The organism is Actinoplanes sp. NPDC049681 (genome assembly GCF_044465265.1).
In the GTDB taxonomy this organism is placed as follows: Bacteria; Actinomycetota; Actinomycetes; order Mycobacteriales; family Micromonosporaceae; genus Actinoplanes.
Window position 1 is genome coordinate 180,698 of sequence record NZ_JBITLP010000003.1, and the last position, 55,177, is coordinate 235,874.

The window sequence follows — 55,177 nt, forward strand, 5'->3', positions numbered from 1 at the left end:
CAAGGGCACCGAGATCGACAAGGCGCTCCGCGGGATCATCGACGAGGCGATCCAGAAGAAGGCCACCCTGGTCGAGATCATCCCGGGGAAGGGCAGCGGCCAGCTCAAGAAGAAGGTGCTGCGTTTCCTCGACCAGAAGGAGATCAAGCAGCTCTACCACCGGGTCGAGAAGGACGGGGACAACTGGGGGCGGCTGTTCGTCCACTTCCGGTTCGACGCCCCGACCGGCCGGCGCGGGCGCGGCCGCTAGAACGTGTAGGTCTTCGCCACCGCGAGCATCTCGGAGCTGTGCGAGCCGACCACGCCCACGTCGGCCGGGCGCTCGTGGAAGCCCGGAAGGGCAGCCAGGCCGTCGCTGGCGTCCATCGCCCGCAGCTTCAGCGGAGCCCCCGCCGGCACGGTGAGCGTCACCTCCACGCCGGCCGGTGGTGGGGCGTGGAAGACGAAGCCGAACCCCCAGGCGCCGCCGGCCGCCCGGTCGGTGGGAACCGTCCGGCCGCCGACGACCGCGGACGCGACCTCGACGTCGGCGGCGACGTGCAGGGTCACCAGGCGCACCGGGCGCCGGGGCGTGAGCCGCAATGTCACCGTGCGCCGGTCGGCGGTGGTCGTGTCTGCGGTCTTGGTCAGCTCCGGTGCGGGCAGCGACGCCGGCTGAGCGGGGCCGGAGAGCAGCTCCTCGGCGCCGAAGGCGGGCAGGGTGTCGGTCACCGAGCCGGGATCGCCCCCGACGTATTGCGCCGTCCAGTCGGTCGGCGTGGGTGACCGGCTGAGCCAGCGGGCCTGGCCGGTGTCGGCGTCGAGCGCGTACATCAGGTGGGTCGGCGCGGGGTGGGTGCCGTCGAAGCGGTCCACCAGGAGTCCGGCCGCGGCGAAGGCGACGACGGCGAGCGTGGCGGCCAGTGCCGGGAGGGCGGCGCGGCGGCGGGCATGCAGGGCGTCGAGGCCGCGCTGGCCACCGGCCTCCGGGTGGAGCAGGTCGAGGATCGGCAGCAGGGCGAGGGCGAGGAGCACCGCGATGAAGGCGCCCGTGCCGGCCAGGTTCATGCCCATCGCGGGGAAGAACATGACCAGCGTGGGAAGCAGCACGACGACCGCGGCGGCGGCCCCGAGCGTCACCGCCGCCACCGGCACCCAGCCGCGGCGGAGAAGCACGGCCAGGATGCCGGACACGGCTCCCGCCAGCGCCGGTAGGGCGGTCAGGTACGAGCCGCCGGGGGCGACGGCCGCCAGCACCAGCCCGAGGACGGCCGGCCACAGCAGGCCCGCGATCGCCAGGGCGGCCGGGCCCAGACGGCGGCGTAGCAGCGCGTACCAGGCGGCGACCACGGCGACCGTGAGGGCCAGAACGGCCAGCCGATACCACCCGGGACGGTAGGGGTCGATCGGCAGTTCCGCGTACCCGGGACGGATGATTTTCAGCAGAATCCAGAGAAGCTGGGCCAGCGCGGGGACGACGAGCAGCGGCACGAGGGCCAGTCCGGCGGCGCCGGCGAGCCGGGGCGCCGTCGCCAGGCCGCGGCGCCGGGCGAGCCAGGCGAGCGCCAGGACGGCCAGCAGCGCCGCCACTGCCAGCGGCCACGTCCACGACCCTGGGTAGTGCGCCAGGCCACCGGGCACCGGGAAATACGTCGCGTCGCCGGTCGAGCGCAGCGTGGCGAGATCTCGGTCGCCGAGGTCCCGGGTGAGGGCGAGCACGGTGTCGCCGTGGTGCTGCAGGCTGTCCTGATTCATCGAGGCCGGCGTGTCCACGGGCGTGTGATACACGGCGGCGCCGTCGATGTACGCACTGTTCAGACCCGTGAAGCCGTGCTCGCGGAAGGCCGTGAAGTCGGTGTCGTTGGGCAGCAGCCGATAGATCTCGACCGCGAACGACGTGCCCACGGGGTGGGGGACGCCGGCGAGGGCCCCGACGAGGCCCGCGTTGTGCTCGGAGGTCTCGAACATGATGGCCGGCCCGGTGCTGCCGCGGGCCTCCAGGTTGAGCACCACGCCGCCCTGCCGGGCCAGCGGATGCTGGTCGACGAAGGCCTCGGCCCCGCAGAGACAGGCCTCCTCGGCGTCGGTCAGCACGAGGACGACGTCGTTGCGCAGCCGGGGACCGCTGGTCAGGGCCCGGGCCGCCTCGAGGATCGCCGAGGTGCCCGCCGCGTCGTCGTTACCGCCCGGGCCGGTCTGCACGGAGTCGTAGTGCGCGACGAGGAAGATCCGGCCGGTGGAAGCCGTGCCGGGCCACAGCGCCACCACGTTGCGCACGCGGGCCAGGCCGACGCCGCCCGCGCTGGAGGAGAGCCGGCCGCCCTGCGTGGTGACCGTGTCCTGCACCTGGGCGTCGAGGCCGAGGCCGCGCAGGGTGGTCACGATGTGCTCCCGGGCCGCGTCGTTGGCGGCGCTGCCGGCCACGTGCGGCCCCGCCGCGATCGCGCGGACGTGCTCGAACGCGCGCGCGGCGCTGAACTCGGCGGCCGGGGCGTCCGCGGGGCGTGCCGCGGGCGGACGGATCGACTGCAGCGCGAGCACGCCGACGACGACCAGGCACGACAATGCGGCAAGGGCGGCCCATCCGCGGCGTCCGGGACGGGTCAGCGCCCTCTCCGCCGCCTCGAGCCTCATGGAGCTATCTAAGCGTGTGCGAGGGGCCCCGGGTAGCCGAGCGATCTTACGGTCCGGTGACATAACTTTGTCCCGTGACTGCCCCGCTCGACCCCGCCGCCGTCGTCGCCGAGTTCGTCGAGCGGGTGGCCCCGTACGACCCGGCACCCGAGGCCGGTCCGGTGGCCGTGATCGGGGTGCGTACGGCCCTCGGGGAGGCGACGTTCCAGCTCGGTGACCACGTCGTGCGGGCGATGTGCCGGGCCCTGGAGGCGTACCGCGATCCCGAGGACCGGGGACCGTGCGTCGAGTGCGGGGGCCGCAGGCTCGACCAGAACCTGCACTGCCTCGACTGCGGCCGGCTGCACGGGATCCTCGGCGAGGTCATCGCCCGGCATGCCCGCCGGGTGGCCCAGGACCCCACGTACGGCCCGACCGCGTGATGTCCGTTCCGTCACGGAGCGTTGCCACCGGCCGTTCCGGGGTGGCCGGTGTTGTGCGCCCGGGGGCCGTGATGGACGATCAGCGGGTCACGCCCGAAGGAGTCGAGCTATCAAGCGTCCCAGCCGCGCCGGTGCCGCCGTCCCGCGTACCGCCCACGCGACGTCGGGCGGGGTGACGTCGTGACCGAAGTGACCACGCCCCGGCCCGTGATGGCGCCGGAGCGGCTGCGGATCCTGCTGGTCGAGGACGACGAGGGCGACGCCTTCCTGGTGCGCGAGCTGCTCGCCGAGGCCGGCGCCTCCTTCGACCTGCAGATCGCGACGACCCTGCGCGAGGCGCGCGCCATGATGCGCGGCGTCCAGTGCGTCCTGCTCGACCTGGGGCTGCCCGACGCCGAGGGCATCGACGGGCTCCGGAAGCTGCTCGGGGTCGCGGGCGGCGCCGCTGTCTGCGTGCTGACCGGTCGCTCCGACGAGCACCTCGGCGTCCAGGCCGTCGCCGAGGGCGCCCAGGACTACCTGGTCAAGGGGCAGGTCGACGGCGTCCTGCTGGTCCGCGCCCTGCGGTACGCGGTCGAGCGTAAGCGGGCCGACGAGAACGCCCAGCGGCTGCGCGAGGTGGAGCTGCGCCAGGCCGAGTCGGCGCGCCTCGAGCGCGGCCTGCTGCCCCAGCCGCTGATGCAGACCACCGAGGTGGCAGTCCACACCTTCTACCGCTCCGGCCGGGCGATGGGCCTGCTCGGCGGCGACTTCTTCGACGTGGTGCAGGTCGGTGACGACAAGCTGCACGTGATCGTGGGCGACGTGTGCGGGCACAGCGTGGACGAGGCCGCGCTCGGCGTCGAGCTCCGGGTCGCATGGCGGGCGCTGGTGCTCGCCGGTGTGCCCGAGGAGCAGGTGCTGGCCTCGCTCGAGCAGGTGCTCATGACCGAGCGGCGGGCCCGCGAGGTGTTCGCGACCGTGGCGATGGTCTCCGTCGACCTCGCCGGCAGCCGCGCCACCGTACGCCTCGCCGGCCACCCGCCGCCCGTGCTGCTCTCCGGCGGCAGCGCCGTCCCGGTGACCGCGCGGACGGGCATCGTGCTGGGCGTACGACCCACCCCCACCCCCGCGACCGACGTGGAGTTCTCCGGCGATGACTGGTCCCTGCTGATGTACACCGACGGACTGATCGAGGGTCACACCGGTGTGGGCAACGAGCGGCTCGACGTCGAGGGCCTGTGCGGGCTGCTCGGCGAGCCGGCCGCGAAGGGCGTACCGCTGGCCGCGCTGCCGGCCTGGCTGGTCGGCCGCGCCGAACAGGCCAACGGCGGCCCGCTGGCCGACGACGTCGCGATGCTGCTGATTTCGCGTGGCGGTGGGCGGTGAGCCTGCTGCGGGTGAGCGGGTGGACGATGCGCCGCCGCGTCCTCGCCCTGTGCGTGACCGTCGGCGTGCTGCTCGCCGCTCTGGGCGTGTTCGCGGCGTTCACGGCCACGAGCAGCAACGGCCAGCTGGATGACGTGGTCAACCGGGCCAGCCCGATGCGGGCGGCGGGGGAGCGGATCAACACGGCGGTGGTGGACCAGGAGACCGGCATCCGCGGGTACGCGATCACGGGCCGGGACACGACTCTCCAGCCGTACCGTGACGGGCTCGCCGCGGAGCGGGCCGAAGCCGCGGAGATCCAGAAGCTCCTCCGGTCCGGTCCCCGCGACAACCGGATCCGAGCCGACCTCGCCGAGGTCGAGCGGCTCTCCGACGCCTGGCGCAGCGCCGTCGCCCAGCCGATCCTCGATGCCGTTACCGCCGAAGGCCCGGACGCCGGCCGCGCGCTGGTGGACGCGGGCAGCACGACGGAGTTCAACGCGGTGCGCGCGGCCATCGAGCAGATGCAGTCCGACATCGGTGTGCTGCGTAACCGGTCGGCGAGCGCGGCGAAGGATGCCAGCAAGCGCATGGTCGCCATCCAGATAGCCGCGGCCGCGATCATCATCATCGCGGGCGCGGCGCTGATGCTGCTGCTCGACCGGCTGGTGACCCGGCCGGTGACCGAGCTGGCGGCGCAGGTGCGCGATGTCGCCGACGGCGACTACGACCGGCACATCGAGAGCACGGGTTCGCCGGAGCTGCGTGAACTGGCCGGCGACGTGGACGGCATGCGCAAGCAGATCGCCGCCGAACTCGCCGAGGTCCGCGAGGCTCGCCGCCAGATCGAGTGGGTCAACGAGCAGCTGAAGGCGCAGGCCGACGAGCTGACCCGGTCCAACCGGGATCTGGAGCAGTTCGCCTACGTGGCGTCGCACGACCTGCAGGAGCCGCTGCGGAAGGTGGCGAGCTTCTGCCAGCTGTTGCAGCGGCGGTACGCGGGCCAGATCGACGAGCGGGCGGACCAGTACATCGCGTTCGCGGTGGACGGGGCGCAGCGGATGCAGCGGCTGATCAACGACCTGTTGGCGTTCTCGCGCATCGGCCGGTTGACGGCCGGGTTCACCGATGTGGACCTGAACCGGGTGCTGACCGAGGTCAAGTCGCAGCTGGAGGCGCGCGCCGGTGACGATGCGCGGATCGAGTGGGCGGATCTGCCGACGGTGGAGGGTGAGGAGCCGCTGCTCACCACGTTGTTCGTGAACTTGATCGGCAACTCGTTGAAGTTCCGCCGCCCTGGGGTGCCGCCGGTGGTCACGGTGAGCGCGGCTCAGGAGGGCGAGGAGTGGCGGATCAATGTGCGGGACAACGGCATCGGGATCGAGCCCGAGTTCGCCGACAAGGTCTTCGTGATCTTCCAGCGCCTGCACGGGCGGGACGCGTACGAGGGCACGGGGATCGGGCTGGCCATCGTGAAGAAGATCGTCGAATACCATGGCGGGCGGATCTGGCTGGATCTCGACGCCACCGAAGGCACCTCCATCTGGTTCACCCTGCCGCTGCTGGCGGGCATCCCGGTGCAGGAGAAAGTGAAAGAGGTCACCTCATGACCGGTGCAATGCGGCAGGACGGTACGCCGATCGAGGTTCTGCTCGTCGAGGACGACCCGGGCGACGTGCTCATGACGCAGGAGGCGTTCGAGGAGCACAAGGTCCGCAACCGGCTCACCGTGGTCTCCGACGGCGCCGAGGCGCTCAGCTACCTGCGCCGCGAGGGCCAGTACGCGGACGCCGTACGCCCGGACCTGATCCTGCTCGACCTCAACCTGCCCCGCCGCGACGGCCGGGAGGTGCTCGAGGAGATCAAGAAGGACGACGAGCTGTGCCGCATCCCGGTGGTGGTGCTGACCACGTCCGCCGCCGACGAGGACATCCTGCGCAGCTACGAGCTGCACGCGAACGCGTACGTGACCAAGCCGGTCGACTTCGAGCGGTTCATCTCGGTGATCCGCCAGATCGACGAGTTCTTCGTCAGCGTCGTGAAGCTGCCCCCGCGTGCGTGACGACATGATCGACGAGGTCAGCGATCTGATCCGGGAGGTCGCGGCGACCATCGTGCTGCCGAGGTGGCGTCATCTCGGCGATGCCGAGGTGCAGGAGAAGTCGCCGGGCGACCTCGTCACGATCGCCGACAAGGAATCCGAGCGCGCGCTCAGCGCCGGGCTGACCGCGCTGCTGCCGGGCTCCACCGTGGTGGGCGAGGAAGCGGTGGCCGCGGATCCCACGGTGCTCGAGCGGGTGGGCGACGACGGCGCCGTCTGGCTCGTGGACCCGGTCGACGGCACCAACAACTTCGCCGCCGGGAAGGCGCCCTTCGCCGTGATGGTCGCGTTGCTGCGAGACGGCGAGCCCGCCGCGGGGTGGGTCCTGGACGTGCCCGGCGACCGGATGACCGTCGCGGAGGCGGGCAGCGGGGCGTACGTGGACGGCGTACGGCTGAAGACCCGCAGCGACGACCCGGGCGCCGAGGCCCTGACCGGCTCGATCTCCCGTAACTACTTCCCGGACGAGCTGCGGGCCGGCATCGACGAGAACGCCGCCCGGCTCGGCCGGGTGACCGGCGGGCATCACTGCGCCGGGTACGAGTACCCGTCCGTCGCCACCGACGAGCAGCAGTTCGCCGTCTTCTGGCGGATCCTGCCGTGGGACCACACGCCCGGCGCGCTGATCCTGCGCGAGGCCGGCGGGGCGGTGCTGCACCTCGACGGATCGGCGTACCTGCCGACGGATTCGCAGCGCGGCCTGCTCGCCGCCGCCAACCACGACATCTGGCACACCGTCCGCGGCACCCTGCTTCCCTGAGGGCTGCGCGTGGCTTCGTACCTCGAGGAACTCTTCGGGCTGAGCGGCCGGACCGCGATGGTGACCGGCGGCAGCTCGGGGATCGGCCGGGCGATGGCCGGTGCGTTGGGCCGGGCCGGCGCCCGCGTGGTGCTGGTGGCGCGGCGGGACGGCCCGCTGCGCGAGACCGCCGCCGAGTTGACCGCCGATGGCGTGGGGGTGGAGACGGTCGCTGCCGATCTCGCGGATCGGGCGGCGCTTACGCGGCTGACCGGGTACGGCCAGGTGGACATCCTCGTGAACGCCGCGGCGGTGAACCGGCGCCCGCCGATGGACGAGCTCACCGAGGACGACTGGGACGTCACGCTGGCGGCCAACCTGACCGCGCCCTTCCTGCTGGGGCAGCACTTCGGCCCGGCGATGGCGGCGCGCGGCTGGGGACGGATCATCAACGTGGTCTCACAACAGGCCTTCCGCGCGTACGGGAACAGCGGCGCCTACGGCGCGGCCAAGGCAGGTCTCGTGGGCCTGACCCGCTCGCAGGCGGAGGCGTGGTCGAGCCGGGGCGTCACGTGCAACGCGATCGCCCCGGGAGTCGTGCACACCCCGCTGACCGAGCCGGTGTTCGCCGACCCGGAGAAGGTGGCCGCGCACGCCCGGCGGACGATGATCGGGCGCAACGGCGTACCGGAGGATTTTGCCGGTTGTGTCGTCTATCTGGCGAGTGCCGCCAGCGCTGCAGTGACCGGTCAAACACTCTTCGTCGACGGTGGCTACTCGGCGACTTGATCGATCTGCGTTCCGAGTGGGTGGCGGGGTAGAGTACCGGCGCTTACGACTGGAGGTAGATCGTGGCGGCGACTCTCCCGGGCCGGGCGAAGCACGCTCTGGCACTGCTCGCGGCACTCCTCGTGCTGCTCGTCGCGCCCCCGGCACACGCGGCACCCGGCGGCGACGACGAGGGCGGCAGCAAGACGCTGCGCGCCCAGCTCGAATCCGCGGCCAAGGGACACCTGCAGGCCACGCAGAAACTCGAGGCGTCCAAGAAGCGGCAGGTCGAGCTGAAGGCCGCGCTCAAGCAGGCGCAGGAGAAGTCCGCGGGGCTCGAGGGCCGGGTCAAGGAGATCGCCAACCGCTCCTACCGGCAGGGCCGCTTCAGCACCATGGCCATGCTGCTCAACAGCAGCTCGCCGGACGCTTTCATGGACCGCATGCTGCGGCTCGACCAGATGGCGCAGGTCGACGGCCACGCGCTGGCGCAGTACGAGGACGCGGTGACCGTCGCGGAGAAGGCCACCAAGGCCATCGCGCTCGAGATCAAGGAGCAGCAGAAGCAGGTCACCGTGCTGGCCAAGAAGAAGCAGCAGGCCGAGAGCGCCCTGGCCGCGGCCGGTGGCGGCGCGGTGGCGGGCGGCTTCATCAACGCCAACTCACCGCTGGCCAGGCCCGCGCCGCGCAACCCCGACGGTTCGTGGCCCCGGGAGGGCTGCACGGTCAATGACCCGACCACCTCCGGGTGCATCACGCCGCGGCTGCTGAACGCGTACCAGCAGGCGAGGGCGGCCGGGTTCACGCACTACACGTCCTGCTTCAGCCGCCGCGACTCCGGCGAGCACCCCAAGGGCCGGGCCTGCGACTTCGCCGCCGCGCCCGGCGGCTTCGAGAACGTCAACGCCACCGGCAGCGACCGTACGTACGGCAACAACCTCGCCGCCTACTTCGTGCGCAACGCCGGCCGCCTCGGGGTCATGTACGTGATCTGGTACCGGCAGATCTGGCTGCCGAACACGGGCTGGCGGTCGTACAGCGGGTCGGGCGGACCGGCGGCGACACATACCAACCACGTACACCTGTCGATCCTGTAGATCGGACGGCCCCGTCGGTAGCATTCCGCCGATGGAATCCCCACGGGCCCTGCCATCCGCGCTCGCGACCGCGCTGGTCTTCTTCGCCAGCGGCGCCGTCCTCGTCCTCGAGATCGTCGCGCTGCGCCTGGTCGGGCCGTACGTGGGCGTGACGCTGCAGGTCAGCAGCTCGGTCATCGGCATCTCGCTGGCGGCCATCGCGTACGGGACCTGGCTCGGCGGCCGGCTCGCCGACAAGTTCGACCCTCGGATGCTGCTCGCTCCCGCGCTGCTGCTCGCCGCGACAACGACCGCGATGACCCTGCCGCTGGTGCGTTGGGGCGGGGAGATCCTGCGCGGAGGGGCAGCCCCGGCGGTGCTTCTGCTCGCCGCCCTGGCCGTCTTCCTGCCCGCGTTCCTGCTGTCCACGATCACGCCGCTGACCGTGAAGCTTCAGCTCGGCGACCTGCGCCGGACCGGCGAGGTGGTGGGCCGGCTCTCCAGCTTCGGCACGCTCGGGGCGATCACCGCCACCCTCGGCACCGGCTTCGTCTTCGTCGCCGCGATGCCCAGCAGCTGGATCGTGCTGAGCCTTGCCGCGCTCCTCGCCCTCGCCGGCTTCGGCCTCGGTTGGTGGCTGCGCCGGCGTCACCCCGATGTGAGGCTGCCGGGCAAGCCGCGGACTCGGGCCGTGCTCGTCACCGTGGGGCTGTTCGGGGCCGGGCTGGGCGCCACCGCACCGACGCCCTGCGACATCGAGACGGCGTACCACTGCGCCCGGGTCGATGCCGACCCGAAGCGGCCCGGCGGGCGGACGCTGCTGCTGAACTCGGCGCGGCATTCGTACGTCGACCTCGCCGACCCGACGCACCTGGAGTTCCCGTACGTCCAGTGGATCGGCGCCCTCGTCGACGTTCAGAAGACCGGCGGCGCCCCGATCGACGCCCTGCATCTGGGCGGCGGCGGTTTCACGGTGCCCGAGTACGTGGCGAAGACCCGTCCCGGCAGCAACCAGCTGGTCCTGGAGCTGGACGGCGGCCTCGTCGACCTCGACCGCCGGGAGCTGGGCCTCACCACCGGGCCGCAGCTGCGCGTCCAGGTCGGCGACGCCCGCGTGAGCCTGGCCCGGCAGGGCGACCGGGCGTACGACATGGTGGTCGGCGACGCGTTCGGCCACCTCGTCGTCCCCTGGCACCTCGCCACCCGCGAGATGGCCGCGGACATCTCCCGCGTGCTGCGCGACGGCGGCCTGTACGCCCAGAACGTCATCGACTACCCGCCGGACCGCTTCATCCGCGCGGAGCTGGCCACGGTCGCCGACGTCTTTCCGCACGTGGCGGTCATCGCGCCGAAGGATGCGCTCGCCGGCCGGATCGGTGCCAACTTCGTCATCGTCGCGTCCCGGTCGCCGCTGCCCATCGACGAGATCCGGGCGCATCTCGATCTCGTCGACGAGCCGGTCGAACTGGTGTCCGGACCGGCCCTGCGAACTTTCATCGGCGGCGCCCGGGTGCTGACCGACGACTACGCACCGGTTGACCAGCTGTTGGCCGGCTGAATACGGCCAATCTGGACAAAGCGCCTGGAGGGACGTATTTGTCCGACGCACCCTGACCGGGCCGTCCCTCGGGCAACAATCGGCACATGGGGTGGCTGGCGACCGGGAGGCAGGGCGGCCACGTCGGCGGCCGGTACCGCCTGATCGAGCGGCTCGGTACCGGCGGCATGTCGATCGTCTGGCGGGCTCACGACGAGGTGCTCGGGCGCCCGGTCGCGGTCAAGGTCCTGTCACCGCAGCACGCCGGCGACGCGGCGTTCCGGCGGCGGCTGCGGCAGGAGGCGCTGGCCGCGGCCCGGCTGTGCCATCCGCACATCACCGGTGTCTTCGACTTCGGCGAATCGCCGCTGGACGAGACCATGACCGTCCCGTACGTGGTCATGGAGCTCAACGACGGCGAGCCGGTGTCCGCCCGGCTTCGCCGCGAGGGCCCCTTCCCGTGGGCCGGCGCGGTAACGGTCGTCGCCGAGGTGGCATCCGCCCTGGCGACCGCGCACGCCCGCGGCATCGTGCACCGCGACGTCACGCCCGCCAACGTCATGCTCACCGGGTCGGGCGCCAAGGTCGTCGACTTCGGCATCTCCGCCCTCGCCGGCCAGCGGGACGCCGCACCGGACGGCAGCCTGCTCGGCACCCCCGCCTATCTGGCCCCCGAGCGGCTCAACGGCGGCCCGGTGGCGCCCGCCGCCGACGTGTACGCGCTCGGCCTGCTCCTCTACCGCCTGCTCACCGGCCGCCTGCCCTGGCCCGCCGAGACCACCACCGAGGCGTTGCGGGCCCACCTGTACGCGGATCCTGAGCCCGTACCGGAGCTGCCCGGCATGCCCGCGGAGGTCGCCGACCTCTGCATGCGCTGCCTGGCCAAGCGGCCGGAGCACCGGCCGGGCGCGGACGAGGTCGCGGCCGTGCTGGCCGGGCTCGTCGGCCTGCAACCGATCATCCCGCCGGTCGCCGCGCCGGACACGCCGCCGGTGCTGGCCGGGTTCCGTCCCACGCCGCACCCCGAACCCCTGCCGCGGCAGCGTCGCCTGCAGTTGCGGACCGGGCTGCGGCTCGCGCGGGCCCTCCGGGTCGGTGGCCCGGTGCCGCTGGGCGGGGGACTGTTCCGCGGCGGCGTGCTGGCCCGCGACCTGCTCAGCGGCGGCCGCCTCGGGCAGGCGGTCCTCGCCGCCCGGCATCGTGTCCAGGCCGCGGTGGCCACGCTCGTGCTGATCGCGGCCGTCGGGCTGGTCTGGTCCTCGACCCGCGAGCCGGCCGACGTCGGCACCGCCCAGGCCGCTGCGGCGGGCGCCGGAAAGGGCGCGGTGGTCCCGCACGGTACGGGCTGCAAGGTCCGCTACCGGGTGCAGCGGGACACGGGTACGGACTTCGGCGCCCAGCTGACCGTGGTCAACACCGGTGAGCACGCGCTCGCCGGATGGCGGCTGGAGTTCCTGTTCAGCGGCGGTCAGCGGCTCACCGGCGGCCCCAAGCGGCTCTACCAGCGGGGCCGCAAGCTGGTGCTGCGCCCGCGCACCGAGCTGCGTCCCGGCCGCTCCGCGAGCGTGATCCTCACCGGCAGCTACCGGGTCAGCAACCCGCTCCCGCTCGCGTTCCTGCTCAACGGCCACCAGTGCCAGGCGGAGGTCCTCGGCGCGGTGGCGACCACCCCCACCCCGCCACCCCTGCCGCCGTCCCCTCCTTCCAGGAAGAAGGAACGCGTCAAGCCCACGCCGCCGGCCTCGCCGGACAAGAGCAAGGACGGCTTCTCCGTCGCGATCTAGGCCGTCGCCGCCGCGAACTGCTCCACCGTGGACGTGTTGCCGGCGACGATCAGGATGCAGCCGCTCGGGACGATCGTCTCGGGTCGCGCGTACGTGAAATCCTCGCCGGGCAGTTTGGTGCCGACGACCGTGACCCCCCACTTGCCGCGCAGGCCGATATCGGCCAGCGACCGGCCCACGGCCTCGCGCGGCGCCCTGACCTTCGCGATGGCGAAGCCGTCGTCGAACTCGATGTAGTCGAGCATCCGGCCGGTGATCAGATGCGCGACCCGCTCGCCCATCTCCATCTCGGGGAAGATGACATGCCGGGCGCCGATCCGCGTCAGGATCTGCCCGTGCTTCAGACTGGTCGCCTTCGCCCAGACCTCCTGTACGCCCACCTCGGCGAGGGTGAGCACGGTCAGTACGCTGGTCTCCAGGTCGGTGCCGATGCCCACCACGGCCCGGGAGAAATCCTGGACACCGAGCTGGCGCAGCGCATCCGTGTCGGTCGCATCCGCCTCGACCACATGGGTCAGCCGGTCCGACCAGTCCTGCACGATCCGCGGGTCGGAGTCGATCCCCAGCACCTCGTGACCGAGATTCACCAGCGACTCGGCGACCGCACCGCCGAAGCGGCCCAGCCCCACGACGACGACGTTGTCGGTTGCTTCCCTGTCAGCCAACGAGGGGCCTCTCTTCCGGATAGCGGTAGAGCCGGCGGCGGGTGTTGAGCGCGATCGCGGTGCCGACCGCGACGGTGCCGACCCGGCCGACGTACATGAGAACCACCAGCACGATCTGCGCGGCGGAATTCAGCTGCGGGGTGATGCCGGTGCTCAGCCCGACCGTGGCGAACGCCGACGTCACCTCGAACAGTGCCCGGTCGAACGGCACGTCGTCGGTGAACATGATCAATGCGAGCGTCCCGCCCGCGACCAGGGCCACGCCCAGCAGCGCCACCGTGAGCGCCTGCCGCTGCGTCTCTTCGGCGATCCGCCGCTTGCGGATCACTACATCCGGCTCACCCCGGATCTCCGCCCAGATCACGAAGGCCAGCAGCAGGAACGTCGTCACCTTGATGCCGCCCGCGGTGCTGGCGCTGCCCCCGCCGATGAACATCATCCCGTTCGTGACCGCGATGGTCTCCGTGTTCGTCGCGCCGAGGTTGATGCTGTTGAACCCGCCGGAGCGGGTCATGACGTCCTGGGTGAACGCGGCCAGGATCTTCGCCGGGGTGCCCAGCGGGCCGAGCGTCCCCGGATTGCTCCACTCGAACGTCAGGAAGACCAGAAACCCGGAAACGCTCAGCAGCAAGGTCCCCCACACCGTCAGCCGGGTGTGGGTCGACCACGATCCAGGGGTACGCCACTCGCGCGCGAGCTCGAACACCACCGGAAAACCGATCGAGCCGCCGAGCACACCCAGAGCCAGCGGTACGCAGATCCACCAGTCCCCGACGAACCGCACGAGGCTGTCCGGGTACAACGCGAACCCGGCGTTGTTGAACGCCTGCACCGCGTGGAAGACGGCCTCCCAGACCGCCCGCCCGAACGAATAGTCGTACGCCAACCAGAACCGCAGCGTGAGCACCAAGCTGATGGCGGCCTCCGACGCGAACATGACCAGCGCCACCCGGATCAGCACACCCCCGACGTTGCCGCCGGACAGCCCGGCACTCTCCGCCTGAGCCAGCAACCGGCTCCGCAACCCCAGCCGCCGCGACACCAGCAGGCTGAGCAGCGTGGCCAGCGTCATGATCCCGAAGCCGCCGATCTGCGACAGCACGGTGAGCAGCACCAGGCCGAACCCGGACCAGTACGTAGGAGTGTCCACCACCGACAACCCGGTGACGCACACGGCGCTCGTAGCGGTGAACAGCGCGGTGACGAACGGCGCATGCCCCGCCTCGGCCCGCGCAGGAGGCAACATCATGAGCGCGGTCCCGACGGCGATGGCCCCGAGAAACGCGAGAGGCACGATGCGCGCCGGGTAGCGCCACGGCGAACGAGCACGCACCGAGGGAACCTCCCGATCACCATTTGCTACGGTGATCCATTACCCGGCAGAGAGGGTGCGTGATGCAACTCGACATGGCGACGGTCTTCGCCCTTTAGCGAGGACGGGTTCCTGCCCGCTCCTCGTACCGCTTCGCCGTCGAGGAGTTCCTTTTGCGTGCCCTGCACCCGGGTCTCGGCCCGGACTTCATCAAACTCTGGAGCGCCACCGCCATCGCCAACCTGGGCGACGGCGTCGCCCTCGTGGCCGGACCGCTCCTGATCGCATCACTGACACCCGACCCGGCCGCAGTGGCCGGCGCGGCTTTCGCCCAGCAGGTGCCCTGGCTGCTGTTCGCGCTGATCAGCGGGGCATGGGCGGACCGGCTGGACCGCCGGCGCCTGGTGGTCACGGTGGACCTCATCCGCGCTGCGGCGCTGGGTCTGCTGGTGGTCTGCGTCATCTGCTCGGCCGTCTCCATCTGGCTGGTGTACGGGGTGGTGTTCGTGCTCGGCACCTGCGAGACGCTCGCGGACACCGCATCGTCGGCATTCGTGCCGGCGTTGGTCCCGGCGGAGCGGTTGCCTGTCGCCAACGCCTGGCTCGGTGCGACGTTCACGGTGATCAACCAGTTCGCGGCGAAGCCGTTGGGTGGGTGGTTGTTCGTGGTTGCCGCGGCGGCGCCGTTCGGGTTGCAGGCGGCGGCTTTCGTTGTTGCGGCCGGGCTGATCCATCTCCTTCCGGCTGCCTCTCCGTCTCCCTCGCCGGCACCGCCGGCGTCTTCGCCCGCTGCCTCTCCGCCGCCTGCATCCTGTGACTCCACGTCGCCGTCCTCGGCCTCTGAGTCCCCTGCCTCCTTGCCGCCGGCGTCCTCGTCGTCGGCTTCCGGTTCGGTGGGGTTGCGGGATCGGCAGTCTCTTCGGTCGGAGATCGTCGAGGGTGTTCGGTGGCTGTGGGCGCATCGTTTGCTTCGCACGCTGGCGGTGGCCATGGCGTGCGGCAATCTGGTGTACTGCGCGGCGTTCGCGACCTTCGTTCTTTACGCGCGTGACCGGCTGGGCCTCGGCTCGGTCGGCTACGGGACCCTCCTCACGGCGTTCGCGGTAGGTGGCCTGCTGGGCAGCGTCCTGGCGCCGCGCCTGATCCGGACCGTGGGGGCGGCGGTCCTGTTGAGAGCGGGGCTGCTGGTGGAGGTCGCCCTGCACGCCACCCTCGCCGCCACGACGACACCCGTGGTCGCGGCGGTGATGATCGTGGTGTTCGGCGTACACACCATGGTGTGGGGAACGGTCGCGTGGACGCTCCGGCAGCGGGCGGTGCCCTCCTCCCTGTACGGGCGCGTGACCGGTGCGTACTCGCTGCTTGATCTGGGCGGGGCGGCGCTGGGTTCGCTGGCCGGTGGTGCACTGGCCCAGACCTTCGGCCTCATACCGGTCTTCTGGGGTGCGGCGGTGGCTATGGGGGTGGTCGTGGTACTGACGTGGCGTCCCCTCGGCCGGGCGACGGTCGAGCTCCGGGAGGCCGATCCGAGCTGATTCGACCGGGGCTGCCGCGTCGCCGCCCGCGGGTGTCCTAGCTGCTCGCCTCCGCTGCCGGCGTCGTAGAGTCGGCCGCATGGCGAGGCTTGCGGTGGTCAGCGGGGGCGGCACGGGTATCGGCCGGGCGACGGCGGGAATGCTGGCAGGGGAGGGCTACGACGTCATCATCGTCGGGCGGCGTCCCGAGGTGCTGGCCGAGGCCGCCAAGTGGATCGGCCCCCAGGCCACGACGGTCACCGCCGACTGCGCGGACCCGGACCAGATCCCGGCGGTTGTCGAGGCTGTCGCGGGCCGCCCCGTCGACGTCTTGGTCAACAATGCCGGAGCGTTCGTGGGCGGCCACGACACCGCCCTCGCGGCCCTCGCGGCGCGCTGGCGCGCCACCTTCGACTCCAACGTCATCACCGCGGTGCTGATGACCGAAGCGCTGCGCCCCCTGCTCCGCCGCCCCGGCGCACGGGTGATCCTGACCAGCTCGATCGCTGCCCAGCGCGGCGGAGGCGGCCCCTACTCGGCGGCGAAGGCTGCTCTGCACGGCTGGGTGTTCGACCTTGCCACCCAGCTGGGGCCGGAGGGGATCACCGCCAATGTGATCGCTCCCGGATATGTGACTGACAGCGAATTCTTCACCGGCCGGATGACGGAGGAGGGACATCGCGCCCGAGTCGAGGCGACGCTGGTGAAGCGCGCCGGCGTACCCGATGACATCGCCGAGGCAGTGCGCTGGCTGGTGGGTCCGGGCGGCACCTTCGTGACCGGCCAGGTCATCAACGTGAACGGCGGCTCCGTCCTGGGCCGCTGAGCCTTGGCCCATGATCACCGCTTCACCCGACTCGGAGGTGCCTACTTCGCTCCGCCGGTGAAGCGGCCTTCGCCTGGCTTGTTGGGGCGGAAGCGCAGGGCTGACCAGCGGTCGTCGATGGCCACCTGGCCGCAGGGGCGCATGTCGAAGTCCGCCACGATCGGCCACAGGGTGTCGCGGTTGATGTCCGTCTTGTTGCCTTTCGGATACGCCACCCAGAACGCGGCCGGCTTCTTGAGTTTCTCCGCGTGCTCCTCCATCAGCTTGCGGGCGCTTGCCGCGTCGTCGGCGAAGACCACCGCGGTGCTGGCCGTCTCCGCGGTGTCGACCTCGCGGACGCCCTCGGGCATCGGGGTGAGCAGCGGGAGATGGGCCGGGTGGGACAGCCATACCGTGGTGTTCGGCTTGATCAGCAGCTTCTCGGCGATCGTCTTCGTCATGCCTTCACGCTGCCACCGACCTCCGGATCCGGTCCACCGAATCGGGGAGCCTGTGGACAACGAACCTGCCTGTGGATAACCGGCATCCTGTCGGACCGGGCTGGTAGACATGCGGTCGTGGCGGAAATGACGCAAGAGGCAGTCAGCGAAGCGGAGCGGGCGGCCGTCCGGGAGTGCGCCGAGGAGGTGCTCCGGAGGCTGGCAGGCGATCATGCCGTGCTGCGCGAGGACCAGTGGCGCGCTATCGAGGCGCTGGTCGTCGACCGGCGGCGGGTGCTGTGCGTTCAACGTACGGGATGGGGCAAGTCAGCCGTCTATTTCGTCGCGACCGCGCTCTTGCGCGACGGAGCGACCGCCGAGCCGGGGGAGCCGGCCGCCGGCCCGACCGTGATCGTCTCGCCGCTGCTCGCGCTGATGCGTAACCAGGTCGAGGCTGCCGCACGGGCCGGGATCCGGGCGCGCACCATCAACTCCGCCAACCTCGACGAGTGGGAAGAGATCACGGCGGAGATTCGCAGCGGGGCCGTGGACGTGCTGCTGATCAGTCCCGAGCGGCTCAACAATCCCGATTTCCGCGACAACGTGCTGCCCGGGCTGGCGGCCAGCACCGGTCTGCTGGTCGTCGACGAGGCGCACTGTGTCTCCGACTGGGGCCACGACTTCCGCCCCGATTACCGTCGGCTGCGGACCTTTCTGGCCGGGCTCCCCTCCCGCACGCCGGTCCTCGCGACCACCGCCACGGCCAACGCCCGCGTGACCGCCGATATCGCTGACCAGCTGGGGGACGCCCTGGTGCTGCGGGGCACCCTCGACCGCGACTCGCTGCGGCTGGCGGTGCTGGAGCTGCCCGACCCCGCGCGGAGGCTGGCCTGGCTCGCCGACCACCTCGACCGGCTGCCGGGCTCCGGAATCGTCTACACCCTGACGGTTGCCGCGGCCACGGAGACCGCCGAGTTCCTGCGGTCGCGGGGGTTCGCCGTCGCGTCGTACACGGGGCAGGTCGAGGATGCCGACCGCCGCGCCGCGGAGCAGGACCTGCTCGACAACAAGATCAAGGCGTTGGTGGCGACGTCGGCGCTCGGCATGGGGTTCGACAAGCCGGACCTCGGGTTCGTGGTGCACCTCGGCGCACCGCCGTCGCCGATCGCCTACTACCAGCAGGTCGGCCGCGCGGGCCGTGCCGTGGAGCATGCCGAGGTGGTGCTGCTGCCGGGCCAGGAGGACGTCGCCATCTGGCGGTATTTCGCGAGCCTCGCGTTCCCGCCGGAGGAGCAGGTGCGCGCGGTGCTGGCCGCGCTCTCGCCCGACCGGCCGTTGTCGACGCAGGCGCTCGAGCCCATCGTCGACCTGCGCCGCGCCCGCCTGGAACTGATGCTCAAGGTCCTCGACGTGGACGGCGCCGTGCGTCGCACCCGCGGCGGCTGGATCGCTACCGGCGAGCCGTGGACCTACGACACCGCACGCCTGCGTCGCGTCGCGGAGGCCCGGACCACCGAGCAACAAACCATGATCGAGTACGCCGGCACGACGATGTGCCGCATGGAGTTCCTGCGCCGGTGCCTCGACGACCCGGCTGCTCAGCCGTGCGGTCGCTGCGACACATGCGCGGGCCCGCAGTTCGACGCCGAGGTCTCTGCGGAGTCGCTCGCGGCGGCCAACGCGTTCCTCGGCCGCGCGGGTGTGGACATCGCCCCGAAGAAGCTCTGGCCGACCGGCATGGCAACCGTCGGCGTCGACCTCAAAGGCAAGATCCCGCCGGCCGAGCAGATCCTCCCGGGCCGAGCGGTGGGGCGCCTCTCGGACCAGGGCTGGGGTACGAGACTGCGCGCGATCGTGAGTCCCGAAGCGGCGGACGGCCCGATCCCGGACGAGCTCGCGGCCGCCGTGGTCGAGGTCTTGAAGGGATGGGCACACGGCGACGACGCCTGGCAGCAGCGCCCGGCCGCAGTGGTGGCGGTGGGTTCACGCCGGCATCCGGAGCTCGTCGCCGGCCTGGCAGCCCACATCGCCAAGGTCGGCCGGCTGCCGATGCTGGGCACCCTCACGTCGTCGCACATGAGCGACGGCGGGCCGCGGGGAAACAGCGCGCAACGCGTTCTGGCGCTGCATGACGCTTTCACCGTTCCGGGTGACGTGGCGGAAGCGCTCGAGGGGCTCGGTGGGCCGGTTCTGCTGGTGGACGACGTGGTCGATTCGGGGTGGACGATGGTGCTCGCGGGACGGGCGTTGCGGCGGGCGGGGGCATCGGGGGTGATGCCGCTGGCTTTGGCAGTCGCCGGATGATCAGCTGCGCCGGACATCGCGTGTTACCGCTCGTGCTCACGAGTCGACGTCCACGAGCGCGAAACCGGCCGCGTGCGGAGCCGGCTGCGGTGGCGGCCGACGCGACCGGCCCGGTGCCGCTCGTTACGCCGGGCGGGCGAAGCCTGCGATGGGCTGGGAGTCGATGCTCGCCACGCGTACGTTCTCGCCGAACTCCGGGGCGTGGATCATTTTCCCGGCTCCGATGTAGATGCCGACGTGGCTGATCGGACCGTAGAAGAACACCAGGTCCCCGGGCTTGAGTTGGGATCTGTCGATATGTGCGGTCGAGGCGTACTGCCGCGCCGCGTTGTGGGGGAGGCGGACACCGGCGGTGCGCCATGCTGCCAAGGTCAGGCCTGAGCAGTCGTATGCGCGGGGACCCTCGGCGCCCCAGCGGTAGGGCTTGCCGAGTTGGGCGAAGGCGAACGCCACCGCTTGTCCGGCGGGGCCGGGTACGTAGTCGGGGACCGGGATGTCGCCCGTGTCGGTGTAGCGGCTGCCTCCGCCGTACGCGATGGCTCGCATTTGTTTGAGGGCGACGATCTCGCCCTTGACGGTGGCCTTGCGGGTGTTCAGCTGCGTCTGCTGGCGACGTTGCTGGGCGGCGAGCGCGTTGAGCATCTGCCGGGTGTCGTTGATCCTCGACTGGGCGCGTTGCAGCGCCTCGGTGGCCCGCTGTTCCTCGGACGCGAGCTGGTGCAGCACGAGCAGCTTGTCGACGAACTCGTGCGGCTCGTTCGAGGCGAAGAGGGCGACGGTCGGGCCGGTGCGGGTCCGCTGGTACGTGTTCGACAGCAGCCCGTTCACGAGCGCCTGCTGCTGCTCGAGCTCGCGGGTCATGGGGCCGAGACGGCCGTTGAGGTGCGCGATCCGCAGCTGCGTCGAGTGGAGGTCCTCGCGCGAGTTGTTGTACTGCTCGACGACGACCTCGAGCCGGCGGGAGGCGGCAGCGATGTGCTTGTCCAGCTCCGCGGCGGTGGGTCGGTCAGCACGGAACCCCGCGAGGGCGGCGGCAGGGAACACAGCGGCGGCTCGGCGGCCGACGGGGAACCCCGCGAGGGCACGTCCGTCGGAGACGGAAGCGGTGGCTGCGGGGGCGGGAGCCTGGAAGCCCGTGAGCAGCAGCGCCGACATCAGCGCGACAATGGCGGCTCGGGCGGTCACGGTAGACGACACAGAGCACTTAACGACCCAAAACTCGCAAAAGCCACGCCATCGCGGATGCAAGATCGGAAGTGGCCGGGGCGGAGACCGGATACCGGCGGGGGGTATGATGGCCGGTATGACCACCGAGCACGAACACCCCGGACCGCACGGCTACTCCGGGGACAAGGCCGCCCTGCTCGGCCGGCTGCGTCGTATCGAGGGCCAGATCCGCGGTCTGCAACGGATGGTCGACGAGGACACGTACTGCATCGACGTTCTCACCCAGATCTCCGCCGCGAAGAGCGCGTTGCACGCGGTGGCCGTCGGGCTCCTCGAGGATCATCTCGCGCACTGCGTGGTCGACGCCGCCCGGGCGGGTGACCCGAGCGCCAAGGTCAAGGAAGCCTCCGACGCGATCGCCCGCCTGGTCCGCTCCTGACCCGGTAAGCGGAAGCCGACGAAAGGCAGAAGACCGGCGTGCAGGTGGGAGCAGGAAACCTTCACAACCGTACGAAAGAGAGACCGCCATGGCCGTCACCGCCACCTACACCGTCACCGGCATGACCTGCGGCCACTGCGTCCAAGCTGTCACCGGTGAACTCGAGCAACTCCCCGGCGTCGAATCCGTCGAGGTCGACCTGCCCACCGGCTCCGTCACTGTCACCAGTGCCGGGCCGCTCGCCGAGGATGCCGTGCGGGCCGCTGTCGACGAGGCCGGTTACGAGCTCGCCGATGCCTGAGCTGCCCGACGAGGCCCCTGCCGCGCAGCAGGACGAGCGGGGCGCCGCGTTCAGGCTCGCCGCGTTCGGCGCCGTCCTCGTGGTCGTGCTCTTCGCCGGCTACGGCATCGGCCGCCTGAACAACTCCGTCGAGACGGCGCAGAGCGGCAAGGTGCCGGACGGCATGGTGCAGAACCAGGCCGCGGACGGCCATGCTCATCCCATGACGGCGGGCCACGACGACACCGGCGCCGCGCCGCATGTGCACAACGCCGACGGGACCGTCACGCAGCTCGCCGGCTCTGCGGCCGCTGCGGCGCAGCCCGCTGTCGGGGGGCTTTCCGTGACCGCGAGCGGGCTCACCCTCCAGCCCGAGACCTCGGCTTTCACCGCCGGCCGCACCCAACCCCTGCGTTTCAAGATCACCGCCTCCGGTGGCGCCGCGATCACCACCTACGCGGTCGTGCACGACAAGCCGTTGCATCTGGTCGTCGTTCGCCGTGACCTCACCGGCTACCAGCATCTGCACCCCGTCATGGCGCCCGACGGCACCTGGAGTGTCGATGTGCGGCTCGCCCAGCCGGGCAGCTACCGGGCCATCGCCGACTTCACCGCGATCGTCGGCGGGCAGCAGACCCCGGTCACCCTCGGCGTCGACCTCACGGTCGCCGGGAGCTTCGCGCCGGTCGGCCTTCCTGCGCCGGTCACGGAGGTGACCACCGGCGGCTTCACTGTTCGGTACGGGGGTACGCCGCCGCGAACCGGCACGACGGAGCCGATCCTCCTGACCGTACGCGGCGCCGACCGCAACCCGGCAAAGCTGGAGCCGTACCTGGGGGCGTACGGGCATCTGGTCGTGCTTCGGGAGGGCGACGTCGGCTACGTCCACGTGCATCCGGAGCCGCAGCTCGCCGACGGTGCCGTGAAGTTCTGGCTGGCGGCTCCCGGGCCCGGGCGCTATCGGATGTTCTTCGATTTCCAGGTGGCCGGGAAGGTGCACACCGCGGCGTTCACCGCGGTGGTCAGCTGAGGAGTTTCTCCAGGGCCGGCGTCACGCCCCACTGGGTGGTCAGCTGCTCGTACTCGTCGCGCTGGGCGTCCGTGGCGGCGGCGCCGGTGCGGCGGGCTCGCAGGAGCAGGTTGCGGGGCGTGTGCTGGGAGTCGACGAATTCGACCACGTCCACCTTGTAGCCGTTCAGCCGCAGCAGGGACGAGCGCAGCGAGTCGGTGAGGACGTCGGCGAAGCGCTCCCGCAGGATCGCGTTCCGGGTGATCTCCGTGTACGGCTGGGGGGCCGGGCGGCCCTTCAGCTGGGCGGCGATGTCGTGGTGGCAGCAGGGCGCGGCCAGCACCCAGCGGGCGTTCCAGCGCACCGCGCGGGCCAGCGCCTGATCCGTCGCGGTGTCGCAGGCGTGCAGGGCCAGGACCAGGTCCGGCGCCTCGTCCACCGCCGCGTCCTCGATCGTGCCGGCGACGAACCGCACGGTGGCGGCGCAGCCCAATTGCTCGGCGACGGCGGAATTCCGTACCCGTTGGTCCTCGCGGACATCGACCCCCACGACCCGGACGTTCGCGCCGCGGTCCGTCAGATAGCGGTACGCCGCGAAGGTCAGATAGGCGTTCCCGCAGCCCAGGTCGACGACCCGCAGCGGCGACGGCAGCTCCTCGGGCAGCGTGGCGGCCAGCGCCCGCAGGAATGCGTCCACCTGGCGCCGCTTGGCCGCGTTGCCGCCGATGACGCCGAAGAGCGGGTCGCCCGGGTCGAGCAGCCACTGCTTCGCCCGATCGTGGTCCTGCGGGTCGCGCTCGGCCGGGGCGCCCGACCGGTGCACCTGGGCGTCGCCCTTCTTCGTGATCCGGACCTGCACCGTGGCCGTCTCGGTCTCGACGTGCCAGTTGCCGAACGGCTCCGCCAGCAGGGCGTCGACCGCCGCCGCGGCCTCGTCGTCCGCGACGTTCCGCGTGTACGGGCGGGTGCCGTCGTCCGTCACGACCTGGAGCCGGCGACCCGCCTTGAGCATGACCGGCCGCAGCTCCGCGCGGTTGATCGACGGGGCCGGGCCGCGGCGACGGCCGGCCGCGACCGCGCGGGTCAGCGTGGGGCCGAGCACCAGCTCGCGTACCTCGGCGAGGGCGGTGTCCAGGGGTTGGGGCATCCCACCATTCTGCCCCCGGGCTTGCGGAGCCGGTTTTTGTTAGGCTGCCCTAACCAGGCATGGAGGTGCTGCATGACGTTGGCCGACCCGACCGCGCCACTCTCCACCCGGCTGCGGACCGGAACCCGCACCGAGCATGACGCCGCCCAGGGCAGCGGCTTCCTCGACCGGCTCGTCGCCGGAACCCTGCCGCGGGCCGCCTACGCGGACCTGGCCGCCCAGCACTGGTACATCTACGAGACGCTGGAGCAGGCGGCGATGGCGATGGCGGACCACCCGGTGGCGGGCGCGTTCGTCTTCCCCGAGCTGACCCGGCTGCCTGCGCTCAGCGAGGACGTCGCCGAACTTTCCGGCCGCGGGCAGCCGGCCCCGCTTCCCGCCACCCGCCACTACACGGCGCGCCTACGGGCCGTCGCTTTCGACAAGCCCTGGGGCTTCATCGCCCATCACTACACCCGCTACCTGGGCGACCTGTCCGGCGGGCAGTACCTCGGTCCGGCGATCGCCCGTGCGTACGGACTGGACGGCGCCGGGCACCGGTTCTTCGTCTTCGACGGGGTCTCGCCGCCGGAGTTCCGCAGGCGCTACCGTGACCTGCTCGACGCGGCGGCCCTGTCGCGGGAGGACGAGGAGCGCCTGCTGGCCGAGGTCGTGGAGGCGTACAGGTTGAACATCGCGGTGCTGGACGATCTGCAGCAGAGGTGGGCGTCATGACCTTCACACCGGACGTCGTCGAGCAGATCGCGCGCCACATGAACGGTGACCACGCCGAGGACAACGTGCTGATCGTGCGCGGGCTCGGTGGGGTCGCTACGGCCAGCGCCGCCCGCATGTCCGGTATGGACGCCGACGGGATGGACTTCGAGGCCACCGTGAACAGCATCGCGGTGCCCGTGCGGATCCCGTTCCAGCGGCGGCTCACCGAACGCCGGGAGGTACGCGCCGAGGTCGTGCGAATGTACCGGGACGCCTGCGCCGCTCTCGGCCTCGAACCCCGGCACTGAGCAGCGAAAGGGCGCCCCACCGGCCGGTGGGGCGCCCTCGTCGTCAGCTCAGTCCTGGGCTCCGGCGCCCACTCCGGCGTCGGAGCCGCCGGTCATCTCGCCCGCCGCGACATCGTCGGACCCGCCGCCACTGCGCCGCCGGCGCCGGCGGGGACGGGTGCCCTCCCCGGCCGGCGCGTCGCCGGCGTCGGAAGAAGCGGGCGCGGCGTCAGAAGAAGCCGGCGCGGCGTCGGAAAAGGCCGGCGCGGTGGCCGAGGGGGCCGGCGCAGCATCCGAGGAGGCCGGCGTGGCTTCCGAGGAGGTCGGCGTAGCGGCCCGGGAACGGCTGCGGCTCCGGGAGCGGGTCCGGGCCGGGGCCCCGGAGTCGGCCGTCGATGACGACTCGCCCGTGGACGCGGCGTCGTCCGTGGACGGGGAGCCGGTCTCGGCGGGGGAGTCGGCCGGGGCTGCGTCCGTACCCGAGACGGCTTCTCCGGCCCGGCGCCGACGCCGCTGCCGGCGCGGGCGATCGGACGTCTCCGACGACGGCGAGTCCGTGCTCTCCGGGGCGTCGTCCTCGCCGCGCCCGCGCGAACGGCCGCGACCGCGCGGGCGGGTGGACTCCCGGCCGCCGCGACGCCGGCCGCCCAGGTCTTCCTCCACCTCGGCCGCCAGGCCCACCCGGTTGCGCTCGGCGGTGGGCAGCGTGCCGGAGACGTCGGTGGGGATGTCCAGGTCGGCGTAGAGGGCCGCGGAGGTGTGGTACGTCTCCGGCGGCTGCGGCATGCCCAGGTTCATCGACTTGTCGATGAGCACCCAGCGTGGCATGTCCTCCCAGTCCACGAAGGTCACGGCCACCCCCGTCGCGCCCGCGCGGCCGGTGCGGCCGATGCGGTGGGTGTAGGTGTCCGGGTCCTCCGGGCAGTCGTAGTTGATCACGTGGGTGACGCCGGAGACGTCGAGACCGCGGGCGGCGACGTCGGTGGCGACCAGGACGTCGATCTTTCCCGTGCGGAACGCGCGCAGCGCCCGCTCACGCGCGCCCTGGCCGAGGTCACCGTGGACGGCCGCGACCGCGAAGCCGCGGAAGTCGAGGTCCTCGGCGACCCGGTCGGCGGCGCGCTTGGTACGGGTGAAGATCATCGTGAGGCCGCGGTCCTTGGCCTGCAGGATGCGCGCCACCATCTCGAGCTTGTTGAGCGGGTGGGTGCGGTAGACCACCTGCTTGGTCAGCGGCGACGGGCCGCTGTCCGAGGTGTGGCCGGCGTGGATGGTCACCGGGTGCTGCAGGAAGCGGCGGGACAGCGCCACGATCGGGTCCGGCATGGTGGCGGAGAAGAGCATCGTCTGACGCTGCTCGGGGAGCATGGCCAGGATCTTCTCGACGTCCTCGAGGAAGCCGAGGTCGAGCATGCGGTCGGCCTCGTCCAGGACCAGGGCCTTGATGCCGGAGAGGTTGAGCTGCTTCTGCTTACTGAGGTCGAGCAGGCGGCCGGGGGTGCCGACGAGGATCTCGACGCCCTTCTTGAGCGCCTCGACCTGCGGCTCGTACGCCACGCCGCCGTAGATCGGCAGCACCCGCACGCCGCGGGTCGCACCGGCGGCGGCGAGGTCGCGGGCCACCTGCAGGCCCAGCTCACGGGTCGGTACGACGATGAGGGCCTGCGGCTTGCCGTCGGCGCCCTCCGAGGGGGCGGTCACCCGCTCGAGGATGGGCAGGCCGAAGCCGAGGGTCTTGCCGGTGCCGGTCGGGGCCTGACCGATGAGGTCGGTGCCGCGCAGCGCGATCGGCAGCGCGTACTCCTGGATCGCGAACGCCCGGGTGATGCCGGCGGCGGCCAGCGCCTCCACCGTCTCGGCGCGTACGCCCAGCTCGGCGAAGGTGGGGCTGTCGGCACGGACGGGGGCGCGGGTCAGGACGGGTACCAGAGCGGGTTCTGTGTCGGTGTTCGGGATGTCGGTCATGGAGTTCTACGGGTGCCTCTCGTGGTGCGCCCGTCGAAGTCCTGGGCGCGGTTTGGGTAGGGCGCGGGCCACACGCGAGAGAAGCTCGCGGGCCGCACGCGCGTCGCCGCGGCGATTCGTGACCCGGCCGTGCGAACAAGCTGGGACGAGGTCGGCGTGGCGGCGACGGACGCAAGTCTACCCGACGGAGGGATTCTGCACCTCAGGCCGAAAATGACCGTGCCGAACAGAAGCTTCAGGGGGCCCCGGCGGGACCCCCTGAACGCGGCGTGCGTCAGCGCGTGGTGAAGCCGAACGGCCGGTTCGAGCTCTCGGCGATCTCCACGTAGGCCACCTTGGCGATCGGCACGATCACCCTGCGGCCCTTCTCGTCGGTCAGGGTCAGGACGCTGTCCTTGGCCATCGCCTCGGTCACCAGCTGCTCGACCTCGGCCGGCGTCTGCGCGCTCTCCAGCACCAGCTCGCGCGGGGCGTACTGCACGCCGATCTTGACCTCCACGGGGGTCCTCCCTCTCAGCAGTCTTCCGATATGAAGGCTAGCCGATTTCTTCGGGCGTTCCCGGCGTTGACTCACCCTGCAACGGGAAGCTCGCGATGCCCCGCCACACCAGGGCCGCGACCAGCGCCTCCGCCTCTTCCTTGTCGACCCGGCGGCCGGTGGCGAGCCAGTACTGCGCCGCCTGACCGGAGACGCCCACCAGGCCCGCGGCGAGCAGCTCGGCCTTGGCCTCGCTCAGGCCGGTGTCCGAGACGACCGTGTCGGTGATCGCGGCGATGCAGCCCTGCTCGACCCGTTCGACGCGCTCGCGCACCTGCGGGTCGTTGCGCAGGTCGGACTCGAAGACGAGCCGGAAGGCCTCGCTCTCGTGGTCCATGAAGTCGAAGTACGCCCGTACGGCGCCCTTGACCCGCTCCTTGTTGTCGGGCGTGGCGAGCATGGCGCCGCGTACCTTGGCGATTATCGCGTCGCAGTGCGTGTCCAGCAGCGCCAGGTAGAGCTCCAGCTTGCCGGGGAAGTGCTGGTACAGCACCGGCTTGGAAACACCGGCCCGCTCGGCGATCTCGTCCATGGCAGCGGCGTGATAGCCCTGGGCCACGAAGATCTGCTGCGCGGCGGCCAGCAGTTGCTTACGGCGCGCGGAGCGAGGCAGGCGCGTGGGGCGCCCCGCCGTCTGTGCCCCGCCGGACGCAGCGGTCATGTCAACAACCTCCGAGCTTCTTCACCGCGCGCAGCAACGCGGATTGCCCGGATCGTCGCCTGTCGCGTTCCGGGCGGGCAATTGTCGCGACGCTGCAACTTATCGCCACTGCAACCACACGGTAGCCTCAGCGTGGGGCAAGCGAGGAGCGCGTGGTGGACGAAACAGGGCAATCCGGTGACGCTGGTACCGCGGACGGCGGTGCCGGGGCCGAATCGCGCGACCGCACCCTGTTGAACGGCTGGGCGGCGCGGGAAAGCCCCTGGTCCCACGCGGGGGCCGCGCTGGACCCGGAAACCGAGGTTCCGGCCTGGCGGCGGCCCGGCACCGAGGTGCGGCCGTTCGCCCGGCGTCCCCTTCCGACTGACCCCCCGTCGGGTGACATCCGCCCGTTCGCCACCCCGCCGCCACCGCCGTCGTTCACGCCCTCCCAGCCCTCGTCCGCGCCGCCCGCCGACGAAGCCCCGTCCCGCACGGAGAACGCCGCCGCGCCCCGCTGGTCCGACAGCCGGGCGCGCTATCAGGACCTGCTCTCACACCTGTCCCCGAACGGCACCGAGTCCCGGCAGAACCAGCCGCCCCTCGCCGCCGAGCCGCCGGCGCGCCCCGACCCGCTCGGCCCCGAGCTGCTGCGCACGAACGGTCAGGAGACCACCGAGCTGCGTGCCGTCCCGCCGGCCCTGCCGGCCAGCGCCCCGCCGTACCCGTACGAGGGCGACCTCGACGACGCGCGCCAGCAGCGTGCCGCCGTTCCGGCCGAGCGGCCCTTCCCCGCGGTACGCCCCGCCACGCCCGGAGGCCGCCGCCCCGACTGGTCCGTGCCCGAGTCCGCCCGCCACGCGCTGGAGCCGCCGACGCCCACCGACGGCATGCCCCGGGTCGGCCCCGACACCACCGAGGCCGCGCGGTCCGGTGATCAGACGACGGCCCGTGCGTCGTACGATCCCTCCAGCTTCCCGCGCCGCCTGCCGTACCAGCCCCCACAGCCGGCGTTCCCGGCCCGGCCGGCCGGCGATCCCGGCGCCGGGGACACGGGGGAGCAGCCCTTCTCCGCGTTGCCCCAGCGCGTCCCGGCCCAGCCGGACGTGCCCACCGTCCCGGAGCCGCCGTCCGTGGAGCCCTCGGCCGAGACCCCCGCGCTGGCCCGCATCGCGACGCACCTGCGCCGCGGTGACGTGCTGTCGTCGCGGGAGCGGCAGGAGGGCTTCGACGTCAACGCCATCCTGGAGGCGGTCCGCGAGGTCGACGGCGTCCGCGACGCCGCCCTGCGCACCACCCCGGCCGGCGCGCACAGCCTGCGGCTGGATCTGGCCGAGGGCGCGGACCCGGCCGAGGTGAGCCGCCAGGTCGCGCGCCTGCTGCAGGATCGGATGGGCCTCGACGCCGCCATGCAGGGCGCCTCCCCGCTCGGGGCGCCGCCACCGCCCGCCGCTCCCGCACCCGCCCCGCGCTCCGCTCCGCCGTCCCCGGCCCCTCGCTCGGCGCCACCGGCGGGACGCGCGTCCACGCCCGGTCAGGGGCTGGTCCCGCCGGTGACCGCGCAGGCGTCCGCGCCGCCCGCGACCCCGCCCCCGGCTCAGCCCGCGCCGTACGTCCCGGCACCGGCACCGTTCGTGCCGGCTCAGCCCAACCCGGCCGGCCGCCCGGCGCCGACACCGCCGCCGCCCCCGACGACCGAGGACGTGCCGACCGGGCTCGACGCCGCGCCGCCGCGCCCGCTGCTCGAACCCGGCGAGCGCCCCGGCCCGCGGGTGATGATCGAGAACGTCCAGGTCAACACGTTCGGCAGCGAGGCGACCGTCCGCGTCCGCCTGACCGTCAGCGGCCAGGTCTCCGAGGGTGAGGCCACCGGCCCGGCGATCGACGGCTACCTGCTGCGGCTGTGCGCGATGGCGACGGCGAACGCGGTGGACGAGCTGCTCGCCCACTCCGACCACGCCGACGGCCCGGCGAAGTGCTTCGTCGAGCATGCGGCGGCCGTACCGTTCGGATCGATGCAGGTGGCCGTGGTCGTGGTGCTGCTCGCCACCGACGGCTGGGTGGAGCAGCTCGCCGGCTCCGCGGTCGTCACGGGCGACGACCGGCACGCGATGGTCCGCGCCACACTCGCGGCGGTCAACCGGCGTCTCGAGGCACTCTTGTCCTGATGAAGGGCGCGAAACTCGCGGCGGACGAGGTTCTGCCGCCGGACGGGACGGTGCCGCCGCCGTGGCCGGCCCGCCGGGTCACGATCGACGGCGCGATGCTGCACGTGCGCGACACCCCGGGCACCGCGCCCGGCGCCGAGCCGGCGGTCTACGTGCACGGCCTGGGCGGCTCGTCGCAGAACTTCACCGACCTCGCGGCGCTGCTCGCCGACCGCTTCGACGGCCAGGCCGTGGACCTGCCCGGCTTCGGCTACAGCGACCCGAACCGGCGCTACTCGATCGCCGCGTTCGCCGACCGGGTCATCGGCTATCTCGAGTACGCCGGCCGCGGCCCGGTCCACCTGGTCGGCAACTCGCTCGGCGGGTCCATCTCCGTGCGCGTCGCCGCCCTCCGCCCCGACCTCGTACGCACCCTCACGCTGATCAGCCCCGCGATGCCGTTCCTGGACCCGCGGCGTACGGCCCAGGGCCCGGTGCTGCCGCTGCTCGCGCTGCCCCGCGCGCACCGGATCCTCGCCTGGGGGATGGCGCGGCTGACCGTCGAGGAGATGGCCGAGCAGGTGCTGCTGGCCTGCTTCGGCGACACCCGGAAGGTCAGCCCGCAGCGCCGGGCGGAGGCGATCGAGGAGATCAAGCTCCGCTACACCGTCGACCACTACCCGCAGGCCTACATGGGCACGCTGCGAGGGCTGGTGTCGAGCTTCCTGCGGGCATACCTGCCGGGCGTCAACTCGCAGTGGCGCCTCGCCGCCCGGATCACGGCACCGACGCTGGTCATCGGCGGCCTCAAGGACGGGCTGGTCGACCCGCGGGTGCCGGCCCAGGTCGCGAAGGTGATCCCGGACAGCCGGCTGCTGATCCTGCCCGGCGTGGGACACGTCGCCCAGATGGAGGTGCCGCGCCTGGTCGCCCGGGCCGTGGTGGGCATGCTCGAGGACGTCAAGTCCCCGGTCGGGTAGGACACGGCGCCGCCGGCTGTGGCACGCTGGCGGCAAATGATCGACTTCCGTACGCCGCCGCCCCGCCACCGGCGCCGCCGCCGTCTGTGGCTGGCCGCGCCGATGGTGGTCGGTCTGCTGGTCGCCGGCGGTATGTGGTTGCCCACCGTGTGGTCGTCGTCCGTAGCCCCGCCCGCCTCGGCACTGCCGTCCGCCTCCGCTGCCGCGTCGCCGCCGTCGCCTTCTGCCGCTGCACCGCCTCCGGCCACGGCAGCGCCGGTTCCCGTCGCGCAGAACCAGCTGTCGCTGCCGGGCAAGGTCCCGACCCACGGTTCCGGCAGGTTCGACTACGCCCCCGGACAAAGCAGGATCTACGGTACGGCCGGAGCGGTGCGCCGCTACCACGTGGCCGTCGAGCGCGGCAGCAACGAGGACCTCATCGCCTTCGCCACGCAGGTGGAGGCGACCCTCGGCGACGATCGGAGCTGGATCGGCGAGGGGAACCTGCGGCTGCAGCGCGTGCCCGGCACCGAGCCGGCGAGCTTCACCGTGTACCTGGCCACGCGGGACACCGCCGGGCGGATGTGCGCCCACGGGGGCGTGAACATCACCGTCGGCGGGCGGCCGTACACGTCGTGCCGGAGCACCGGGCGGGCGATCATCAACCTGGACCGGTGGCGTCTCTCGGCCCCGACGTACGTCTCGGCCCGCGTACCCCTCGCCGTCTACCGCCAGTACGTGGTGAATCACGAGGTCGGCCACGAGCTGGGCCGGCATCACGAGGGCTGCCCGAAGCGCGGGGGACCGGCGCCGGTCATGGTGCAGCAGACGTTGACGTTGCGCGGCTGTGTCCCGTACGCCTGGCCGCGCCGGGGTGATCGGCCCCTGCGGGGGCCAGCCATACAAGCGGGGTGACCGTTTCATTCCCGCGTCCCGCATCTCGGGCCGGTGTTCCACGTCATGCCCACGGCGGCGATCCACGAGCAACAATGGTGGGCGCACCTTACCGCCAACCCGGGGAGTTCACCGTGTCACTGCCCCCGCTCGTCGAACCGGCCGCCGAGCTGTCCGTCGATGAGATCCGCCGCTACTCCCGTCACCTGATCATCCCGGACGTCGGGATGGAGGGGCAGAAGCGGCTCAAGAACGCCAAGGTGCTCGTCGTCGGCGCCGGCGGCCTGGGCTCGCCCGCGCTGCTCTACCTGGCCGCGGCCGGGGTCGGCACGCTCGGCATCGTGGACTTCGACACGGTCGACGAGTCGAACCTGCAGCGCCAGATCATCCACGGCGTCTCCGACGTCGACCGCCCCAAGGCGGAGTCCGCCGCGTCGAGCATCCGCGAGATCAACCCGCTGGTGAACGTGGTCATCCACAACACCGCGCTCGACCGCGACAACGTCAAGGAGATCTTCGGCCAGTACGACCTCATCGTCGACGGCACGGACAACTTCGCGACCCGCTACATGGTCAACGACGCCGCGGTGCTGCTCGGCAAGCCGTACGTGTGGGGTTCGATCTACCGCTTCGACGGCCAGGCCTCGGTCTTCTGGGAGGAGCACGGTCCCTGCTACCGCTGCCTCTACCCGGAGCCTCCGCCGCCCGGCATGGTCCCGTCCTGCGCCGAGGGCGGCGTGCTCGGCGTGCTCTGCGCGTCGATCGGCTCGATCCAGGTCAACGAGGCGATCAAGCTGATCACCGGCATCGGCGAGCCGCTGGTCGGCCGGCTGATGGTCTACGACGCCCTGGAGATGGAATACCGCAAGATCAAGGTTCGCAAGGACCCGAACTGCGCGCTCTGCGGCGAGAACCCGACGGTCACCGACCTCCTCGAGGACTACGAGGACTTCTGCGGCGCGGTCTCCACCGAGGCGCAGGAGGCGACGCTCAACGCGACGATCACCGCCCGCGAGCTCAAGGAATGGCAGGACTCCGGCAAGGACGTCTTCCTGGTCGACGTCCGTGAGCCGGCCGAGTGGGAGATCAACCGCATCCCGGGCGCGACGCTGATCCCCAAGGGCGAGATCCTCTCCGGCGAGGCCCTGGCCCGCTTCCCGCAGGACCGGCAGATCGTCCTGCACTGCAAGTCGGGGGTGCGCTCGGCGGAGGCGCTCGCCGCGCTGAAGGCGGCCGGCTTCAAGGACGCCGTCCACGTCCAGGGCGGCATCGTCTCCTGGGTCAACACCGTCGACCCGTCCCTTCCGTCCTACTAGATCCGTGCCTCCGGCCGCCCGTCCGCTCCCGCGGGCGGGCGGCCGATGCGTGAAGTCCGCCCTGGTTGTAGCGTCACGATCGTGGTCGATATCGATGCCGCGATCGGGTACGTCGTCGCCCACGGCGACCCGGTGGAACGGGCCCGGCTGTCCTACCTCCGGGCGGGCACCGAGCCGCCGCCCGGCATCCTGGAACGGATCGAGAGCGGGCAGACCCCGGCGGGCGGATGGCCGGCGGCCGGCGACAGCACCGTGCCCTCGATCGACGCCACCTGCTTCCGCCTTTCGGAGCTCGACGACCTCGGCGGCCTCCGCGGCCCGCAGGTCGACCGCGCCCTGGCCTGGCTGGCCGGCGTCCAGCGCGGCGACGGCACCTGGCAGGAGGACGAGTCGCTCGCCCCGGAGGCTCCGGCGTGGGCCATGCCGGGCGACCCGGAGGCAACCCTGTACCTGACCGCGGTGGCCGGCTTCTGGATGACCGTCGCCGAGGTCGAAGCGCACCCGCACCACGAGGAGCCCGCCCGGTACGCCGACACCCTGGCGGCCGCGGCCCGGTTCGTGGTCGCCCAGCTCCGCCCGGACGGCACCTGGCCGTCCTTCCTGGCGACCGGGTGGCATGCCGCGGGGCTGCTGCACGAGCAGCAGTTCTTCTACGAGTCGGCCCGGGTGCAACTCGTCCTGGGCGATCGCCTGTCCGACATGTCGCCGGCGGATGTGGCCAACATGGCGGCCGCCCTCCGCCGCGTCAACCTGGGAGACGACTGGCTGCTGCAGAGCGCTCGGAAGCGGCTGGCCGAGACGCAGCGTACGGACGGGGGCTGGGACAGCGACGAGGGCCCGGTCTTCGACGTGAACACCACCCTCACCGCCATCCGGGCCTGCCGCTGACGCCCGGGTCAGCGGGTGTGGCCGTTGCCCGTGACGATGTACTTGGTCGACGTCAGCTCCGGCAGCCCCATCGGCCCGCGGGCGTGCAGTTTCTGCGTGCTGATGCCGATCTCGGCCCCGAACCCGAACTCGCCGCCGTCCGTGAACCGCGTCGACGCGTTGATCATCACCGCGGCCGCGTCCACCCGGGCCGCGAAGCGCCGCACCGCGGTCGTGCTCTCGCTGACGATGGCCTCCGTGTGCCCGCTGCCGTAGCGGCGGATGTGGTCGAGCGCGTCGTCCAGGGAGTCGACCACCGCCATCGAGATGTCGGCCGACAGGTACTCCTTGCCCCAGTCCTCCTCGGTCGCCGGAACCACGCCGTCGAAGGCGGCCACCCGAGGGTCGCCGTGGATCGTGACACCGGCGTTGATGAGCTCCTCGATCACCAGCGGCAGGAACGACTCCGACAGCGCGGAGTGGACCAGCAGCGACTCGGCCGTGTTACAGGTCGACAGGCGCTGCGTCTTCGAGTTCAGCACCACGCCGAGCGCCTTCTCCAGGTCGGCCGCCTCGTCGACGTACACGTGGCAGTTGCCCACGCCGGTCTCGATCACCGGGACCGTCGACTCCTCGACCACCGTCTTGATCAGCGAGGCGCCACCGCGCGGGATCAGGACGTCGACCAGGCCGCGGGCCCGCATCAGCTCCTTGACCGAGTCGCGGGTCGTCGCGTCCAGCAGCTGGACCGCGTTGGCCGGCAGGCCGGCGTCCGCGACGGCCTTGCGCAGCACCGACACGATCGCCGCGTTGGAGCTCATCGCCGAGCCGGATCCGCGCAGCAGGACCGCGTTGCCCGACTTCAGGCAGATGCCGGCCGCGTCGGCGGTCACGTTCGGGCGACCCTCGTAGATGATGCCGACCACACCGAAGGGCACGCGCACCTGCCGCAGCTCGAGGCCGTTGGCCAGGGTCGAGCCGCGGACCACGTCGCCGATCGGGTCCGGCAGGGCGGCGAGCTGGCGCAGGCCGTCCGCCATGGCGGCAACCCGGTCCGGGGTCAGGGTCAGGCGGTCGATCATCGCCTCCGACTGCCCACCGGTACGCGCGTTGTCGATGTCGACGGCGTTGGCGGCCACGATGTCGTCGGCCCGCTCGACGAGGCGCTGCGCCATCAGCAGCAACGCGGCGTCCTTCTCCGCCCGGGTGGCGGCGGCGAGGTCGATCGCGGCGACCCGGGCCTCGGCGGCCTGCTGATGCACACTCATGATGACTCCTGGGAGGTTCAGAGAAGGACCAGGTCGTCGCGGTGCACGACCTCTCGTTCATATCCCGGCCCGAGGGCGGCCGCCAGCTCCGGTGTGGAGCGGCCGAGCAGGGCGGGCAGTTCGACGGCGTCGTAGTTCACCAGGCCGCGGGCGACCGGGGCCCCGGAGTCCGCGTCGACCAGGTCGACCGGGTCGCCGGCCGCGAACGAGCCGTCCACCGCCGTGATGCCCGCGGGCAGCAGCGACTTGCGGCGGCCGACGACCGCGGCGACGGCTCCCGCGTCGAGGTGCAGGCGCCCGCGCGGCGAGGTGGCGTGGGCGAGCCAGAACAGCCGGGCCGCGGGTCTGTGCTGCACCGCCTGGAAGAACGTGCCGATCTGCTCCCCGGCCAGCGCCGGACCGGCCATCGGGGCCGCCGTCAGCACGACGGGGATGCCGAAGCCGGTCGCGATCCGGGCGGCCTCCACCTTGGTGACCATGCCGCCCGTCCCGACGCCGGCCTTCCCGGCGGCGCCGATGGCGATGCCCTCCAGATCGGCGTCGTCGCGGACGAGGGTGATGCGCCGCGAGGCCGGGTCGGAGGGGTCGCCGGTGTAGAGGGCGTCCACGTCGGAGAGCAGGACCAGCAGGTCGGCGTGGACCAGGGCGGCGACGAGCGCGGCCAGGCGATCGTTGTCGCCGAAGCGGATCTCGTCGGTGGCGACGGTGTCGTTCTCGTTCACGATGGGCAGTGCGCCGAGGTCGAGCAGCTTGCGCAGGGTCCTGTACGCGTTGCGGTAATGGGCGCGCCGGGTCACGTCGTCGACGGTGAGCAGCACCTGACCGACCGTGAGGCCGTGCCGGGCGAAGCCGGCCGCGTACCGTCCGATCAGCAGGCCCTGACCCACCGAGGCCGCCGCCTGCTGGGTGGCCAGGTCGCGTGGTCGGCGGCGCAGCTGGAGCGGGGCGAGGCCGGCGGCGATCGCGCCGCTGGAGACCAGCACGACCTCCCGGCCCTGAGCGGCCAGCCCGCCCAGCACGTCGACCAGGGCGTCGACCCGCTGCTCGTCGATCCCGCCGGCGGCCGTGGTCAGCGAGGAGGACCCCACCTTGACGACGACGCGGCGGGCACCGGTCACCTCTTCACGCACCTGCACCATTCTGCTCGCCGCGGCCTGCGAACCCGGGCGCGGATCCCATATCGTGGCGGCGGTGACACCCCAGGAGTACGTCGAAGAGGTGCTGCGCCTCGTGGAGAGCATCCCCGAGGGCCGGGTCATGTCCTACGGCGCGGTGGCGGACGCCCTCGCCGACCGGTCGGGCCGCAACTCCGCGCGCCAGGTCGGCGCGATCATGGCGCGGCACGGCGGCGGCGTCCCCTGGCATCGGGTGGTGACCAGTTCCGGGCGGATGCCGCCGGGGCACGAGCAGGAGGCGAGGCAGCGCTTGCTGAGCGAAGGGGTGCCCCTCAAGGGCGACCGCGTGGACATGGCACGTGCCGGGTGGATGCCCTGATGGAGACCGGACAGCCGAGCCGCACGGCGTACAGCGCGGCGCGTTACCGGGCAGCCCACCAGGTCATGGAGGGCGGGGCGATCTTCACGGATCCGCTGGCCGTACGGATCGTGGGGGAGGCGCCGGACACCGAGGAGGCGCCGGGACGGCGGGGGCAGCGGCTGTTCATCGCCGCGCGGACCCGTTTCGCCGAGGACGCCCTGGCCGCGGCCGTCACGCGCGGGACGCGGCAGGTGGTGGTGCTCGGTGCGGGACTGGACACGTTCGCGTATCGCAACCCGTACCCGGAGCTGGACGTCGTCGAGGTCGACCACCCGGACACCCAGGCGTGGAAGCGGCAGCGGCTGAGCGACGCCGGGATCGAGGTGCCGGCGACCCTGACGTACGTCCCGGTGGACTTCGAGAAGGAGTCGTTGGGGGACAGGCTCGCGGTACGCCCCGGCGCGTTCTTCGTCTGGCTCGGTGTCGTGCCCTATCTGACCCGCGAGGGGTTCGACGAGACGCTGGCCTTCGTCGCCGGGGCCGGCCGGGCCGAGGTGGTGTTCGACTACGCCATGCCGACGGCGTCGATGTCACGGGAGCGGCGAACCGCCCTGGAGGCGCGGGCAGCCCGGGCGGCGCGCGTCGGAGAGCCGTGGCGGTCGTCCTTCATGCCGTCCGAGGTGGCGGCGCTGCTGCGGGATCGGGGGTTCGGCGAGATCGAGGACCTGGGTCCGGCCGAGCTGGGAGCCCGCTACTTCGGGCGTCCCGGCATCCCGAAGGACACCCCGGGCGGCCACGTCCTGCACGCGCGAAAGATCTAACGCAAGCCGATCCAGGTGAGAGCGCCGCGCATCTGGAACTCGAAGAACTCGCGGCGCTGGTCGATCGTGTTGTTGAGCTGCCCGAAGAGCTCCGCGCTGACCGCGCCGCACAGGTGGATCCAGCCGGCCATGCTGCGGGCGACCAGCTGCGGGGGTGCGCCGGGGGCGGCCTGGTCGGCCACGGCCGCGAGCTCCTCGCCGAGGCGGCCGCCGATCGGTTCGCCGATCTCCACCCGGCCGGCCGTGGCGGCGTCCTGGACGATGCGGCCCAGCGCCAGGATGACCCGGATCGCGGGGCCGACCGTGTCGCGCGGTGCCTGGTAGCCGGGCACCGGGCTGCCGTAGATCAGCGCCCACTCGTGTGGATCGGCCAGCGCCCAATCCCGTACGGCGTGGCACACGGCCAGCCACCGCTGCGCGGGTGAGCCCTCCCCGTCGGCGGCCTCCGCGGCGGCGCCCAGGGCGTCGTACGCGTCGATGATCAAGGCCGTGAGCAGTTCGTCCCGGCTGGCGAAGTACCGGTAGACCGCGGACGAGGCCATGCCGAGCTCGCGCGCCACCGCCCGCAGCGAGAGGTTCGCGCCGTCGGTCGCCAGGTGCCGGCGCGCGGCGGCCTTGATCTCGTCGGTCATCTCGGCGCGGAGCCGGGCGCGGAGCGAGGCGGCAGTCATGAGAACAGTGTGCCATACCGAGAGCACTGCTCTTGACAAACCCCTCGTCCCCCCGAAAACTGAGAGCAGTGCTCACAAAGGAGAACACCATGTCCAGCCATGTCGTCGTCGGTGCCGGGCCCGTCGGTTCGGCGGTCGCCCGCCTGCTCGCCGAGGCGGGCGAGACCGTCCGGGTCGTTACCCGCAGCGGATCCGGGCCTGATCACCCGCTCATCGAACGGATCGCCGCGGACGCCCGCGACGCCCGGCGGCTGAGCGAACTCACCCGCGGCGCCGCGGTCCTCTACAACTGCGCGAACATGGCGTACACGAAATGGCCGGAGCTGTGGCCGCCGGTCTCCGCCGCGCTGATCAGAGCGGCGAAGGAGAACGACGCGGTGCTGGCCATCACCGGAAACCTCTACGGGTACGGACCACAGCCGGGCGGCCGGATGACGGAGCGCACCCCGCTCGCCGCGACGGGCCGCAAGGGCCGGGTCCGGATCGCCATGTGGGAGGACGCGCTCGCGAGCGGCATCCGGACGGTCGAGGCGCGGGGGTCGGACTACGTCGGCGCCGGTGCGGACAGCATCTTCTCCGCCGTGCTCATCCCGGCGATCGCCAAGGGCCGGACCGCCTGGCTGCCCGGCGACCCCGACGCCCCGCACACCTGGACGTACGTCGGAGACATGGCCCGTACGCTCGTCACCCTGGCGCGCGAGGAACGCGCGTGGGGCCGGGCGTGGCACGTGCCCTCACAGCCCGCCGTCAGCGTCCGCGAGCTCGCCGCCCGGTACGCCGAGCTGACCGGCAGCCCGGCCGTCAGGCTGCGGCGCCTGCCCCGCTGGGTGATGCGTACCGCCGGCCTGGCCGTACCCATGGCTCGTGAGCTCGCTGAGATGGACTACCAGTTCTACGGGCCTTTCCTGCTGGACTCGCAGGAGACCGAGAGCGCCTTCGGCCTGACTCCGACGAGCCTGGACGTGGCCCTGCTCGAAGTGGGTCAGAGCAGCAGGCCGACCCCGTCGCGGCGCGGATCCCCGGCCGCGCCGCCCACCCCCACGGCGGTGACGCCGCCGAAGTAGTGGTTGATCTCCGGCCACTCCTGGAGCTGCCAGCCGGCCTCTGTCAGCGCCTCCAGCTCGTCGCGGGGGTATCCCGGCTCGGCGTGGATCGTGTCGTCGACGACGTGGAACCGCGGCCGGGCGATGGCCGTCGGCATGTCCAGGCCGTCGACCAGCACGCCGATCAGCGTGTCGACCAGCGCGGTACGGATCCGGGACGCCCCGGCGGAGCCGATCGCCACGGCCAGCGCCCCCGCCTCGTCGATCACCACCAGCGGGCACATGTTCGACGACATGCGGCGGCCGGGGGCGAGGTCGTCCGTGATGAGCTCGCCCTCGCCCAGCATCGAGTTCAGGTTGATGCCGAGCCCCGGCAGCCAGACCGCCGCGCCCAGCCCCATCGTCGTGGTGATCACGCAGGCGTTGCCCTCGGGGTCGACCACCGACACGTTGGTGGTGTCGCCGATCTTCTGCCGTCCCCGGTCGCGCAGGGCGCTGGCGAGTGCTACGGCCCGTTCGGGCCGGGGTAACGCGGCCAGGCCGGCGGGGAGAGCCGCGATGGTGTCGACGGTCCGGTTGAGGTCGTGCCGGGCCCGCACCCGGTACGACCCCAGCATCGCGTGGTCGACCTGTGTCTCCAGCACCCGGTACGCCGCCAGATCCATCGGGCCCAGGGCGCCGCCGGCCGCGCGTACCGCCTCGACCGTCAGGGACGCGTACGTGCCCGTGTAGAACAGGGCCGGCCCCTCCGCGGCGAGCGCCTCGAAGGCGGTCGCCAGGCCCGGGTGGAAGAGCCGGTCGCCGCCGCGCAACAGCTGTCCGCCGGGCGCGTAGATCGCGCCGCCGTCACCGTGCGCGAGCGCCGGCGCGCAGGCGTCCAGCGTGCGCGCGTGGGCGTGCGGCAGCTCGACCCCGGTCACCGCCAGCTCGTACGCCGGTGCGACCAGGGTTTCCCACGGCAACCGTCCCCAGCGCCGGTGCACCTCACCGCAGCCGGCGGGCACTCCCGGGACGGCGACGCTGGCCCCGCCGATCGAGTAGACCTGCGGCACCCCGCCGAAGAACACGTCGACGGCGACCATCGGGCCCGGCCGGCGGTCACCGTCCGTGCCCGGCACCGAGACGAAGAAGTCGAGGCAGGTCACCTGTCCCGACGCGGCGTCGAAGTAGGTCGCGAACCCGCCGCCACCCAGTCCCGTGTAGACGCTCTCGGCGGCGCACGTGGCGAACACCGCCGCGACCGCGGCGTCGGCGGCCGTGCCACCGGCCGCCAGGATCCGCAGCCCGGCCGCGGCCGTCGCCGGGTGGCTGGCGGCGACGCCGGCCGCGACCCGCCCCGTACGTGGGGAATTCTCCATTGGGCGAAGCGTAGGCGCCGCGGCCCGCCCGTGGTTACCTTGCGCGTCCGCGGCGCCCGCCGATCCCTCGCCGGGCGTACGCCGGCCTGGGGTAGGTTGAGCGGCGTGGCCGGTCTGCCTGGAGTGCTCGGTGAGCCCATCAAGTTCGTGCTGAACTGGGGTCGCCGCTACTCGCTGTGGGTCTTCAACTTCGGCCTGGCCTGCTGCGCCATCGAGTTCATCGCCACCAGCATGAGCCGCCACGACTTCATGCGGATGGGCGTGATCCCGTTCGCGCACGGCCCGCGCCAGGCCGACCTCATGGTCGTCTCGGGCACCGTCACCGACAAGATGGCCCCGGCGATCAAGCGGCTGTACGACCAGATGCCCGAGCCCAAGTACGTGATCTCTTTCGGCTCGTGCGCCAACTGCGGCGGCCCCTACTGGGACTCGTACTCGGTGACCAAGGGCGTCGACCAGTTGATCCCGGTCGACGTCTACGTGCCGGGCTGCCCGCCGCGGCCCGAGGCGCTGCTGCACGGCATCCTGCGCCTGCAGGAGAAGATCGCGGCCGAGCAGTCCGGCCCCGGCGGCGTTCCGCGCCCCGATCCGCTGCGGTCCGGCGACGCGCTGGTGCCCGGTCCGCCGGATTCCTCCGCCTCGTCCCGCGATGCCGCCTCGCTGACCGCCCCGATGGTGCGCCCGCCGGCTTGACGCGTCGCGTCCGTGACACACAGCTGTCGACTTCCAGGTCTACGCTGCGGGGCATGAGTGATCAACCGCGGTCGGACTTCATCATCGACGTCTTGACCAGGGAATTCGGCGAGTTGATGGCGATCGATCCGGCGGCGTTCCGGCGCAAGTTCCGGAAGATGGCGGCCTCGCCCTTCGCGTTCTACCGGGGCAGCGCCTCGCTGTTCTACGCCGACATGACCGGCGCGTACGCCGATGACCGCTTCCTCGACGAGCGGACCAGCCGGGTGTGGATCCACGGCGACCTGCACGCCGAGAACTTCGGCACCTACATGAACTCCTCGGGGCAGCTGGTCTTCAACGTCAACGACTTCGACGAGGCGTACGTCGGCCCGTTCATCTGGGACCTCAAGCGCTTCTGCGCCAGCGTCGCCCTCATCGGCTACAGCAAGGCACTCTCGGACGACGTGATCACCTCGCTGGTCACCACGTTCGCCGGGGCGTACCTGACCGAGCTGCGGGCCATCGCCCGCGGCGGCGACGACGCGATCGGCTCGATCACCCTGGAGAACGCCGACGGCGTCCTGCGCCGGGTGCTCCAGGAGGCCCGGCTCAACACCCGGGTCGATCTGCTGGCCGGGCAGACCACGATCGACGACTACGAGCGCCGGTTCTCCCTCGGCGACGGCGTGTACGAGGTCGACGAGGCGACCGCCGCCACGGTCCGTGACGCGTTCCAGCAGTACCTCGGGACGCTGCCGTCGCGCGGGGACGGCGTCTCGACGAACATCAAGGACATCAAGCTGCGCAAGGGCGTCGGGATCGGGTCGGCGGGGCTGCCGTCGTACAACCTGCTGCTGGAGGGGCACACCCAGGCGCTGGAGAACGACGTCATCATCTACATGAAGCAGGCGCAGGTCCCGGCCGTGGCCCGCTGGATCGACGACGAGCGGGTGCGCGGCTACTTCCGCCACCAGGGCCACCGGACCGCCGAGTCGCAGCGGGCTTTGCAGGCGCACGCCGACCCGTGGGTGGGCTACACCGAGCTCAACGGCGTGGGCCAGCTGGTCGCGGAGGTGTCGCCGTACGCGGCCGACCTGGACTGGGCGGACGTCAACGAGCCCGGCGAGCTGACCGGCGTCCTCACCGATCTGGGCCGCGCCGTCGCGCGCATGCACTCGGTCGCGGACGACGAGTCGAGCCACGACCTGGTCGACTTCTCCACCGAGGAGGCGATCGTGGCCGAGGTCGACAAGGACGAGGCCGGCTTCGTGCGGCTCCTGGTCGACTTCGCCCACGCGTACGGGGATCAGGCCCGCGAGGACCACCAGGACTTCGTCGACCTGTTCCGCAACGGCCGCCTCCCCGGCCTGGGCTGACCCGTCACACCGGTGCGAGCACGTAGGCGAACCCGGCGCGGTTGCGGGCGGCCTGGTCCGGGATGACGGTCACCGCCAGTGCCGCGTTGTCCGGGAGCACCACGGTGGTGCTCCCGTCGGCGGCCCGCGGGTCGACGTCGGTGCACTCGACCTGCTCGTCCCACACGACCGAGCCGGTGCCGCCGATCCGCCCGTCGTGGACGGCGACCTGCTGCAGCCGTACGTCGACCGCGCCCGGGCCGGCGCAGGCCATCCGGACCTCGTACTCGCCGGCCTGCCGCACGGCCTGGCCGGTCTGGGTCAGCCGCTCGGTGGTCATCCGCTCCGGCTGGTAGCGGCCGCCCGAGGAGAGGACCGCGGCGGCCCGGCCGGCGTTCCACGACGACTCCGGGTCCACCGGCGCCGACTGGTCGGCGGCGCCGGTGCGGGTCACGACGAGGGAGTAGCCGGCATGCCCGGCGGCCTGATCGTCGCCCTGCAGCGAGACGGCCACGGTGCCGTCGGCCGGGAGCCGGAACTGCATCGACGCCGCCTTCGGGCGCGCCGCGCAGGAGACGACCTGACCGCCGAGGTCCGTCGGAGCGGCGTCGCCGGCCAGCCGCACGGCCAGGGTCAGCACCCCGACGCCGCCGCAGGCCAGGACCAGCGTGTAGCTGCCGGCGGTGAGACCGGCGAACTGCTGGGACGTCCGCGCGGCGACGGGTCCCTCGGCGGGCAGCCCGTTCTGCCGCGCCGTCTGCTGCCCGACGGCCCGCTGCGCCGCCACGACGAGCCGGTCGATCCGCTCGGCGGAGTCGTCCCGGTCGCCCCGGTCGGGCAGGCCGGCCGCGGCGAAGGTGCCCGCCACCGCGATCACCGCGGTCGCGGTCGCCACGGACCTCGTCGTACGGCGGCGGCGCACGGTCCGGTGCGCGGCGGCGATGCCCGGCGGCCGGACCTGCGGCAGCGTCTCGGTGCGCAGTCCGGCGAAGAGGCTCTCGAACTGGTCAGGCATTGCGCACCCCCTCGGTGGCGAGCTCGGCGGCCAGGGCGGCCCGGCTGCGGTGCAACCAGGACTTGACCGTGCCCTCGGCCACGCCCTCGCGATCGGCGATCTCGGCGATCGTCATGTCGGCCAGGTAGTGCAGCACCATTGCGCGCCGCTGGGCCGGTGGCAGGGTGCCCAGCGCGGCGACCAGCGCCACCCGCTCGGGGCTGGGCCCGTCGACCTGCGCCTCGACCGGTCGCTGCCGGCGCAGGAAGTTCAGCGCGGTACGTCCCCGCCGCCATCTGCTCACGGCGAGGTTCCACGCGACCCGGCGTATCCAGCTGACCGGATCGTCGTAGCCCGACACGGTGCGCCAGCGCGCCAGTGCCCGGCAGAACGCCTCCTGCACCACGTCCTGTGCCTCCTGCCGGTCACCGAAGTACGCGTACAGCTGGACCGTCAGGTCGCCGTAGTGCGCGGCGTACAGCTCGTCGAACGAGGCTGGGGTGGCTGTCACGGCGGTGAACGGCTCCGGTCCGAGGCTGACGGCTGGCGATGTCACGGCGACTACACGCACAGGACGCGTCGGGGGTTGCGCCACATCGGCGGATCATAGGATGGGCGGCATGACGCCCGAAGAGGTCGGCGAGCGGATGGTCGCACTGCTGACAGCACACGACGCCGACGCGCCCGCGGACCCCTCGGCGATCGCCGCGGGTGTTTCCGGGGGCGGACCCGGGCACGAGCGCGCCGTCGTCGACGTGCCGGCCGCGCTCTGGTGGACGGCCATCGGCGCCGCCCGCGATCCCGGGGCCCTGGGCTGCGACTTCTTCGACTGGCTCTCCGCGGTCGACGAGCTCGACGAGGGCTTCACCGTGGTGGCCCACCTGTGGTCGACCCGTCGCCGGCACGGACTGCTGATCCGGGCCCGGGTGCCGCGCGAGGACCCGGCGGTGGAGTCGGTCGTGGATCTCTTCCCGGGTGCGGCCTGGCACGAGCGGGAGACCCACGAGATGTTCGGCATCTCCTTCGTGCGCCACCCGGACCTGCGCCCGCTGCTGCTGCCGCCCGGCTTCGAGGGACACCCGCTCCGCAAGGACTTCGTCCTCGCCTCGCGTGTGGCGAAGGCGTGGCCGGGCGCCAAGGAGCCGGGGGAGTCCGAGGCCGGGGTGGCCAAGCGGGCCCCGATGCGCCCGCCGGGCGTCCCGGATCCGAACGAGTGGGGACCGATGAAAGGCAAGGTGCCGCCGCCCGAGCCGCCGGCCCGCCGCGCACCGGGCGACCGCCCCGCACGCCCGGCTGCCGGCGACCGCCCGGCCCGCCCGGCGCGTCCGGCACCGGGGGACAGGCCGGCCCGGTCGGTCGAGCGGCCGGCCACGCCCGGCACCCCCGGCGACCCCAAGGCCGAGAACCCCGAGGGGGAGCGCTGATGCCGCTCTGGCTGGACCTGCTCGTACGGGTCGTCGCGGTCGTCGCCGCCTTCCTCGTGCTGCCGCTCGTCATCGGACAGGCCGAGCACAAGGTCATGGCGCACATGCAGGGCCGGCTCGGGCCCATGTACGCGGGCGCCTTCCACGGCTGGGCGCAACTCGTGGCCGACGGCGTCAAGTTCGTGCAGAAGGAGGACATCACCCCGCGCGACGCCGATCGCCGGGTGTTCCAGCTGGCGCCGATCGTGGCGCTCTTCCCGTACCTGATCGTCCTGCTGGCCATCCCCCTCGGGCCCGGCGCCCTGGTCGCCCAGCCCCTGGACGTGGGTCTGTTCTTCGTGCTCGCGGTGCTGGGCATCGGCGTGGTGGCCGTGCTGATGTCCGCGTGGGCGTCGGCGAACAAGTACAGCCTGCTCGGCGGGCTGCGGGGTGCCGCCCAGCTGCTCGGCTACGAGCTGCCGCTGGTGCTGTCCGCGGCGAGCGTCGCCATGGCGGCGGGCACGCTCAGCCTGCCCGGCATCGTCGAGGCGTGGTCGCCGTGGTGGCTGCTGTGGCAGGCCCCGGCCGCGGCCGTCTTCTTCGTCTCGGGGCTCGCCGAGATCCGGCGGCCGCCGTTCGACATGCCGATCGCCGACTCCGAGCTGGTGTTCGGCTACATGACCGAGTACACCGGCCTGCGCTTCGCGTTCTTCCTGCTCGCCGAGTACGTCGGCATCGTCGTCATCGCCGGCCTGACCACCGTGCTCTTCCTCGGCGGCTGGCACGGTCCCGATCCGGCGCATCTGGGCTGGCTGTGGACCCTGCTGAAGGTCTTCGCCGTGGCCTTCGTGATCATCTGGCTGCGGGTGAGCTACCCGCGGCTGCGCGAGGACCAGCTCCAACGGCTGTGCTGGCTGGTGCTCGTGCCGGTCGCCCTGGCACAGCTGGTCCTCACCGCAGCGGTCAAAGTGGCCCTCTAGGCCCGGCGCCTCATCACGTCAGCAGCGTGACCGTGTAGTTCAGGGTCGTGCCGCTGGCCGTGTAGGTGGCCGTCTGGCCGTTCGCGCAGTACGACACGAAGGTGTTGCCGAGCACGTCGTCCCCGGCGGTGGCGTGCACGAGCGGGCGTACGTCCACGCCTTCCTCGAGCGGCGTCGAGGTGAGGTCGATCAGCCGCCACTGGTTGATGGGGTAGTCATCGGTCGGCGCGGAGAGCTGGCCCTCCCGCGTGGTGATCTGGAAGTTCACCACGAAGCCCCCGTTGTTGACGACGGCGATCTTCTGCACGCAGGGCGCCGCCAGTGCGGGCGCCGCGGCGGCGGGTTGCGCGGCGGCGCCGAGCACGCCGGCCAGTCCGGCAGCGGCCAGCGAGGCGGTCAGGACCGCCCGGCGACGGGATGCGGTGCGCACCATCAGTGTTCCTCCAATGTGGTCGGTTGCACTGTGTCGCGCCCACCAATAACCGGACACACGGGGGTACAAACTGACGATCATCTTTATTTATGAGATGTACGATTCCTGTCGTTGACAGCATGGTGGCGATCACATCGTCGGGCGTGAGCGTCCAGGGCGTTGATACCTTCCCGTGGCTCGTCCGGGCGGACGCGCATCGGGGGTCCGCAGGCGTGGTGACTCACCATCGCCTGCGGTCGCATCCGACAAGCCGGGAAGATCTGGTGGGGGTGTGCTCGCCTCCGCCGCGCCGACCGGGCAGGATATGCGGTTATGAGTGAGCACGGGGAGCGGTCCGCGCCCGGCAAGGGCCTGGTCAACGGGCTCGCCGTGACGCTCAGGACCATGACCAGGCGGTCCACCACCCAGCAGTATCCCGACGTCGAGCCCGATCTTCCCCCCCGGTCGCGCGGCGTCATCGCGCTGCTGGAGGAGAACTGCACCGTCTGCATGCTGTGTGCCCGGGAGTGCCCCGACTGGTGCATCTACATCGACTCGCACAAGGAAGAGGTCGTCGTGCCCGGCGCGGCGCGCGCCCGGCAACGGAACGTGCTCGACCGGTTCGACATCGACTTCTCCCTGTGCATGTACTGCGGTATCTGCATCGAGGTGTGCCCGTTCGACGCCCTGCACTGGAGCCCCGAGTTCGAGTACTCGGAGATGGATGTGCTGGACCTGCTGCACGACAAGAACCGCCTGAGTGACTGGATGCCGACCGTGCCCCCGCCGCCCGCCCACGACGTGCTGGGCGAGCCGTCGAAGGAGGAGTCCACGGCGGCCCGCAAGGCGGCGGGCCCCGGCGCGGCCACCCCGGCCAGGACCGCGCGCCCGGCCACGCGCCCGGCTGCGACTCCGGCCGAGGCCCCGGCGGAAACCCCGGAGCCCGGCCGGTGACCGTCGCCGACGCGCTGCTCCTGGCGCTCGGGGCCGTCGCGGTCGGCTCGGGCGCGCTCGTGGTCACCAGCAGCCACATCGTGCGGGCCGGGCTCTACCTGGTCGTCAGCCTCGGCGCCATGGCCGGCCTCTACCTGGTCCTCGGCGCCGAGCTGGTGGCCTGGGTCCAGGTCCTGGTGTACGTCGGTGCCGTCGTCGTGCTCCTGCTCTTCGCGGTCATGCTGACCCGGGCCCCGATCGGCCCCTCCGCCGACCTGGACCGGCCCGCGTGGCCCGCACTGATCGTCGGCGGCGGCGTCGGCCTGGGACTCGCTGCCCTGCTCGCCGACGCCTTCCGCTGGACCCTCGCCGAGCTGCCGCCCGCCGGGACGACCGAGCGGATGGGCAGTGAGATCTTCGGAGCGTGGGTGCTGCCGTTCGAGGTCCTGTCGATCCTGCTGCTCTCCGCCCTGGTCGGCGCGATCGTGCTGTCGCGGCCCGACATCGGCGCCCGGAAGGAAGAGGAGGCCTGATGCATGCGGTGATCCCGTACGTGACCGCGGCGCTGCTCTTCGGTCTGGGCGTCTACGGCGTCCTACGCCGCCGCAACGCGATCCTCGTGCTCATGGCGGTCGAGCTGATGCTCAACGCCGTCAACCTGATCCTGGTGACCGCGGACGTCACCATCACGCCCGCGCAAGGTCACCGGGGCGGCGTCTTCGCCCTCTTCGTCATCGTGCTCGCCGCCGCCGAGGTCGGTGTCGGCCTGGCCATCATCCTGCAGTGGTACAGGATGCGCGCCGCCGTGCACGTCGACGAGGTCGTCCTGCACCACGAGCCGGAGGCCGGATGACCGCCGATGTGCTGACGCCGCTGCTGGCCGGCGTACCGCTGCTGCTCGGGGTCGCCGGTCTCCTGCTGCCACCCGGCGACGACGGCCGGGAGCGACGCCGCCCGGCCGCCCTGCTGGGCATCACCGGCGCCGCGCTGGCCCTGCTGATCGCGGTCGTGCTGCTGATCGTGGTCGACGAGCCGGTCGACGTGACGCACCGCTGGGTCACCTTCGGTGATCTTCCGGTGACGCTGGGGTTCGCCCTCGGGTCGGCCGCGCTCTACGTCGCGCTGGCCGTCACCGTCGTGGCGCTCTTCGTGCAGATCTACTCGGTCGAGTATCTGCACGACGACCGCCGGTACGCTCCCTACGCCGCCCAGGTCAGCCTCTTCACCGGCGCGATGCTGCTGGTGGTGTCGGCGAACGACCTGATACTGCTGCTGGTCGGCTGGGAGGTCATGGGCGCGTGCTCGTACCTGCTGATCGGCCACGACCGGCGGCTGCCCGAGGCGCCCGCGGCGGCGGTGAAGGCGTTCGTCGTCACCCGGGTCGGCGACGTCGGCTTCCTGCTCGGCATCGCCTGGCTCGGCGTCGCGGCGGGCAGTTTCCGGATCTCCGACATCCTCGAGCACGTCGGCGCGCCGACGACCGCGCTGGTGCTGCTGCTGGCGGGCGTGGCGGGCAAGAGCGCGCAGTTTCCGCTGCACACCTGGCTGCCCGACGCCATGGCCGGTCCGACGCCGATCTCCGCGCTCATCCACGCCGCCACGATGGTCGCCGCCGGCGTCTACGTCGTCTTCCGGCTGTTCCCGCTCTTCGCGGGTTCGCCCGTGGCCCTCTCCGTGCTCGGCGTGATGGCCGCGGTGACGCTGCTGCTGGGTGCGCTCTCCGCGACCGCGCAGGACGACATCAAGCGGGTGCTGGCCTGGTCGACGGTCTCCCAGATCGGCTACATGACCGGAGCCCTCGCCGTCGGCTCGCCGGCCGCGGCGCTGTTCCACCTGCTCACCCACGCCGCCTTCAAGGCGCTGCTCTTCCTGGCGGCGGGTGCGGTGATCCACGCCGCCGGCACCAACCTGATGTCACGGATGGGCGGCCTGCGCACGCACATGCCGGTGACGTTCTGGTCGTTCGTCGTGGGTCTGGGCGCGCTCGCGGGCGTGCCTCCGCTCGCCGGCTTCTGGTCCAAGGAGAACGTGCTGGTCGCGGCCGCGCATGCCACCGAGGGCGACGGCCCGGCCCCGGCGTGGGTCGGCTGGGTGGTCTGGATCGCCGCGCTGGCGGGCGTCGGGATCACCGCCTGGTACGCGACCCGCCTGCTGCTGCGCACCTTCTTCGGCTTCCCGCGCTCCCGGGCCGAGCAGTGGTCGGTCGGCTTCGGTGACGCCTCCTACGAGGTGTACGAGGAGCCGGCGCCCCACGATCCGCCCGGTCTCATGCGCTGGCCGGTGGTGCTGCTCGCGGTGCCCGCCGTGCTGCTCGGGCTCGCCGCTTTCCTGCCGGGCTTCCGCACCGCCCTGGAGCTGGAGGAGCCGCATCTGGGCGTGTCGATCGTGCTGCCGATGGCGCTGCTCGTGCTCGGCGCGGGCAGCGCGTGGTGGCTGTGGCGATCCTTCCCGGGTGCGGATCCGGCGATGGCCCTCGGCCGGTTGGGACCGTTGTTCGCCGCCGGCTTCCGGCTGGACGCCCTCCAGGACCGTCTGGTGGTACGCCCGGTACGCGCGCTCGCCCAGGGCGTACGCCTGACCGACGAGCGGGTGGTCGACGCCGCGGTGGAGGGCACCGGCACCTCGACGACGCGGCTGGGCACCGTCCTGGCCGCCGCGCACCGGGCCGCCCTGCCGCGCGCGGCAGTCGCGGTCTTCACGGGTGCGCTGGTCCTCGGCCTCGTCGCCGCCATCTACGGAGCCACGTCATGATCGATCCCACCGACGTCTCCCCGGTGCTGCAGATCCTGCTGCTCGCCGTTCTGGCCGTCCCGGTCCTCGGCGCGGTCGTGGTGGCCCTGGTGCCGGCCCGGCTCGACCGCGGCGCACGCATCGTCGCGACGGCCTTCGCCGCGGTCACGTTCGTGGCGGCGGCGCTGCTGGTGCTGCCCTCGACGCGGGACTTCGGCTGGGTCGACTACAGAAGCTCCGGCGTCGTCCCGGTGATGCCCTGGGCCGAGGTGGACCTGCCGTGGGTGCCCTCGCTGGGGCTCCGGTTCCATATCGGCGTCGACGGCGTCTCGTACCCGCTGGTCGTGCTGACCGGGCTGCTGACGCTGCTGTGTTGCGCGTACACGGTGTGGAAGGTGCCTGCCGGCGGGTCCGGGCGTACGCTCGCCGCCCTGTTGCTGATCCTCGAAGCGGGCATCCTCGGCACCTTCCTGGCGCTCGACCTGGTCCTCTTCTTCGTGTTCTTCGAGGTCGTCCTGCTTCCCATGTACGCGGTGATCGCCGGTTGGGGCGGTCCCGAGCGGCGCCGGGCCGCCCGGAAGTTCGTGCTCTACACCCTGTTCGGCTCGGTGCTGCTCCTGCTCGGTGTCTTCACCGTGGTCGCTTCGGCGGACACCGGCGACCTGACGGTGCTGGCGGGCGGCAACGACCTCACGCGCACGACGCAGTGTGTGGCGTTCGCGCTGTTCGCCGTCGCCTTCGCGGTGAAGGCGCCGCTGTGGCCGCTGCACACGTGGCTGCCCGACGCGCACACCGAGGCGCCCACGGTCGGCAGCGTGATCCTCGCCGGGGTGCTGCTCAAGATGGGCACGTACGGCCTCATCCGGATCGGCGTCGGCGTCGCCCCCGAGGGTGCCGCCTGGGCCGCCCCGGTGCTGGGCATCCTCGCCGCCGCCGCGATCATCGCCGGGTCGCTGGTGTGCCTGCGGCAGACCGAGCTCAAGCGGCTGATCGCCTACTCGAGCGTCGGGCACATGGGCTTCGTGCTGCTCGGCATCGCGACGCTGACGGTGACCGGGGTGCAGGCCGCCCTCATCGGCAACGTGGCGCACGGCGTCATCACCGGCCTGCTGTTCTTCCTCGCCGGTGCGATCAAGGACCGGGCGCACACCGGCGATCTCGCCGCGCTCGGCGGTCTGCGCGAGACCGCGCCCCGGCTGGCGGGCCTGCTCGGCTTCGCAGCGATCGCGTCGCTCGGCCTGCCCGGGCTGGCGGGCTTCTGGGGTGAGGCGTTCGCGGTCGTCGCGGCGATCCAGCGCGGCGGTGGGCTGTGGACCACGCTGGCGGTGGTGGCGGCGGTCGGCGGCGCGCTGACCGCGACGTATTTCCTGCGCCTTCTGCGCCGGGTGACCCACGGCCCGGCGGTCGAGGCGGTGGCCGGCTTCCCGGCCGTCAGCCGGGCGGAGTGGCTGGCATGGGCGCCGCTCGTCCTGCTCACCCTGGTGGTCGGCCTGGTGCCCGCGCTGGTGCTCGCCTACGCCGCCGACCCGGTGGCCGCCCTGACCGGAGCGCTGCGATGACCCAGGCCGTCAACCACGTCGCCCTGCTGCCGCTCTACGCCGCGGCCGGCACCGCCCTTCTCGTCCTGGTGATGGATCTCGCCCTCGGACGCTTCCACCTCCAGGCGGCCGTGCTCGGCGGCCTCGCCACGGCGGTCTGCGCGGTCGCCGTCCCGGACCACGCGGCCACCTTCTGCAGCGGCGACCTCTGCTCCTGGACGGTCACCCCGTCCGCCGGGCTCATGACGGTGCTGTTCGCCGGGCTCACGGTCGGCGTGCTGGGCCTGTCCGCGCCCGCGCTGCGCCGAGGGCTGGCTCCCGCCGGCGAGTTCTGCTTCCTGCTCACCTGCGCGATGACAGGGGGCGTGGTGGTCGCGTACGCCGGCGACCTGATCTCCCTGATCGTCGGCCTCGAGACCCTCACGCTGCCCCTGTACGTCCTGGTCGGGCTGCGCCGGGTCCGGCTGTCCGCCGCGGGGGCCTCCGCCGCGGTCACGTTCTTCCTCATCAGCGTGGTCTCCACGGCGATCGCCCTGCTCGGCGCCGCCCTGCTCTATGCGGCCACCGGCGCCCTGCACCTGGACGCGCTGACCGAAGGCTCCGGGCCGTACGCGCCGCTCGCCGCTGTCGGTGCCGCCCTCGTGGTGATCGGGTTCGCGTTCAAGGTGGCCGCGGTGCCGCTGCACGCCTGGGCTCCGGCCACGTACGACGGCGCGCCGGTGCCCGTGGCGGCGTACCTGTCGACGGCCTCGAAGCTGGGCGGTGTCCTGGCCCTCGGGGCGGTCGTGCAGCGCCTGGACACCGGCCCGCTGGTGGCCGTCCTGGCCGTGCTCACGATGACGGTCGGCAACCTGGTCGCGCTGCGCCAGACCCGGATGGTGCGCCTGCTCGCCTGGTCGTCGGTGGCCCAGGCCGGCTACATCCTGGCGGCGCTGGCGGTGGGTGCCGCGGGCGTCGAGACCGCGTACGCGTACGCGATCTTCTTCGTGCTCCTCGAGTTCATCGCGTTCGGTGCCGTGACGGCGATCCGCGGTCCCGGCGCGGACGGCGGCGAGCTCGACGACTACCGCGGCACGGGCCGCCGTGCCCGCTGGATGGGCGCCGCGCTGGTGCTGGCGCTGGCGGGCCTGGCCGGCCTCCCGCCCGGCCTGTCGGGGCTCTTCGCCAAGGTCGCCGTCGTCGGCACGCTGATCGAGGCGGGCTGGGGCTGGCTGGCGGGCGTGGTGGCGCTGAACGCGGTGATCGCCCTGGCCTACTACGTCCGCGTCGCCGCGCTGCTGTACGCCGCCCCGCAACCGGTCGGCGTCGTGGATCCCGACCTGCTGAGGGCGGTCACGCATCCCCGTGTGGTGTCCAGGGTCGTCGTGGTGGCCGCCGCGGTCACGATCGTCGTGGGTTTCGCGCCCCAGGCGGTCTTCGACGCGCTCGCGGGCTGACGCTCAGCGAACTCTCAGTCACTCCCGGATGAATTCTCGGCGGGCCGATGTTCTATCGGACGTGGGCCCACCGGCCCGCATGCCGAAGGAGTGATCGTGCACCGCCATCACAACGGCCTCAAGACGGCCGCTCTGCTGGGTCTGCTCACCGCCATGATCCTGGTCGCCGGCTACTGGCTCGGCGGCAGCGGCGGCCTGGTGTTCGCCGTGGTCCTCTCGCTGGCGATGAACGCCGGCAGCTATTTCTTCTCCGACAAGATCGCCCTGCGCTCGATGGGCGCCCGGCCGGTCACCGAGGCCGAGTTCCCCGCGCTCTACCAGATCGTGCGGGAGCTGGCCACGGAGGCGGGCCAGCCGATGCCCCGCCTGTACGTGAGCCCCACCATGCAGCCCAACGCGTTCGCCACCGGGCGTAACCCCCGGCACGCCGCCGTGGCGGTCACCGTGGGGATCACCCGGATCCTCGACCGCCGGGAGCTGCGAGGCGTCATCGGCCACGAGCTGTCCCACGTCTACAACCGCGACATCCTGATCTCGAGCGTCGCCGCGGCGCTGGCGGGCATCATCACCATGGTCGCCCAGCTCGCGATCTTCCTGCCGCTCGGCGGCTCGGACGACGAGGACGGCCCCAACCCGGCGTCGCTGCTGCTCATGCTGATCCTCGGCCCGCTCGCGGCGTCGGTGATCCAGCTGGCGATCAGCCGCAACCGGGAGTTCCAGGCGGACGCCTCCGGGGCCACGCTGACCCGCGACCCGCTCGCCCTGGCGAGCGCCCTGGAGAAGATCCAGTATGGCGCCCAGCGGATGCCGCTGCCGGCGGACGGGCAGCTGGCCACGTCGGCGCACCTGATGATCGCCAACCCGCTGCGCAGCGGGGGCATCGCCGGCCTGTTCTCCACCCATCCGCCGATGGAGGAGCGCATCAAGCGCCTGCACCAGCTGGCCGCGATCACGGGCCGGGGGCCGGTGCAGTTCTCCGGGTGACCTCGCTGACAGGACGTCTATTTCCGTCGTGTTCCGCCGCCTCCGGCCGTTACGGTCGGAGGCGGCTTTCGCTCGTTACAGGAGGGCTTCGCTCGTTACGGAGGTGGGACAGGCGTGACCGCGTTGCGGCAGTACCTCGGCGTGTGGCGGATGCCGGGCGGCAGAGTCCTGCTCATCGTCGGTGTCCTGGCCCGCCTCGGCATCGGCGTCACCCCGCTCGCCCTGCTGCTGCTCGTCCAGCAGGCCACCGGCCGGTACGCCGCCGCGGGCCTCGCCGGCGGCATGTACGCGCTCGCCGGCGCGGCGGTCAGCCCGATCGCCGGACGCGTCGCCGACCGCATCGGCCCATCTCCGGTGCTGATGGTCACCGCTGTGCTGCACCCGCTCGCCCTGGGTGGCCTGCTGCTGGTCAGCCGGGGTGGTGCGGGCGCCCTGCCGTCGATCGTCGTGGCGTCGGCGCTGGCCGGGGCGACGTACCCGCCGCTGAGCGCCGCCATCCGGCGCGCCTGGACCGACGCGACCGCGCCCGGCACCGGCCGGCACGCCCTGCGACCGGCCGCGATGGCCGCGGAAACCTCGCTGTTCGAGCTGGTCTTCGTGCTGGGCCCGCTGCTCGTCGCGGCCTTCGTGGTGCTCACCGGCCCCGGCGCCGCGCTGGTGTTCGCGGCTGTCGTCACCCTCGCCGGCACGCTGGCGATCGCCTTGCTGCCGATGATGCGGCACTGGGAGCGGCACGAGTCCGCCGAACCGGCTCGCGGCCTCGGCCCGCTCAAGGTCGGCGGCTTCCCCGCCCTGCTCCTGTGCGTCAGCGCACTCGGCATCGCGTTCGGCGCGGCCGGGGTGATGGTGCCGGCGTACGCCCAGCAGCACGGCGGCAGCGAAGGCCTCGGCGGCATCCTGCTCGGCGTCTGGGGCGTCGGCAGCGCGATCGGCGGCATCTGGTTCGGCACCCGCCGGCCCGCGATGACGCTCACCCGCCAGTTCGCCTGGCTGCTGGCCGCGGTGTCGATGAGCTTCCTGGTGCTGGCGATCATGCCCAACCCGACGGCGCTCGGCGCGGCGCTGGTCATCGGCGGCGCGACGATCGCACCCGCGCTGACGGTGGAGAACAACCTGGTCGGCCGGATCGCGCCGCGAGCGATGCTGAACGAGGCGTACACCTGGATCGTCACGGTCTCGGTCGGCGGCAGCGCGGCCGGCGGCGCGATCGCCGGAGTGATCGTCGACCAGCCCGGCGGCCTGCCGTGGGCGTTCGTCTTCGCCGGCGCGGTGCTGCTGGTGGCAGCGGCGGTCGCCGCCGTGCCGACCGGGTCGATGGCCCG

General features: G+C 72.3%; 54 protein-coding genes (2 of these 54 cut by a window edge). 38 read left to right on the forward strand and 16 right to left on the reverse strand.

What is annotated here, in order from left to right; translation table 11 throughout:
- Positions 1-250: the 3' portion of a Smr/MutS family protein gene (locus ACIBO8_RS10620; RefSeq protein WP_364714176.1), read on the forward strand. Its footprint begins 35 nt before the window's first position; the window shows 250 of its 285 coding nt (coding positions 36-285); the start codon falls outside the window, past its left edge; it ends in the stop codon at positions 248-250.
- Here ACIBO8_RS10620 and ACIBO8_RS10625 read toward each other — a convergent pair.
- Positions 247-2,613, reverse strand: a complete 2,367-nt coding sequence (locus ACIBO8_RS10625) for a M28 family peptidase (RefSeq protein WP_396114908.1) — start codon at positions 2,611-2,613, stop codon at positions 247-249. The two genes, ACIBO8_RS10620 and ACIBO8_RS10625, sit on opposite strands and share 4 nt — an antisense overlap.
- A gap of 74 nt (positions 2,614-2,687) precedes the next feature.
- Here ACIBO8_RS10625 and ACIBO8_RS10630 point away from each other — a divergent pair, with 74 nt between their 5' ends.
- The 9 genes from ACIBO8_RS10630 (at position 2,688) to ACIBO8_RS10670 (ending at position 12,387) form a co-directional block, all read left to right on the forward strand.
- On the forward strand, positions 2,688-3,035 hold the full coding sequence (locus ACIBO8_RS10630) for a hypothetical protein (RefSeq protein ID WP_396114909.1): 348 nt from the start codon (positions 2,688-2,690) through the stop codon (positions 3,033-3,035).
- Between the two features lie 210 nt (positions 3,036-3,245).
- A complete protein-coding gene (locus ACIBO8_RS10635; protein WP_396115608.1) occupies positions 3,246-4,403 on the forward strand; it encodes a PP2C family protein-serine/threonine phosphatase in 1,158 nt (385 codons plus the stop codon).
- 11 nt (positions 4,404-4,414) lie between these two features.
- Positions 4,415-5,992: an ATP-binding protein gene (locus tag ACIBO8_RS10640; RefSeq protein ID WP_396114910.1), complete on the forward strand. Its 1,578-nt coding sequence runs from the start codon at positions 4,415-4,417 to the stop codon at positions 5,990-5,992.
- The gene (locus ACIBO8_RS10645) at positions 5,989-6,444 is read left to right on the forward strand and encodes a response regulator (protein WP_396114911.1); all 456 of its coding nucleotides are present in this window, start codon (positions 5,989-5,991) and stop codon (positions 6,442-6,444) included. The genes ACIBO8_RS10640 and ACIBO8_RS10645 overlap by 4 nt, the downstream gene beginning before the upstream one ends.
- Positions 6,437-7,243 carry an inositol monophosphatase family protein gene (locus tag ACIBO8_RS10650; protein ID WP_396114912.1) on the forward strand — a complete coding sequence of 269 codons (807 nt, stop codon included), beginning with the start codon at positions 6,437-6,439 and terminating at the stop codon, positions 7,241-7,243. Before ACIBO8_RS10645 ends, ACIBO8_RS10650 begins: the two co-directional genes overlap by 8 nt.
- 9 nt (positions 7,244-7,252) lie before the next feature.
- The gene (locus ACIBO8_RS10655) at positions 7,253-8,011 is read left to right on the forward strand and encodes an SDR family NAD(P)-dependent oxidoreductase (protein ID WP_396114913.1); all 759 of its coding nucleotides are present in this window, start codon (positions 7,253-7,255) and stop codon (positions 8,009-8,011) included.
- A gap of 62 nt (positions 8,012-8,073) precedes the next feature.
- Positions 8,074-9,087, forward strand: coding sequence for a coiled-coil domain-containing protein (locus ACIBO8_RS10660; protein ID WP_396114914.1), 1,014 nt, complete (start codon positions 8,074-8,076; stop codon positions 9,085-9,087).
- Between the two features lie 31 nt (positions 9,088-9,118).
- A complete protein-coding gene (locus ACIBO8_RS10665) occupies positions 9,119-10,624 on the forward strand; it encodes a fused MFS/spermidine synthase (RefSeq protein ID WP_396114915.1) in 1,506 nt (501 codons plus the stop codon).
- Positions 10,625-10,710: 86 nt separating this feature from the next.
- On the forward strand, positions 10,711-12,387 hold the full coding sequence (locus tag ACIBO8_RS10670) for a serine/threonine-protein kinase (RefSeq protein WP_396114916.1): 1,677 nt from the start codon (positions 10,711-10,713) through the stop codon (positions 12,385-12,387).
- On the opposite strand, the gene ACIBO8_RS10675 is transcribed toward ACIBO8_RS10670, so the two are convergent.
- Together ACIBO8_RS10675 and ACIBO8_RS10680 are read right to left on the reverse strand one after the other, a co-directional pair.
- On the reverse strand, positions 12,384-13,052 hold the full coding sequence (locus tag ACIBO8_RS10675; RefSeq protein ID WP_396114917.1) for a potassium channel family protein: 669 nt from the start codon (positions 13,050-13,052) through the stop codon (positions 12,384-12,386). The two genes, ACIBO8_RS10670 and ACIBO8_RS10675, sit on opposite strands and share 4 nt — an antisense overlap.
- Positions 13,045-14,346: a TrkH family potassium uptake protein gene (locus ACIBO8_RS10680; protein WP_396115609.1), complete on the reverse strand. Its 1,302-nt coding sequence runs from the start codon at positions 14,344-14,346 to the stop codon at positions 13,045-13,047. The genes ACIBO8_RS10675 and ACIBO8_RS10680 overlap by 8 nt, the downstream gene beginning before the upstream one ends.
- Before the next feature lie 191 nt (positions 14,347-14,537).
- Here ACIBO8_RS10680 and ACIBO8_RS10685 point away from each other — a divergent pair, with 191 nt between their 5' ends.
- Together ACIBO8_RS10685 and ACIBO8_RS10690 are read left to right on the forward strand one after the other, a co-directional pair.
- On the forward strand, positions 14,538-15,899 hold the full coding sequence (locus tag ACIBO8_RS10685) for an MFS transporter (protein ID WP_396114918.1): 1,362 nt from the start codon (positions 14,538-14,540) through the stop codon (positions 15,897-15,899).
- 79 nt (positions 15,900-15,978) lie between these two features.
- Complete coding sequence (locus ACIBO8_RS10690) at positions 15,979-16,704, forward strand: SDR family NAD(P)-dependent oxidoreductase (protein ID WP_396114919.1); 726 nt, start codon at positions 15,979-15,981, stop codon at positions 16,702-16,704.
- Positions 16,705-16,745: 41 nt separating this feature from the next.
- Here the strand turns inward: ACIBO8_RS10690 and ACIBO8_RS10695 are convergent, their stop codons facing one another.
- Positions 16,746-17,144, reverse strand: a complete 399-nt coding sequence (locus ACIBO8_RS10695; protein WP_396114921.1) for a hypothetical protein — start codon at positions 17,142-17,144, stop codon at positions 16,746-16,748.
- 126 nt (positions 17,145-17,270) lie between these two features.
- On the opposite strand from ACIBO8_RS10695, the gene ACIBO8_RS10700 reads away from it, so the two are divergent.
- Positions 17,271-19,427 (forward strand): DEAD/DEAH box helicase, encoded by a 2,157-nt coding sequence (locus ACIBO8_RS10700; protein ID WP_396114922.1) that lies wholly within the window; start codon positions 17,271-17,273, stop codon positions 19,425-19,427.
- A 123-nt stretch (positions 19,428-19,550) separates the two neighbouring features.
- Here ACIBO8_RS10700 and ACIBO8_RS10705 read toward each other — a convergent pair whose 3' ends face one another.
- Positions 19,551-20,582, reverse strand: coding sequence for an NlpC/P60 family protein (locus tag ACIBO8_RS10705; protein ID WP_396114923.1), 1,032 nt, complete (start codon positions 20,580-20,582; stop codon positions 19,551-19,553).
- Positions 20,583-20,730: 148 nt separating this feature from the next.
- Here ACIBO8_RS10705 and ACIBO8_RS10710 point away from each other — a divergent pair, with 148 nt between their 5' ends.
- From ACIBO8_RS10710 to ACIBO8_RS10720, 3 genes are all read left to right on the forward strand, one after another.
- Positions 20,731-21,033, forward strand: a complete 303-nt coding sequence (locus tag ACIBO8_RS10710; protein ID WP_396114925.1) for a metal-sensitive transcriptional regulator — start codon at positions 20,731-20,733, stop codon at positions 21,031-21,033.
- Between the two features lie 88 nt (positions 21,034-21,121).
- Positions 21,122-21,334 (forward strand): heavy-metal-associated domain-containing protein, encoded by a 213-nt coding sequence (locus ACIBO8_RS10715; RefSeq protein ID WP_396114926.1) that lies wholly within the window; start codon positions 21,122-21,124, stop codon positions 21,332-21,334.
- Positions 21,327-22,343 carry a hypothetical protein gene (locus tag ACIBO8_RS10720; protein WP_396114927.1) on the forward strand — a complete coding sequence of 339 codons (1,017 nt, stop codon included), beginning with the start codon at positions 21,327-21,329 and terminating at the stop codon, positions 22,341-22,343. Before ACIBO8_RS10715 ends, ACIBO8_RS10720 begins: the two co-directional genes overlap by 8 nt.
- On the opposite strand, the gene ACIBO8_RS10725 is transcribed toward ACIBO8_RS10720, so the two are convergent.
- Positions 22,336-23,469 (reverse strand): class I SAM-dependent methyltransferase, encoded by a 1,134-nt coding sequence (locus ACIBO8_RS10725; RefSeq protein ID WP_396114928.1) that lies wholly within the window; start codon positions 23,467-23,469, stop codon positions 22,336-22,338. The genes ACIBO8_RS10720 and ACIBO8_RS10725 overlap by 8 nt on opposite strands.
- Positions 23,470-23,541: 72 nt before the next feature.
- Between ACIBO8_RS10725 and ACIBO8_RS10730 the strand changes: the two genes are divergently transcribed.
- Both ACIBO8_RS10730 and ACIBO8_RS10735 read left to right on the forward strand, forming a co-directional pair.
- Entirely contained in the window at positions 23,542-24,183 is a 642-nt protein-coding gene (locus ACIBO8_RS10730; protein ID WP_396114929.1) for a heme oxygenase (biliverdin-producing), read from the forward strand.
- Complete coding sequence (locus tag ACIBO8_RS10735) at positions 24,180-24,473, forward strand: DUF2470 domain-containing protein (RefSeq protein ID WP_396114930.1); 294 nt, start codon at positions 24,180-24,182, stop codon at positions 24,471-24,473. The genes ACIBO8_RS10730 and ACIBO8_RS10735 overlap by 4 nt, the downstream gene beginning before the upstream one ends.
- Before the next feature lie 48 nt (positions 24,474-24,521).
- Here the strand turns inward: ACIBO8_RS10735 and ACIBO8_RS10740 are convergent, their stop codons facing one another.
- From ACIBO8_RS10740 to ACIBO8_RS10750, 3 genes are all read right to left on the reverse strand, one after another.
- Positions 24,522-26,417 carry a DEAD/DEAH box helicase gene (locus ACIBO8_RS10740; protein ID WP_396114931.1) on the reverse strand — a complete coding sequence of 632 codons (1,896 nt, stop codon included), beginning with the start codon at positions 26,415-26,417 and terminating at the stop codon, positions 24,522-24,524.
- A gap of 274 nt (positions 26,418-26,691) precedes the next feature.
- Positions 26,692-26,916, reverse strand: a complete 225-nt coding sequence (locus ACIBO8_RS10745; RefSeq protein WP_396114932.1) for a DUF3107 domain-containing protein — start codon at positions 26,914-26,916, stop codon at positions 26,692-26,694.
- 37 nt (positions 26,917-26,953) lie between these two features.
- Complete coding sequence (locus ACIBO8_RS10750; RefSeq protein ID WP_396114933.1) at positions 26,954-27,616, reverse strand: TetR/AcrR family transcriptional regulator; 663 nt, start codon at positions 27,614-27,616, stop codon at positions 26,954-26,956.
- A 155-nt stretch (positions 27,617-27,771) separates the two neighbouring features.
- Here ACIBO8_RS10750 and ACIBO8_RS10755 point away from each other — a divergent pair, with 155 nt between their 5' ends.
- From ACIBO8_RS10755 to ACIBO8_RS10775, 5 genes are all read left to right on the forward strand, one after another.
- Complete coding sequence (locus tag ACIBO8_RS10755) at positions 27,772-29,763, forward strand: Daple (RefSeq protein WP_396114934.1); 1,992 nt, start codon at positions 27,772-27,774, stop codon at positions 29,761-29,763.
- On the forward strand, positions 29,763-30,722 hold the full coding sequence (locus ACIBO8_RS10760) for an alpha/beta fold hydrolase (RefSeq protein WP_396114935.1): 960 nt from the start codon (positions 29,763-29,765) through the stop codon (positions 30,720-30,722). Before ACIBO8_RS10755 ends, ACIBO8_RS10760 begins: the two co-directional genes overlap by 1 nt.
- 36 nt (positions 30,723-30,758) lie before the next feature.
- Positions 30,759-31,616, forward strand: a complete 858-nt coding sequence (locus tag ACIBO8_RS10765) for a DUF3152 domain-containing protein (protein WP_396114936.1) — start codon at positions 30,759-30,761, stop codon at positions 31,614-31,616.
- 113 nt (positions 31,617-31,729) lie between these two features.
- Positions 31,730-32,911, forward strand: a complete 1,182-nt coding sequence (gene moeZ, locus ACIBO8_RS10770) for an adenylyltransferase/sulfurtransferase MoeZ (RefSeq protein WP_396114937.1) — start codon at positions 31,730-31,732, stop codon at positions 32,909-32,911.
- Between the two features lie 81 nt (positions 32,912-32,992).
- Entirely contained in the window at positions 32,993-33,799 is an 807-nt protein-coding gene (locus ACIBO8_RS10775) for a prenyltransferase/squalene oxidase repeat-containing protein (RefSeq protein ID WP_396114938.1), read from the forward strand.
- 8 nt (positions 33,800-33,807) lie between these two features.
- Here the strand turns inward: ACIBO8_RS10775 and ACIBO8_RS10780 are convergent, their stop codons facing one another.
- Together ACIBO8_RS10780 and proB are read right to left on the reverse strand one after the other, a co-directional pair.
- Positions 33,808-35,046, reverse strand: a complete 1,239-nt coding sequence (locus ACIBO8_RS10780; RefSeq protein ID WP_396114939.1) for a glutamate-5-semialdehyde dehydrogenase — start codon at positions 35,044-35,046, stop codon at positions 33,808-33,810.
- Positions 35,047-35,063: 17 nt separating this feature from the next.
- On the reverse strand, positions 35,064-36,176 hold the full coding sequence (proB, locus tag ACIBO8_RS10785; RefSeq protein WP_396114940.1) for a glutamate 5-kinase: 1,113 nt from the start codon (positions 36,174-36,176) through the stop codon (positions 35,064-35,066).
- Positions 36,177-36,237: 61 nt separating this feature from the next.
- Here proB and ACIBO8_RS10790 point away from each other — a divergent pair, with 61 nt between their 5' ends.
- Together ACIBO8_RS10790 and ACIBO8_RS10795 are read left to right on the forward strand one after the other, a co-directional pair.
- Positions 36,238-36,540 carry an MGMT family protein gene (locus tag ACIBO8_RS10790; protein WP_396114941.1) on the forward strand — a complete coding sequence of 101 codons (303 nt, stop codon included), beginning with the start codon at positions 36,238-36,240 and terminating at the stop codon, positions 36,538-36,540.
- Positions 36,540-37,343, forward strand: coding sequence for a class I SAM-dependent methyltransferase (locus ACIBO8_RS10795; RefSeq protein WP_396114942.1), 804 nt, complete (start codon positions 36,540-36,542; stop codon positions 37,341-37,343). Before ACIBO8_RS10790 ends, ACIBO8_RS10795 begins: the two co-directional genes overlap by 1 nt.
- On the opposite strand, the gene ACIBO8_RS10800 is transcribed toward ACIBO8_RS10795, so the two are convergent.
- The gene (locus ACIBO8_RS10800; RefSeq protein WP_396114943.1) at positions 37,340-38,014 is read right to left on the reverse strand and encodes a TetR/AcrR family transcriptional regulator; all 675 of its coding nucleotides are present in this window, start codon (positions 38,012-38,014) and stop codon (positions 37,340-37,342) included. The genes ACIBO8_RS10795 and ACIBO8_RS10800 overlap by 4 nt on opposite strands.
- Before the next feature lie 89 nt (positions 38,015-38,103).
- Between ACIBO8_RS10800 and ACIBO8_RS10805 the strand changes: the two genes are divergently transcribed.
- Positions 38,104-39,078, forward strand: coding sequence for an NAD-dependent epimerase/dehydratase family protein (locus tag ACIBO8_RS10805; RefSeq protein WP_396114944.1), 975 nt, complete (start codon positions 38,104-38,106; stop codon positions 39,076-39,078).
- Here ACIBO8_RS10805 and ACIBO8_RS10810 read toward each other — a convergent pair.
- Positions 38,997-40,415, reverse strand: coding sequence for a gamma-glutamyltransferase (locus ACIBO8_RS10810; RefSeq protein ID WP_396114945.1), 1,419 nt, complete (start codon positions 40,413-40,415; stop codon positions 38,997-38,999). The two genes, ACIBO8_RS10805 and ACIBO8_RS10810, sit on opposite strands and share 82 nt — an antisense overlap.
- A 105-nt stretch (positions 40,416-40,520) precedes the next feature.
- Between ACIBO8_RS10810 and ACIBO8_RS10815 the strand changes: the two genes are divergently transcribed.
- Both ACIBO8_RS10815 and ACIBO8_RS10820 read left to right on the forward strand, forming a co-directional pair.
- On the forward strand, positions 40,521-41,108 hold the full coding sequence (locus ACIBO8_RS10815; protein WP_396114946.1) for an NADH-quinone oxidoreductase subunit B: 588 nt from the start codon (positions 40,521-40,523) through the stop codon (positions 41,106-41,108).
- A 53-nt stretch (positions 41,109-41,161) separates the two neighbouring features.
- Positions 41,162-42,466 carry a DUF2252 domain-containing protein gene (locus tag ACIBO8_RS10820; RefSeq protein WP_396114947.1) on the forward strand — a complete coding sequence of 435 codons (1,305 nt, stop codon included), beginning with the start codon at positions 41,162-41,164 and terminating at the stop codon, positions 42,464-42,466.
- A 4-nt stretch (positions 42,467-42,470) separates the two neighbouring features.
- On the opposite strand, the gene ACIBO8_RS10825 is transcribed toward ACIBO8_RS10820, so the two are convergent.
- Together ACIBO8_RS10825 and ACIBO8_RS10830 are read right to left on the reverse strand one after the other, a co-directional pair.
- Positions 42,471-43,460: a hypothetical protein gene (locus tag ACIBO8_RS10825; protein WP_396114948.1), complete on the reverse strand. Its 990-nt coding sequence runs from the start codon at positions 43,458-43,460 to the stop codon at positions 42,471-42,473.
- A complete protein-coding gene (locus ACIBO8_RS10830; protein WP_396115610.1) occupies positions 43,453-43,950 on the reverse strand; it encodes an RNA polymerase sigma factor in 498 nt (165 codons plus the stop codon). The genes ACIBO8_RS10825 and ACIBO8_RS10830 overlap by 8 nt, the downstream gene beginning before the upstream one ends.
- A 109-nt stretch (positions 43,951-44,059) precedes the next feature.
- On the opposite strand from ACIBO8_RS10830, the gene ACIBO8_RS10835 reads away from it, so the two are divergent.
- Both ACIBO8_RS10835 and ACIBO8_RS10840 read left to right on the forward strand, forming a co-directional pair.
- The gene (locus tag ACIBO8_RS10835; RefSeq protein ID WP_396114949.1) at positions 44,060-44,863 is read left to right on the forward strand and encodes an NADH-quinone oxidoreductase subunit C; all 804 of its coding nucleotides are present in this window, start codon (positions 44,060-44,062) and stop codon (positions 44,861-44,863) included.
- Positions 44,863-45,822 carry an NADH-quinone oxidoreductase subunit H gene (locus ACIBO8_RS10840; protein ID WP_396114950.1) on the forward strand — a complete coding sequence of 320 codons (960 nt, stop codon included), beginning with the start codon at positions 44,863-44,865 and terminating at the stop codon, positions 45,820-45,822. The genes ACIBO8_RS10835 and ACIBO8_RS10840 overlap by 1 nt, the downstream gene beginning before the upstream one ends.
- Before the next feature lie 13 nt (positions 45,823-45,835).
- Here ACIBO8_RS10840 and ACIBO8_RS10845 read toward each other — a convergent pair whose 3' ends face one another.
- Entirely contained in the window at positions 45,836-46,255 is a 420-nt protein-coding gene (locus tag ACIBO8_RS10845) for a hypothetical protein (RefSeq protein WP_396114951.1), read from the reverse strand.
- Between the two features lie 312 nt (positions 46,256-46,567).
- Here ACIBO8_RS10845 and ACIBO8_RS10850 point away from each other — a divergent pair, with 312 nt between their 5' ends.
- From ACIBO8_RS10850 to ACIBO8_RS10885, 8 genes are all read left to right on the forward strand, one after another.
- On the forward strand, positions 46,568-47,188 hold the full coding sequence (locus ACIBO8_RS10850; protein WP_396114952.1) for a NuoI/complex I 23 kDa subunit family protein: 621 nt from the start codon (positions 46,568-46,570) through the stop codon (positions 47,186-47,188).
- Positions 47,185-47,700, forward strand: a complete 516-nt coding sequence (locus ACIBO8_RS10855; protein ID WP_396114953.1) for an NADH-quinone oxidoreductase subunit J — start codon at positions 47,185-47,187, stop codon at positions 47,698-47,700. The genes ACIBO8_RS10850 and ACIBO8_RS10855 overlap by 4 nt, the downstream gene beginning before the upstream one ends.
- Positions 47,700-48,020 carry an NADH-quinone oxidoreductase subunit NuoK gene (nuoK, locus tag ACIBO8_RS10860; protein WP_396114954.1) on the forward strand — a complete coding sequence of 107 codons (321 nt, stop codon included), beginning with the start codon at positions 47,700-47,702 and terminating at the stop codon, positions 48,018-48,020. The genes ACIBO8_RS10855 and nuoK overlap by 1 nt, the downstream gene beginning before the upstream one ends.
- Positions 48,017-49,918: an NADH-quinone oxidoreductase subunit L gene (locus ACIBO8_RS10865; protein WP_396114955.1), complete on the forward strand. Its 1,902-nt coding sequence runs from the start codon at positions 48,017-48,019 to the stop codon at positions 49,916-49,918. Before nuoK ends, ACIBO8_RS10865 begins: the two co-directional genes overlap by 4 nt.
- Positions 49,915-51,456, forward strand: coding sequence for a NuoM family protein (locus ACIBO8_RS10870; RefSeq protein ID WP_396114956.1), 1,542 nt, complete (start codon positions 49,915-49,917; stop codon positions 51,454-51,456). Before ACIBO8_RS10865 ends, ACIBO8_RS10870 begins: the two co-directional genes overlap by 4 nt.
- Entirely contained in the window at positions 51,453-52,871 is a 1,419-nt protein-coding gene (locus ACIBO8_RS10875) for an NADH-quinone oxidoreductase subunit N (RefSeq protein ID WP_396114957.1), read from the forward strand. Before ACIBO8_RS10870 ends, ACIBO8_RS10875 begins: the two co-directional genes overlap by 4 nt.
- Before the next feature lie 153 nt (positions 52,872-53,024).
- Positions 53,025-53,855, forward strand: coding sequence for a M48 family metalloprotease (locus ACIBO8_RS10880; protein WP_396115611.1), 831 nt, complete (start codon positions 53,025-53,027; stop codon positions 53,853-53,855).
- Positions 53,856-53,969: 114 nt separating this feature from the next.
- A protein-coding gene (locus ACIBO8_RS10885; protein ID WP_396114958.1) for an MFS transporter crosses the window boundary here: on the forward strand, positions 53,970-55,177 show its 5' portion. It continues 49 nt past the right edge of the window; only the first 1,208 of its 1,257 coding nucleotides appear in the window; its start codon is at positions 53,970-53,972; its stop codon lies off the right edge, out of view.

Bases quoted from the DNA above. Each gene is read 5' to 3' on its own strand.
- ACIBO8_RS10625 (WP_396114908.1), bottom strand. From the start codon at position 2,613: ATGAGGCTCGAGGCGGCGGAGAGGGCGCTGACCCGTCCCGGACGCCGC.
- ACIBO8_RS10635 (WP_396115608.1), top strand. From the start codon at position 3,246: ATGGCGCCGGAGCGGCTGCGGATCCTGCTGGTCGAGGACGACGAGGGC.
- ACIBO8_RS10645 (WP_396114911.1), top strand. From the start codon at position 5,989: ATGACCGGTGCAATGCGGCAGGACGGTACGCCGATCGAGGTTCTGCTC.
- ACIBO8_RS10665 (WP_396114915.1), top strand. From the start codon at position 9,119: ATGGAATCCCCACGGGCCCTGCCATCCGCGCTCGCGACCGCGCTGGTC.
- ACIBO8_RS10670 (WP_396114916.1), top strand. From the start codon at position 10,711: ATGGGGTGGCTGGCGACCGGGAGGCAGGGCGGCCACGTCGGCGGCCGG.
- ACIBO8_RS10690 (WP_396114919.1), top strand. From the start codon at position 15,979: ATGGCGAGGCTTGCGGTGGTCAGCGGGGGCGGCACGGGTATCGGCCGG.
- ACIBO8_RS10695 (WP_396114921.1), bottom strand. From the start codon at position 17,144: ATGACGAAGACGATCGCCGAGAAGCTGCTGATCAAGCCGAACACCACG.
- ACIBO8_RS10700 (WP_396114922.1), top strand. From the start codon at position 17,271: ATGACGCAAGAGGCAGTCAGCGAAGCGGAGCGGGCGGCCGTCCGGGAG.
- ACIBO8_RS10705 (WP_396114923.1), bottom strand. From the start codon at position 20,582: ATGTCGGCGCTGCTGCTCACGGGCTTCCAGGCTCCCGCCCCCGCAGCC.
- ACIBO8_RS10710 (WP_396114925.1), top strand. From the start codon at position 20,731: ATGACCACCGAGCACGAACACCCCGGACCGCACGGCTACTCCGGGGAC.
- ACIBO8_RS10715 (WP_396114926.1), top strand. From the start codon at position 21,122: ATGGCCGTCACCGCCACCTACACCGTCACCGGCATGACCTGCGGCCAC.
- ACIBO8_RS10720 (WP_396114927.1), top strand. From the start codon at position 21,327: ATGCCTGAGCTGCCCGACGAGGCCCCTGCCGCGCAGCAGGACGAGCGG.
- ACIBO8_RS10725 (WP_396114928.1), bottom strand. From the start codon at position 23,469: ATGCCCCAACCCCTGGACACCGCCCTCGCCGAGGTACGCGAGCTGGTG.
- ACIBO8_RS10730 (WP_396114929.1), top strand. From the start codon at position 23,542: ATGACGTTGGCCGACCCGACCGCGCCACTCTCCACCCGGCTGCGGACC.
- ACIBO8_RS10735 (WP_396114930.1), top strand. From the start codon at position 24,180: ATGACCTTCACACCGGACGTCGTCGAGCAGATCGCGCGCCACATGAAC.
- ACIBO8_RS10740 (WP_396114931.1), bottom strand. From the start codon at position 26,417: ATGACCGACATCCCGAACACCGACACAGAACCCGCTCTGGTACCCGTC.
- ACIBO8_RS10750 (WP_396114933.1), bottom strand. From the start codon at position 27,616: ATGACCGCTGCGTCCGGCGGGGCACAGACGGCGGGGCGCCCCACGCGC.
- ACIBO8_RS10760 (WP_396114935.1), top strand. From the start codon at position 29,763: ATGAAGGGCGCGAAACTCGCGGCGGACGAGGTTCTGCCGCCGGACGGG.
- ACIBO8_RS10765 (WP_396114936.1), top strand. From the start codon at position 30,759: ATGATCGACTTCCGTACGCCGCCGCCCCGCCACCGGCGCCGCCGCCGT.
- ACIBO8_RS10780 (WP_396114939.1), bottom strand. From the start codon at position 35,046: ATGAGTGTGCATCAGCAGGCCGCCGAGGCCCGGGTCGCCGCGATCGAC.
- ACIBO8_RS10795 (WP_396114942.1), top strand. From the start codon at position 36,540: ATGGAGACCGGACAGCCGAGCCGCACGGCGTACAGCGCGGCGCGTTAC.
- ACIBO8_RS10800 (WP_396114943.1), bottom strand. From the start codon at position 38,014: ATGACTGCCGCCTCGCTCCGCGCCCGGCTCCGCGCCGAGATGACCGAC.
- ACIBO8_RS10805 (WP_396114944.1), top strand. From the start codon at position 38,104: ATGTCCAGCCATGTCGTCGTCGGTGCCGGGCCCGTCGGTTCGGCGGTC.
- ACIBO8_RS10810 (WP_396114945.1), bottom strand. From the start codon at position 40,415: ATGGAGAATTCCCCACGTACGGGGCGGGTCGCGGCCGGCGTCGCCGCC.
- ACIBO8_RS10820 (WP_396114947.1), top strand. From the start codon at position 41,162: ATGAGTGATCAACCGCGGTCGGACTTCATCATCGACGTCTTGACCAGG.
- ACIBO8_RS10825 (WP_396114948.1), bottom strand. From the start codon at position 43,460: ATGCCTGACCAGTTCGAGAGCCTCTTCGCCGGACTGCGCACCGAGACG.
- ACIBO8_RS10835 (WP_396114949.1), top strand. From the start codon at position 44,060: ATGACGCCCGAAGAGGTCGGCGAGCGGATGGTCGCACTGCTGACAGCA.
- ACIBO8_RS10840 (WP_396114950.1), top strand. From the start codon at position 44,863: ATGCCGCTCTGGCTGGACCTGCTCGTACGGGTCGTCGCGGTCGTCGCC.
- ACIBO8_RS10845 (WP_396114951.1), bottom strand. From the start codon at position 46,255: ATGGTGCGCACCGCATCCCGTCGCCGGGCGGTCCTGACCGCCTCGCTG.
- ACIBO8_RS10850 (WP_396114952.1), top strand. From the start codon at position 46,568: ATGAGTGAGCACGGGGAGCGGTCCGCGCCCGGCAAGGGCCTGGTCAAC.
- nuoK (WP_396114954.1), top strand. From the start codon at position 47,700: ATGCATGCGGTGATCCCGTACGTGACCGCGGCGCTGCTCTTCGGTCTG.
- ACIBO8_RS10865 (WP_396114955.1), top strand. From the start codon at position 48,017: ATGACCGCCGATGTGCTGACGCCGCTGCTGGCCGGCGTACCGCTGCTG.
- ACIBO8_RS10870 (WP_396114956.1), top strand. From the start codon at position 49,915: ATGATCGATCCCACCGACGTCTCCCCGGTGCTGCAGATCCTGCTGCTC.
- ACIBO8_RS10875 (WP_396114957.1), top strand. From the start codon at position 51,453: ATGACCCAGGCCGTCAACCACGTCGCCCTGCTGCCGCTCTACGCCGCG.
- ACIBO8_RS10880 (WP_396115611.1), top strand. From the start codon at position 53,025: ATGATCCTGGTCGCCGGCTACTGGCTCGGCGGCAGCGGCGGCCTGGTG.